62 protein-coding genes and 1 pseudogene (1 of these 63 cut by a window edge) are annotated in these 54,262 nt (G+C 59.0%); 32 read left to right on the top strand and 31 right to left on the bottom strand.

What is annotated here, in order from left to right:
- The first annotated feature begins 183 nt into the window (after positions 1-183).
- The gene (locus ACWKWE_RS07360) at positions 184-1,014 is read left to right on the top strand and encodes a class I SAM-dependent methyltransferase (RefSeq protein ID WP_166597595.1); all 831 of its coding nucleotides are present in this window, start codon (positions 184-186) and stop codon (positions 1,012-1,014) included.
- Between the two features lie 95 nt (positions 1,015-1,109).
- Here the strand turns inward: ACWKWE_RS07360 and def are convergent, their stop codons facing one another.
- The 3 genes from def to ACWKWE_RS07375 all read right to left on the bottom strand — a co-directional run bounded on the left by def (position 1,110) and on the right by ACWKWE_RS07375 (position 3,182).
- Complete coding sequence (gene def / locus ACWKWE_RS07365; protein ID WP_483850137.1) at positions 1,110-1,649, bottom strand: peptide deformylase; 540 nt, start codon at positions 1,647-1,649, stop codon at positions 1,110-1,112.
- 62 nt (positions 1,650-1,711) lie between these two features.
- A complete protein-coding gene (locus ACWKWE_RS07370) occupies positions 1,712-2,725 on the bottom strand; it encodes a YihY/virulence factor BrkB family protein (protein WP_166597593.1) in 1,014 nt (337 codons plus the stop codon).
- A gap of 265 nt (positions 2,726-2,990) precedes the next feature.
- A complete protein-coding gene (locus ACWKWE_RS07375; protein ID WP_166597592.1) occupies positions 2,991-3,182 on the bottom strand; it encodes a CsbD family protein in 192 nt (63 codons plus the stop codon).
- A 253-nt stretch (positions 3,183-3,435) separates the two neighbouring features.
- On the opposite strand from ACWKWE_RS07375, the gene ACWKWE_RS07380 reads away from it, so the two are divergent.
- The gene (locus ACWKWE_RS07380) at positions 3,436-3,816 is read left to right on the top strand and encodes a hypothetical protein (protein WP_483850138.1); all 381 of its coding nucleotides are present in this window, start codon (positions 3,436-3,438) and stop codon (positions 3,814-3,816) included.
- Positions 3,817-3,946: 130 nt separating this feature from the next.
- Here the strand turns inward: ACWKWE_RS07380 and ACWKWE_RS07385 are convergent, their stop codons facing one another.
- Positions 3,947-4,360: a DUF2177 family protein gene (locus ACWKWE_RS07385; RefSeq protein WP_166597590.1), complete on the bottom strand. Its 414-nt coding sequence runs from the start codon at positions 4,358-4,360 to the stop codon at positions 3,947-3,949.
- 135 nt (positions 4,361-4,495) lie between these two features.
- Positions 4,496-5,332, bottom strand: coding sequence for a CvfB family protein (locus ACWKWE_RS07390; RefSeq protein ID WP_341962921.1), 837 nt, complete (start codon positions 5,330-5,332; stop codon positions 4,496-4,498).
- 380 nt (positions 5,333-5,712) lie between these two features.
- Here ACWKWE_RS07390 and ACWKWE_RS07395 point away from each other — a divergent pair, with 380 nt between their 5' ends.
- From ACWKWE_RS07395 to ACWKWE_RS07410, 4 genes are all read left to right on the top strand, one after another.
- The gene (locus ACWKWE_RS07395) at positions 5,713-5,892 is read left to right on the top strand and encodes a hypothetical protein (RefSeq protein WP_166597588.1); all 180 of its coding nucleotides are present in this window, start codon (positions 5,713-5,715) and stop codon (positions 5,890-5,892) included.
- Between the two features lie 199 nt (positions 5,893-6,091).
- The gene (locus ACWKWE_RS07400; protein WP_341962920.1) at positions 6,092-6,577 is read left to right on the top strand and encodes a hypothetical protein; all 486 of its coding nucleotides are present in this window, start codon (positions 6,092-6,094) and stop codon (positions 6,575-6,577) included.
- Between the two features lie 172 nt (positions 6,578-6,749).
- Positions 6,750-7,502, top strand: a complete 753-nt coding sequence (locus tag ACWKWE_RS07405) for a TorF family putative porin (protein WP_483850139.1) — start codon at positions 6,750-6,752, stop codon at positions 7,500-7,502.
- A gap of 63 nt (positions 7,503-7,565) precedes the next feature.
- On the top strand, positions 7,566-8,438 hold the full coding sequence (locus ACWKWE_RS07410) for a DUF6279 family lipoprotein (RefSeq protein WP_483850140.1): 873 nt from the start codon (positions 7,566-7,568) through the stop codon (positions 8,436-8,438).
- Between the two features lie 75 nt (positions 8,439-8,513).
- On the opposite strand, the gene ACWKWE_RS07415 is transcribed toward ACWKWE_RS07410, so the two are convergent.
- Positions 8,514-8,921, bottom strand: coding sequence for a transcriptional regulator (locus ACWKWE_RS07415; protein ID WP_483850141.1), 408 nt, complete (start codon positions 8,919-8,921; stop codon positions 8,514-8,516).
- Between the two features lie 182 nt (positions 8,922-9,103).
- Between ACWKWE_RS07415 and ACWKWE_RS07420 the strand changes: the two genes are divergently transcribed.
- Positions 9,104-9,379 (top strand): hypothetical protein, encoded by a 276-nt coding sequence (locus ACWKWE_RS07420; protein WP_166597583.1) that lies wholly within the window; start codon positions 9,104-9,106, stop codon positions 9,377-9,379.
- A gap of 167 nt (positions 9,380-9,546) precedes the next feature.
- Here ACWKWE_RS07420 and ACWKWE_RS07425 read toward each other — a convergent pair whose 3' ends face one another.
- Positions 9,547-10,887, bottom strand: coding sequence for a DEAD/DEAH box helicase (locus tag ACWKWE_RS07425; protein ID WP_341962913.1), 1,341 nt, complete (start codon positions 10,885-10,887; stop codon positions 9,547-9,549).
- A 179-nt stretch (positions 10,888-11,066) separates the two neighbouring features.
- Between ACWKWE_RS07425 and ACWKWE_RS07430 the strand changes: the two genes are divergently transcribed.
- From ACWKWE_RS07430 to ACWKWE_RS07440, 3 genes are all read left to right on the top strand, one after another.
- On the top strand, positions 11,067-12,320 hold the full coding sequence (locus ACWKWE_RS07430) for a mechanosensitive ion channel family protein (RefSeq protein ID WP_483850142.1): 1,254 nt from the start codon (positions 11,067-11,069) through the stop codon (positions 12,318-12,320).
- Positions 12,321-12,557: 237 nt separating this feature from the next.
- Positions 12,558-12,734 carry a hypothetical protein gene (locus ACWKWE_RS07435; RefSeq protein ID WP_483850143.1) on the top strand — a complete coding sequence of 59 codons (177 nt, stop codon included), beginning with the start codon at positions 12,558-12,560 and terminating at the stop codon, positions 12,732-12,734.
- Positions 12,721-13,032: a helix-turn-helix domain-containing protein gene (locus ACWKWE_RS07440; RefSeq protein ID WP_483850144.1), complete on the top strand. Its 312-nt coding sequence runs from the start codon at positions 12,721-12,723 to the stop codon at positions 13,030-13,032. The genes ACWKWE_RS07435 and ACWKWE_RS07440 overlap by 14 nt, the downstream gene beginning before the upstream one ends.
- A gap of 78 nt (positions 13,033-13,110) precedes the next feature.
- Here ACWKWE_RS07440 and ACWKWE_RS07445 read toward each other — a convergent pair whose 3' ends face one another.
- From ACWKWE_RS07445 to ACWKWE_RS07455, 3 genes are all read right to left on the bottom strand, one after another.
- Positions 13,111-13,356, bottom strand: coding sequence for a hypothetical protein (locus tag ACWKWE_RS07445; protein ID WP_483850145.1), 246 nt, complete (start codon positions 13,354-13,356; stop codon positions 13,111-13,113).
- 234 nt (positions 13,357-13,590) lie between these two features.
- A complete protein-coding gene (locus ACWKWE_RS07450) occupies positions 13,591-13,824 on the bottom strand; it encodes a hypothetical protein (protein ID WP_166597579.1) in 234 nt (77 codons plus the stop codon).
- Positions 13,825-14,401: 577 nt separating this feature from the next.
- Complete coding sequence (locus tag ACWKWE_RS07455) at positions 14,402-14,716, bottom strand: 3-phosphoglycerate kinase (RefSeq protein WP_166597578.1); 315 nt, start codon at positions 14,714-14,716, stop codon at positions 14,402-14,404.
- Positions 14,717-14,766: 50 nt separating this feature from the next.
- On the opposite strand from ACWKWE_RS07455, the gene ACWKWE_RS07460 reads away from it, so the two are divergent.
- From ACWKWE_RS07460 to ACWKWE_RS07480, 5 genes are all read left to right on the top strand, one after another.
- A complete protein-coding gene (locus ACWKWE_RS07460; protein WP_166597577.1) occupies positions 14,767-15,693 on the top strand; it encodes a LysR family transcriptional regulator in 927 nt (308 codons plus the stop codon).
- Positions 15,694-15,863: 170 nt separating this feature from the next.
- Positions 15,864-16,664 carry an alpha/beta fold hydrolase gene (locus ACWKWE_RS07465; protein WP_483850146.1) on the top strand — a complete coding sequence of 267 codons (801 nt, stop codon included), beginning with the start codon at positions 15,864-15,866 and terminating at the stop codon, positions 16,662-16,664.
- A 5-nt stretch (positions 16,665-16,669) separates the two neighbouring features.
- Positions 16,670-16,822 carry a hypothetical protein gene (locus ACWKWE_RS07470; protein ID WP_483850147.1) on the top strand — a complete coding sequence of 51 codons (153 nt, stop codon included), beginning with the start codon at positions 16,670-16,672 and terminating at the stop codon, positions 16,820-16,822.
- 133 nt (positions 16,823-16,955) lie between these two features.
- Entirely contained in the window at positions 16,956-17,513 is a 558-nt protein-coding gene (locus ACWKWE_RS07475; protein ID WP_166597574.1) for a peptidylprolyl isomerase, read from the top strand.
- A gap of 164 nt (positions 17,514-17,677) precedes the next feature.
- Positions 17,678-19,537, top strand: coding sequence for an ABC transporter ATP-binding protein (locus ACWKWE_RS07480; RefSeq protein ID WP_166597573.1), 1,860 nt, complete (start codon positions 17,678-17,680; stop codon positions 19,535-19,537).
- Between the two features lie 113 nt (positions 19,538-19,650).
- Here ACWKWE_RS07480 and ACWKWE_RS07485 read toward each other — a convergent pair whose 3' ends face one another.
- The 4 genes from ACWKWE_RS07485 to cysK all read right to left on the bottom strand — a co-directional run bounded on the left by ACWKWE_RS07485 (position 19,651) and on the right by cysK (position 23,142).
- Positions 19,651-20,505, bottom strand: coding sequence for a DMT family transporter (locus ACWKWE_RS07485; protein WP_166597572.1), 855 nt, complete (start codon positions 20,503-20,505; stop codon positions 19,651-19,653).
- A 104-nt stretch (positions 20,506-20,609) separates the two neighbouring features.
- Complete coding sequence (locus tag ACWKWE_RS07490) at positions 20,610-20,777, bottom strand: hypothetical protein (RefSeq protein WP_166597571.1); 168 nt, start codon at positions 20,775-20,777, stop codon at positions 20,610-20,612.
- Positions 20,778-20,880: 103 nt separating this feature from the next.
- Positions 20,881-21,819: an aspartyl/asparaginyl beta-hydroxylase domain-containing protein gene (locus tag ACWKWE_RS07495; RefSeq protein ID WP_166597570.1), complete on the bottom strand. Its 939-nt coding sequence runs from the start codon at positions 21,817-21,819 to the stop codon at positions 20,881-20,883.
- A 348-nt stretch (positions 21,820-22,167) separates the two neighbouring features.
- Positions 22,168-23,142, bottom strand: coding sequence for a cysteine synthase A (gene cysK, locus ACWKWE_RS07500; protein ID WP_483850148.1), 975 nt, complete (start codon positions 23,140-23,142; stop codon positions 22,168-22,170).
- Positions 23,143-23,280: 138 nt separating this feature from the next.
- On the opposite strand from cysK, the gene ACWKWE_RS07505 reads away from it, so the two are divergent.
- Positions 23,281-24,357, top strand: coding sequence for a DUF748 domain-containing protein (locus tag ACWKWE_RS07505; RefSeq protein ID WP_166597568.1), 1,077 nt, complete (start codon positions 23,281-23,283; stop codon positions 24,355-24,357).
- 13 nt (positions 24,358-24,370) lie between these two features.
- Here the strand turns inward: ACWKWE_RS07505 and ACWKWE_RS07510 are convergent.
- A pseudogene (locus ACWKWE_RS07510) lies at positions 24,371-24,616 on the bottom strand (DUF2442 domain-containing protein); the annotation flags it as partial.
- Positions 24,617-24,861: 245 nt separating this feature from the next.
- Between ACWKWE_RS07510 and ACWKWE_RS07515 the strand changes: the two are divergent.
- The 3 genes from ACWKWE_RS07515 (at position 24,862) to ACWKWE_RS07525 (ending at position 28,084) form a co-directional block, all read left to right on the top strand.
- Positions 24,862-25,707: an AAA family ATPase gene (locus ACWKWE_RS07515; protein ID WP_166597566.1), complete on the top strand. Its 846-nt coding sequence runs from the start codon at positions 24,862-24,864 to the stop codon at positions 25,705-25,707.
- Between the two features lie 29 nt (positions 25,708-25,736).
- Positions 25,737-26,915, top strand: a complete 1,179-nt coding sequence (locus ACWKWE_RS07520) for a vWA domain-containing protein (protein WP_483850149.1) — start codon at positions 25,737-25,739, stop codon at positions 26,913-26,915.
- Between the two features lie 341 nt (positions 26,916-27,256).
- Positions 27,257-28,084 carry a hypothetical protein gene (locus ACWKWE_RS07525; RefSeq protein ID WP_483850150.1) on the top strand — a complete coding sequence of 276 codons (828 nt, stop codon included), beginning with the start codon at positions 27,257-27,259 and terminating at the stop codon, positions 28,082-28,084.
- A 10-nt stretch (positions 28,085-28,094) separates the two neighbouring features.
- Here ACWKWE_RS07525 and ACWKWE_RS07530 read toward each other — a convergent pair whose 3' ends face one another.
- The 7 genes from ACWKWE_RS07530 to ACWKWE_RS07560 form a co-directional block, all read right to left on the bottom strand.
- On the bottom strand, positions 28,095-28,703 hold the full coding sequence (locus ACWKWE_RS07530; protein WP_166597563.1) for a hypothetical protein: 609 nt from the start codon (positions 28,701-28,703) through the stop codon (positions 28,095-28,097).
- A 118-nt stretch (positions 28,704-28,821) separates the two neighbouring features.
- A complete protein-coding gene (locus ACWKWE_RS07535) occupies positions 28,822-29,742 on the bottom strand; it encodes a 5-oxoprolinase subunit C family protein (protein WP_483850151.1) in 921 nt (306 codons plus the stop codon).
- Complete coding sequence (locus tag ACWKWE_RS07540; RefSeq protein ID WP_483850152.1) at positions 29,739-30,443, bottom strand: 5-oxoprolinase subunit B family protein; 705 nt, start codon at positions 30,441-30,443, stop codon at positions 29,739-29,741. The genes ACWKWE_RS07535 and ACWKWE_RS07540 overlap by 4 nt, the downstream gene beginning before the upstream one ends.
- On the bottom strand, positions 30,440-31,192 hold the full coding sequence (locus tag ACWKWE_RS07545; protein WP_401144755.1) for a 5-oxoprolinase subunit PxpA: 753 nt from the start codon (positions 31,190-31,192) through the stop codon (positions 30,440-30,442). Before ACWKWE_RS07545 ends, ACWKWE_RS07540 begins: the two co-directional genes overlap by 4 nt.
- A 304-nt stretch (positions 31,193-31,496) precedes the next feature.
- Complete coding sequence (locus ACWKWE_RS07550; protein ID WP_483850153.1) at positions 31,497-32,021, bottom strand: DUF2937 family protein; 525 nt, start codon at positions 32,019-32,021, stop codon at positions 31,497-31,499.
- A 13-nt stretch (positions 32,022-32,034) separates the two neighbouring features.
- Entirely contained in the window at positions 32,035-32,808 is a 774-nt protein-coding gene (locus ACWKWE_RS07555) for a class II glutamine amidotransferase (protein WP_341962884.1), read from the bottom strand.
- A gap of 53 nt (positions 32,809-32,861) precedes the next feature.
- A complete protein-coding gene (locus ACWKWE_RS07560) occupies positions 32,862-33,368 on the bottom strand; it encodes an MFS transporter (RefSeq protein WP_483850154.1) in 507 nt (168 codons plus the stop codon).
- A gap of 142 nt (positions 33,369-33,510) precedes the next feature.
- On the opposite strand from ACWKWE_RS07560, the gene ACWKWE_RS07565 reads away from it, so the two are divergent.
- Together ACWKWE_RS07565 and ACWKWE_RS07570 are read left to right on the top strand one after the other, a co-directional pair.
- A complete protein-coding gene (locus ACWKWE_RS07565) occupies positions 33,511-35,568 on the top strand; it encodes a S9 family peptidase (protein ID WP_483850155.1) in 2,058 nt (685 codons plus the stop codon).
- Positions 35,569-35,669: 101 nt separating this feature from the next.
- Positions 35,670-36,143: a cyclic nucleotide-binding domain-containing protein gene (locus ACWKWE_RS07570; protein ID WP_483850156.1), complete on the top strand. Its 474-nt coding sequence runs from the start codon at positions 35,670-35,672 to the stop codon at positions 36,141-36,143.
- Positions 36,144-36,153: 10 nt separating this feature from the next.
- Here ACWKWE_RS07570 and ACWKWE_RS07575 read toward each other — a convergent pair whose 3' ends face one another.
- Positions 36,154-36,441, bottom strand: coding sequence for a hypothetical protein (locus tag ACWKWE_RS07575; RefSeq protein ID WP_483850157.1), 288 nt, complete (start codon positions 36,439-36,441; stop codon positions 36,154-36,156).
- A gap of 114 nt (positions 36,442-36,555) precedes the next feature.
- Here ACWKWE_RS07575 and ACWKWE_RS07580 point away from each other — a divergent pair, with 114 nt between their 5' ends.
- From ACWKWE_RS07580 to ACWKWE_RS07595, 4 genes are all read left to right on the top strand, one after another.
- Complete coding sequence (locus tag ACWKWE_RS07580) at positions 36,556-37,242, top strand: spermidine synthase (protein WP_341962876.1); 687 nt, start codon at positions 36,556-36,558, stop codon at positions 37,240-37,242.
- 59 nt (positions 37,243-37,301) lie between these two features.
- Positions 37,302-37,679, top strand: coding sequence for a YajD family HNH nuclease (locus tag ACWKWE_RS07585; RefSeq protein WP_483850158.1), 378 nt, complete (start codon positions 37,302-37,304; stop codon positions 37,677-37,679).
- Between the two features lie 112 nt (positions 37,680-37,791).
- Positions 37,792-38,280: a TrmH family RNA methyltransferase gene (locus ACWKWE_RS07590; protein ID WP_166597551.1), complete on the top strand. Its 489-nt coding sequence runs from the start codon at positions 37,792-37,794 to the stop codon at positions 38,278-38,280.
- 84 nt (positions 38,281-38,364) lie between these two features.
- Complete coding sequence (locus tag ACWKWE_RS07595) at positions 38,365-38,736, top strand: YgaP family membrane protein (RefSeq protein WP_483850159.1); 372 nt, start codon at positions 38,365-38,367, stop codon at positions 38,734-38,736.
- A 211-nt stretch (positions 38,737-38,947) separates the two neighbouring features.
- Here ACWKWE_RS07595 and ACWKWE_RS07600 read toward each other — a convergent pair whose 3' ends face one another.
- Entirely contained in the window at positions 38,948-40,162 is a 1,215-nt protein-coding gene (locus tag ACWKWE_RS07600; RefSeq protein ID WP_483850467.1) for a hypothetical protein, read from the bottom strand.
- Positions 40,163-40,247: 85 nt separating this feature from the next.
- Positions 40,248-40,697, bottom strand: coding sequence for a YcgN family cysteine cluster protein (locus tag ACWKWE_RS07605; protein WP_166597549.1), 450 nt, complete (start codon positions 40,695-40,697; stop codon positions 40,248-40,250).
- A 283-nt stretch (positions 40,698-40,980) separates the two neighbouring features.
- Here ACWKWE_RS07605 and ACWKWE_RS07610 point away from each other — a divergent pair, with 283 nt between their 5' ends.
- Complete coding sequence (locus tag ACWKWE_RS07610) at positions 40,981-41,574, top strand: nitroreductase family protein (RefSeq protein WP_166597548.1); 594 nt, start codon at positions 40,981-40,983, stop codon at positions 41,572-41,574.
- A 384-nt stretch (positions 41,575-41,958) separates the two neighbouring features.
- Here the strand turns inward: ACWKWE_RS07610 and ACWKWE_RS07615 are convergent, their stop codons facing one another.
- From ACWKWE_RS07615 to ACWKWE_RS07635, 5 genes are all read right to left on the bottom strand, one after another.
- A complete protein-coding gene (locus ACWKWE_RS07615) occupies positions 41,959-42,891 on the bottom strand; it encodes a D-2-hydroxyacid dehydrogenase (RefSeq protein ID WP_483850160.1) in 933 nt (310 codons plus the stop codon).
- 131 nt (positions 42,892-43,022) lie between these two features.
- Positions 43,023-43,316: a YcgL domain-containing protein gene (locus ACWKWE_RS07620; RefSeq protein WP_166597546.1), complete on the bottom strand. Its 294-nt coding sequence runs from the start codon at positions 43,314-43,316 to the stop codon at positions 43,023-43,025.
- The gene (gene rnd / locus ACWKWE_RS07625; protein ID WP_483850161.1) at positions 43,313-44,446 is read right to left on the bottom strand and encodes a ribonuclease D; all 1,134 of its coding nucleotides are present in this window, start codon (positions 44,444-44,446) and stop codon (positions 43,313-43,315) included. The genes ACWKWE_RS07620 and rnd overlap by 4 nt, the downstream gene beginning before the upstream one ends.
- Positions 44,447-44,583: 137 nt before the next feature.
- Positions 44,584-45,246 carry a class I SAM-dependent methyltransferase gene (locus ACWKWE_RS07630; protein ID WP_483850162.1) on the bottom strand — a complete coding sequence of 221 codons (663 nt, stop codon included), beginning with the start codon at positions 45,244-45,246 and terminating at the stop codon, positions 44,584-44,586.
- Complete coding sequence (locus tag ACWKWE_RS07635; protein ID WP_483850163.1) at positions 45,239-46,888, bottom strand: phosphoethanolamine transferase; 1,650 nt, start codon at positions 46,886-46,888, stop codon at positions 45,239-45,241. The genes ACWKWE_RS07630 and ACWKWE_RS07635 overlap by 8 nt, the downstream gene beginning before the upstream one ends.
- Positions 46,889-47,137: 249 nt before the next feature.
- Here ACWKWE_RS07635 and ACWKWE_RS07640 point away from each other — a divergent pair, with 249 nt between their 5' ends.
- The gene (locus ACWKWE_RS07640; protein WP_483850164.1) at positions 47,138-47,482 is read left to right on the top strand and encodes a toxin; all 345 of its coding nucleotides are present in this window, start codon (positions 47,138-47,140) and stop codon (positions 47,480-47,482) included.
- Positions 47,479-47,796, top strand: coding sequence for a helix-turn-helix domain-containing protein (locus tag ACWKWE_RS07645; protein ID WP_166597541.1), 318 nt, complete (start codon positions 47,479-47,481; stop codon positions 47,794-47,796). Before ACWKWE_RS07640 ends, ACWKWE_RS07645 begins: the two co-directional genes overlap by 4 nt.
- Before the next feature lie 113 nt (positions 47,797-47,909).
- Here ACWKWE_RS07645 and ACWKWE_RS07650 read toward each other — a convergent pair whose 3' ends face one another.
- On the bottom strand, positions 47,910-49,598 hold the full coding sequence (locus ACWKWE_RS07650; RefSeq protein ID WP_483850165.1) for an NAD-dependent malic enzyme: 1,689 nt from the start codon (positions 49,596-49,598) through the stop codon (positions 47,910-47,912).
- Between the two features lie 429 nt (positions 49,599-50,027).
- Between ACWKWE_RS07650 and ACWKWE_RS07655 the strand changes: the two genes are divergently transcribed.
- The 4 genes in view from ACWKWE_RS07655 to ACWKWE_RS07670 are tightly spaced (at most 53 nt apart) and all read left to right on the top strand, a layout consistent with a single transcriptional unit that may run on beyond the window.
- Positions 50,028-51,575 carry a sugar ABC transporter ATP-binding protein gene (locus tag ACWKWE_RS07655; protein ID WP_483850166.1) on the top strand — a complete coding sequence of 516 codons (1,548 nt, stop codon included), beginning with the start codon at positions 50,028-50,030 and terminating at the stop codon, positions 51,573-51,575.
- Positions 51,572-52,534 (top strand): ABC transporter permease, encoded by a 963-nt coding sequence (locus ACWKWE_RS07660; RefSeq protein ID WP_166597539.1) that lies wholly within the window; start codon positions 51,572-51,574, stop codon positions 52,532-52,534. The genes ACWKWE_RS07655 and ACWKWE_RS07660 overlap by 4 nt, the downstream gene beginning before the upstream one ends.
- A gap of 1 nt (position 52,535) precedes the next feature.
- Entirely contained in the window at positions 52,536-53,582 is a 1,047-nt protein-coding gene (locus ACWKWE_RS07665) for an ABC transporter permease (RefSeq protein ID WP_483850167.1), read from the top strand.
- 53 nt (positions 53,583-53,635) lie between these two features.
- Positions 53,636-54,262, top strand: partial view of a sugar ABC transporter substrate-binding protein gene (locus ACWKWE_RS07670; RefSeq protein WP_483850168.1) — the 5' portion only. The gene runs 624 nt beyond the window's last position; only the first 627 of its 1,251 coding nucleotides appear in the window; it begins with the start codon at positions 53,636-53,638; its stop codon lies off the right edge, out of view.

Below are 54,262 nucleotides of genomic sequence, written 5' to 3' on the forward strand. Positions count from 1 at the left end.
CTGATCCTTCACGTAAGGAAGAAGCGGCCCTGCAATTCTGCACATGACCGATACAACGTTGTACATCGAGACCGGAAAAGATGTAGATCGTTTGGTTATGACGACCAAACCAAATGTGCCACCCGTCCCTCAAGTGTGCGTGCTAGCCTCGGCCATCACTTCCTGCCGTTAACCGGGATGCACATGAAAACAACGCTGTTAGCCGTTTCCCTCGCGGCCCTTTTCGGGTCGTCACTGGCCACTGCCGCCACACCTGCTTCCGCGTCAAACATCAGCCATGAACAGTTCGCCACAGTGCTCAAGGGCGACTGGCGCGTGCCCAAAAATGCGGCCCGCGATCAGTACCGGCATCCGGAACAGACGCTGACCTTCTTTGGCGTGCGCACCGATCAGACTGTCATCGAAATCACGCCGGGCAATGGCTGGTACAGCGAGGTGTTGGCCCCGTTGCTCAAGGACAAAGGTCATTACGTCGCCGCCATCGTCGACCCTTCGGAAAACGATTATGCGAAAAAATCCGCCGAGAGCCTCCGGCAGAAATACGCCGCCGACCCTGCGCATTACGGCAAGGTCGACGTCGTAGCGTATGCCCCCAAGGCTCCGGTTTTCGGCAAGCCTGGTTCGGCGGACACCGTGCTGACCTTCCGCAACGTGCACAACTGGGTCGATGAAGGCAATGAAGCCGCCACATTCAAGGCGTTTTACACCGTGCTGAAACCGGGCGGGACGTTGGGCGTGGTCGACCATCGGGCCAAGCCGGGCACCACGGCCAAGGACAACGAAAAGAACGGCTACCTGCCCACCGACTACGTGGTGAAGCTGGCCGAAACCGCGGGGTTCAAGCTGGTGGGTCAGAGCGAAGTCAACGCCAACCCCAAGGACACCAAGGACTACCCCGACGGCGTCTGGACCCTCCCACCCGCGTTGGTGAAGGGTGATCAGGACAAGGACAAATACCTGGCGATTGGCGAGTCGGACCGAATGACATTGCGGTTCGTCAAACCGGGCAAATAGGCTTCAAGAAAACGGTCTGTAGAGCGCAAAAGCACCTGTGGGGCCGGCTTGCTGGCTCCCACAATGAGGTCACATTTCACTTCCTACCCCCGCGATCAATCATCCGCATTCGGGTCCATGTCGGGGAACAAGACCTCGGTGAAGCCGAAGCGGGTGAAATCCTTGACCCGCGACGGGTACAGACGACCGATCAGGTGATCGCATTCATGCTGCACCACCCGTGCGTGAAACCCTCGCGCTTCGCGCTGAATCGCCTTGCCATCGGGATCGAACCCTTCATAGCGGATGTGCTCGTAACGCTCGACCACACCGCGTAAACCCGGCACGGACAGACACCCCTCCCAGCCTTCTTCCACGGTCGGTTCCAGCGGCGTGATCAGCGGATTGAGCAGAATGGTCTGCGGCACAGCCTCGGCATCCGGGTAACGCTCACTGCGCTCGAAACCAAAGATCACCAGTTGCAGATCGACGCCAATCTGCGGCGCGGCCAACCCGACGCCCCCCACGCTGCGCATGGTTTCGAACATGTCGTCGATCAGGGTTTTCAGCTCGCGCGAGCCGAACATCGACTGGGGCACGGGCGGCGCAATGCGCAGCAGGCGCTCGTCACCCATTTTCAGAATTTCACGAATCATGGAAAAACCTTTCGAAAGGGGCGGATGCGCCGGTCAGATGCGCATCCTGCCACAAGGATCGATCAGGGTTTATCGGTTTTGAGCGGTTGCAGGGGCTGCAGCGCCGGTTCGTAATCATGATCGTGATCGTGGGTGTGATCCCGTCCCAGACCCGAGACGTGCTTCTTCGCAATCACGGTCTCACCATCCGCATTTTCACCGCCATCGCCCGCCACTTTTTCACCCTTGGCCTTGCCCTCTTCGGACATGTGCTCGATCACGGCATTCATCTCTGCGCCCAGCAGCAAGACCGAAGCGGAAATGTAGAAATACAGGAGCAGAACAATGATCGCCCCGATGCTGCCGTACATGGCGTCGTAGTTAGCGAACGTCTTCACGTAATAGGCAAAGCCCAGCGAGGCCACGATCCACACCACCACTGCCAGCACCGAACCGGGCGAGATGAAGCGGAATTCCTGCTTCACGTCAGGCATCAGGTAATACATGGTCGCCACCGAGACCATCAGCAAAATGATGATCACTGGCCAACGCAACAGCGTCCACAGCGTAACGATGAACGCTTCCATGCCGATCTGCGCGGCGAGCCAGCTCATCACCTGGGGGCCGGTGACCATTAGCGCGGCAGCCGCCAGTAACATCCCGGCAAAGCCCACGGTGTACAGCACCGACAACGGAATACGCTTCCACACAGGGCGCCCTTCCGCGACGTCGTAAGCAGCGTTCATCGCGCTCATCATCAGCCGTACGCCTGCCGAGGCAGACCACAGGGCGATCACGATACCGATGGACAGCAAGCCGCCCTTGGACTGTTGCAACTGGTCAATCACGGGGTTGACCTGATCCAGCGCCACAGGCGGCAGGACCATTTCCGACTGCAAACGCAGCCAACTGAAAAAATCAGGCAAATGCAGGAAGCCGATCAGCGCGATCAGGAACAGCAGAAACGGGAACAGCGAGAACAACATCTGGTAAGCCAACGCCGAGGCGTAGGTCGACATCTCGTCGTCGAGAAACTCTTTGACCGTCCTGACCAACACGGTTCTCACACGTAGCTGGCGCAAATCCGGGAATATCATGGCGTCTCCTTTCGCGACGTAGACGTATCTGAAGCACATTTACCTATACGAGCGGGCAAACGCTTTGAAATTCCATAGGCCCTCTGGAACGGGGCGGCTTTTTACATCCAGTTAAGCACTTTTGCCACGACGAATACGTTGCAGGATGTCTGTTGCAGAATGTTTTGGGCCGGACACAATAACGGCCATCAAAGGATGGCCGCTACGAATCATGCAGTGTGTCGCCAGGGGCTCCTGATTAACCGAAGCCGCAGCGCGCAGGCCATCAGGCCTTGTCGACGCCTTTTTTCACGGCATCTTTGGTTTTGCCAACCGCTTGTTGCGCTTCGCCCTTGAGCTCTTGCGCCTTACCCTCGGCTTTGAGTTTGTCGTTGTCGGTGACTTTGCCGACGCCTTGTTTGACATTACCGGCTGCTTCGTTGGCCATGCCTTTGACTTTATCGCCAGTGCTGCTCATCGTGTTTCTCCTTGGTAAGAATCAGGTGTCATAACCTCGACATAAGCATTGACCGGCCCCCGTCCGCGAGAGTTTCAATTATTTCAGAGGCGGTTTTTTCGTCGGCTGTGAGGCTTTTCATCGCCAGCTCCAGTTTGGGCTTTATGTTTGCCGGGCAACCCCGGAGAATGCGCGGCCGAACCGGATTGTGACTATCCTGCCCTTTCAGCGGATACACCCTCAGGATCACGAGAAAGCGCTACACAGGAACGTTATGAAAATTGACAAGCAGCAGGCCATCGCGCGCCGCAATGAGCAACTGGGCGGCGCCGTGCTGGGCACCAACAACACCCATTTCGCCGTACTCGACCCCAAACGCAACATCTGGTGGTTCGACCTTCCCGTCGCGCGTCTGGCGGTCGGTCAATACGAATGGCTGCATCTGCTGCTGCACACGCCGAGCACCGACGAGCTGATTCACCTCAAGGTGACGACCAGGTTCCTGCGTGAGCAGAAGGACGGCGTGGTGATTCGCAACGAAGGCAAACGCAAGTCCACGGTCAGCCTGGAGCTGTCAGCGGACAAGGATTCGTACCTCAAGGACATGCGTCCTAACGGCGCTAATCTGAGTTTTGCGGCATTCGTGCAGAAGTAATCAAGGGCATACTTCGCCTTATCAGTCCTGTGCAAATCATCCTGTAGGAGCGAATTCATTCGCGAAAAGGGTCCAGCCGATGCGATGCCTCGCCTGAAATGCCTTCGCGAATGAATTCGCTCCTACAGATTCATATCGCCTGGACCTTGAACCTGCGCACGGTCCAACACCCCACTGCCCCCGCCACACCCGACGCGAACGTTCCCCACGCCCAGTCCACCAGCGCCAGTTGCGAAGGCCAGCCCTGCAAGGTCGCCCAGTTGGTCAAGTCATAGGTGCCGTAGGCCATCAGCCCGAGCAACGCGCTATACCCCGCTGCGTATTTGAGGCTGCCAGCCCTCACACCTGGCAACACGCCGATCACCACGATGCCCACGATGTAGATCAGGTAGAACAACAGCGCCGGGAAAATCACGGGGGTTTCCAGCATTAACGGCCCCAGCCAGGCGCGATAGGTCGGCCCCATCAATACACCAAGCCAGAGGCCGTCGAGCACCAGAAACGCTGCGAGCGTGGACAGATAAGCGCTGAGAAATCGTTTCATGGGCACACCCCGAGCAAGCCATGAGTCGCACCGGTTGGCGCGCTCATTGGCTGTGACCCGCGATCACCGACGATAGCTGCAAAAAGCGTTGCGCTTTCTCTCGACGGCGATGCGAGCCGCGCAGGAAGGGGTGAATCAGACCAGTTCGATACGGTCCGCGTGAATCACGATCTGACCCTGTTTGTACAACGCGCCGATGGCTTTCTTGAAGTTGCCTTTGCTGACCCCGAACAGGTTGCTGATAACCGCCGGATCGCTCTTGTCGCTGACGGGCAGCACGCCGTTGTTCTGGCGCAACTTGTCGAGGATCTTGGTGTTCAGACTGCTCGCCAATTGTTCGCCCACGGGTTGCAAGCTGAGGCTGATGTTGCCGTCGCTGCGTATTTCCTTGATGAAGCCTTTTTCCTGTTTGCCGGAACGCAGGAACTTGAACACTTCATTCTTGTGAATCAGGCCCCAATGCTTGTTGTTGATCACGGCCTTGAAGCCCATGGACGTTTCTTCAACCACGAGCAGGTCCACTTCCTGCCCCACGGTGTAGTTGGCAGGTACTTTGTCCAGATAGCGGTCCAGGCGCGACGTGGCGGTGATGCGGCGGGTGTGCTTGTCGAGATAGACATGCACCACGCAATAATCCCCGGCTTTTAGCGGACGCTTTTCTTCGGAATACGGCAGCAGCAGGTCCTTGGGCAACCCCCAGTCCAGGAAGATGCCGATGCTGTTGACTTCCACCACTTTGAGACTGGCGAATTCACCGACCTGAACTTTCGGTTTTTCCGTGGTGGCAATTAACTTGTCATCGCTGTCCAGATAAATGAAGACGTTTAACCAGTCTTCGTCTTCACTGGGAATATCTTTGGGAATATAGCGGTTGGGCAGCAATATTTCGCCGTCCTGCGCACCGTCCAGATATAAACCGAAGTTAGTGTGTTTAACCACTTGCAAACTGTTGTAGCGCCCGACTAAAGCCATGTCCAAATACCCTCATTGCGTGGGCGGCATTCTACCCGAGATTGGTGCGGTCTGGCCGGTCGTGCGAGGGCCGTTTCTCAGCAGGCGTTGCGGGCCTTGAAAATCAAGGCATTGGTGGAGGCAGGCGGCCAGAGAAAAGGGAAATCGTCTCCATTCGTCAGATCGACTCAGCGATTTCGCGAAAAATTTTCACCCATCGCGGGTCGCATTTCGGTGATGCCCGCGCAATTAAAACAGGCAGTTAGCGGGTATTCCCAAGGCATGATTTGCGTCGCAGTCAATACCGTCCTCCCCCGCAGGCTGTATATTTACCGCGCAATTTTCTGCGTATTCCGATAAGATGGCCGGCCGTATTAAATTTATATAGGTCAATTGCAGCCATGCGCGTAAAAGCATCCAACTCGAAAGCCAAGCCAGCTCCTGCCGTTGAGACCAGCGATTCGATCAACGCACAAATCGCGGCTTTCCTGAAGTCCGGCGGCGAAATCCAGCAGATCGCAAAAGGCGTCAGCGGCCAGACCTTCGGCACATCGAAACAGATCTCCCTCGGTAAAAAGTAAATTTTTCCCCGCCTCCGCGGTCGACATCCAGGCGCTTTGATCACAAGGCGCCAGGTCCATCGCTCCCCGAATCATTAAGCCCGCTTCTACAAAGCTCTGCTTTACTGTCTCGACACAGGCCACTCGTCTTCGATTGGCGGCTGTAGGTGACAGGCCGGACGATGCCCTGAATGACCCGACGTCCCAGCGGAAATCCGATATGAAGAAATGGATGTTTTTCAGCGCCTTGCTCTGTCTTGGATTGGGTGGCTGTGCAACAAAGGGCTGCGATGTCACGACGGTTGGCAGCGGTTGCCGATCCGACTACCTGCTCTATCAGAACGACATGTTGCAGGCCAAGTGGATCATCAACGAGCGTCGTCAGGACAGTTACGAACTGGCGAGCGCATTGCTGAGCCGTGCAGCCAAACAGGACAAGACCGGGGAAGCCGAGTTTTATCAGGCGGTGCTGCAACTGCGGCTGAACCCTGAAGGCTCGCAGGTGCATGATTTGCTGCAGAGCTCCGCCGACAAGAAATACCCGCTGGCCATCGCGCTGCTCGCGCAACTGTCCGGCTCTGTAGATCAGGACAAGGCCCGTAGCTACCGGGCGAAGTACGACGAACTGGACGTCGCCAAGAGCGGTTACCCGTCATTTCCTCAAGCCCTGATCGTGGTCAACAAGTTGATTTCACAGAACAACTGATCGCGAAGTTCAAATTTTCTGCCATGACTCGACCAGCGGTCGATTCATGCGCGCATTCGCCGGTATGCTTGCGAGGCTCTAGCTCGCGGTTCTTATCGGCGCTCCTGCATTGCGCCCATCATTCAGATAAGTACCTTCGATCCACTCCTCTGAATCCGAACAGGAGTGAAGCATGCCTTATGCTCGCTGTTTTACCCGCTGGACCGGCGCGCTGCTGACAGGTGCGCTATTGATCCATCCCCCCGCTCGGGCTCAGGTTCTGGAACGTGACCTCGGAGACTTCAGTCTCAAACTCGGCACCACGCCCAGCCGCTCCATGGCTCAGGGGCTGGTGACGCCAAGCGCAGGAGACTCGAAGTTCCACGGTGGCCTGGACCTCACCCACGAAAGCGGTTTCTACTTCGGCCAGTGGTCGCCCAGCGCGGGCCTGGCGCCGAACACCACCCTTGAAGTCGATTCCTACCTGGGCTTCAAGAAACCCTTCGACAAAACCCTGGGCTACGAGCTGGGCGTGATCCGCTACAGCTACCCCAATACCAGTCAGATCGACAGCCACGAGCTGTACGCCGGTTTTCGCATTTTTGACAGCCGCATCGGCACCGCCGTCAGCACCGATTCCGGGCGTCAGGACAGCACGCTGTTCCTCGATCTCGGCGCATTGGGCGGCTTCATGCCACTGGGTCTGGACCTGCGCATGCAGTACGGCAATCATCAGCTCGACGCGCCCACCGTCATCGACGGCGGCGGTGTGGTAAGCGCCTACAACGACTGGTCGTTCAACATTTCCCGCCCATGGCTGGGGATGGACATGAACCTGATGTACAGCGGCTCCAGCCTCAATGGTGCCGATTGCAGCGCTTACAGTGGGCATAACACCCAGTGCGAAAGCGCAGTGACCCTCAAGATCGTCCGCTCGTTCTTCTGATCGGCTGAACCGCCTTGCCCTGACTCGCTCTATAAAGAGGAGACGAACCAGCAAGGAGCGGACATGCGCATTGTGTTGAAGACCTGTATTTCGCTGTGGCTCAGCCTGCTGCTCGTCGCAGGGTGTAGCCAGATTGGTCTGACGTACCGGCATCTGGACCTGATCATTCCGTGGTCACTCAGCGACTATCTGGCGATGCACTCGAATCAGAAAGACTGGCTCGACGAGCGCCTCAAGGAACACCTGACCTGGCATTGCACCACCCAAATTCCTGACTACCTCACATGGCTCGACCGCCTGCAGAACATGGTCGAAACCAATCAGGTCAACGAAACCCAGCTCAAGGTGCGCACCGCCGAGGCCCGTCAGGCCATCGCGACCATCTCCCATGAAATCACGCCGTCGGCGGTCGAGTTGCTGCGCCAGTTGGACGATCAGCAGGTCAGTGAGATGGAGGCCGCGTTCGCCACAGACTTGAGCAAGCATGAAGCGGAGTATGTCGATCAGCCCTTGGACCAACAGATCAAGGACAGGGCGCAACGCATGGAGAAACGCCTGAACCCGTGGGTCGGCAAACTTAGCCCGGCGCAAAAGGATCGCGTGATGCACTGGTCGACGTCACTGGGCGAGCAGAACCGGGTCTGGATCGACAACCGCGCCCACTGGCAATCGCTGCTGGTGACGGCCGTCAAACAGCGACAGGCGCCGGATTTCGATCAGAGAATCGCTCGGTTGCTGCAAGATCGCGAGACGTTCTGGACGCCGGAATACCGGGCGGCGTACGACCACACCGAGCAGGCGGCCATTTCGTTGATCACGGATTTGATGGCGCAAAGCTCGCCTGATCAGCGACAGAAGCTGCTGGCAAAGATCGCGGATGTACGGCAGGACTTTACCAACCTGAGCTGTTTGAAAGGGGTGAAAAAAGCGTCGTGATTATTCCTCTGTAGCAGTCTGGCTTGCCGACGGCGGCGACGTTGAGGGCGCCTCGCCGGCATGCCAGACAGGACGTCAAATAGCGCCCGGCGCTACCTGCGCCTTCAACGACACCTTGTCAAAGGTCGCCGGATCAAGGGCATCGGCCTGCTCGTCCAGCACCTGACGCGGAGGGGCATCGCCCGGGATTCCGCTCTCGATCATCGCCAAGAGCCGTGAACCTCGTTGCGTCAACACAAAATTCTCGCCATTGCCGCCCTCTTCCTCTGGCCGCGATTCAATGAACCCGTTCTTGAACAGCAACGACTCCAGATCGGCAGCGCGCTTTTTCAGCGCGTCCAGATCCCCGGTATTATCACCGGCAGCCGCCCTGGCCGCAGCATGCTCTTCGGCGTATTTGCGCGGGGCAAACGGTTTATCAGCGCTGTTTTGGACTTCATGCAACAGTCGCTCGATCATGTCCCAGTCATATTTGTCAGACATCTTCCAACCTCCAGGAGCAGGGATGAAAGCCCGCGACATCCGGTCGTCGGGCGGTGGTGCTCAAAAGGTGTGACCGACCTCATTCGCAGCCGTTCAGCCCACGCGCCCAGCGGCTTCGCGCTGAACTTTTGCCTCCAGCGCCCCCTCCACTCCTTACGCAGGCAAGAGATACCGAGGCAATCATGAAAACCCTGATGAGCATCACCGCCGCGCTGACGCTGCTCGTGGGCACGTCGGTCTGGGCGTGCACGCCGGAAGAGGCTGAAGCCAAGCGTGAACAACTGGCGCAGGAAGTTCACAAGCTGACGCAGCAGAACCCTGCGAAGGCGAAGGAGTTGAATCAAGAGATCAAAGACATGCAACTGGAGACGTCAGCGAATGACGTGCCGGACAAATGCCAGTTGATAGATCAGCGGTTGAAGGAGATGGATGAGGCGGCGAAGAAAGCAGAGGGATGATTTGTATCGAGGGTGCCCATTCTGACGCGGAACGACCCGCCCCTGCAGATCACCTGTCGGAGCGAATGTATTCGCCAGGCAAGGGTACAACCGACATTTTTTCTATCGGTTGAGCCCTTTTTTCGCGAATGAATTCGCTCCCACAGTCACGTAATTGGAGCTGACGTTTACTCGGAAACCGGCGGACGGGTCACGCGCTTTTTCAGCGGCGCCAAACCGTCCTGGCTCACGAGCGACTCGGCTTTCGGACGGTTCACCGTCTTGCGCTTGGTCGGCCCCTTGGCGGCGGTTTTCTTCTTGTCACCCTTGGCGTCGGTCTTTTTCTTCTTCACCCCAACAGCCTTGCCCGACGCCTTGACCTTCTTCGGACCGGTGTACGTACCCTTCACTTCCTTGATGGTACGGCGCTCGAATTTCTGCTTCAGATAGCGCTCGATGCTCGACATCAGGTTCCAGTCGCCGTGAGTGATCAGCGAGATCGCCAGCCCTTCCGCGCCTGCACGGCCCGTACGGCCAATGCGGTGAACGTAATCGTCGCCGGTGCGTGGCATGTCGAAGTTGATGACCATGTCCAGGCCATCAACGTCCAGACCACGGGCGGCGACGTCGGTGGCGACGAGGATCTTCACCCCGCCCTGCTTCAGACGGTCGATCGCCAGCTTACGGTCCTTCTGGTCCTTGTCGCCGTGCAGTACGAAGGTTTTGTACTCCAGCGCCACCAGACGACCGTAAATGCGGTCAGCCATCGCACGGGTGTTGGTGAAGATGATCGCCTTCTGGTACGTCTCATTGGCCAGCAGCCAGTTCAGCACCTGCTCTTTGTGCACGTTGTGGTCGGCAGTGATGATCTGCTGACGGGTGCCCGGAGCCAGTTCGCTGACGCTGTTGACCTGCAAGTGCTCAGGGTTATTGAGCACCTTGCCGATCATCTCGCGCAGGCCTGAACCGCCGGTGGTGGCGGAGAACAGCATGGTTTGCTGACGGTTGGCGCATTCGTTGGCCAAGCGTTCGACGTCTTCGGCAAAGCCCATGTCGAGCATGCGGTCGGCTTCGTCGAGGACCAGCAGTTCAACGTGCTTGAGGTCGAGGTTGCCAGCGTTCAACTGCTCCAGCAGACGACCCGGCGTGCCGATCAGGATGTCCGGCACCTTGCGCAGCATGGCGGCCTGCACCTTGAAGTCTTCGCCACCGGTGATCAGACCGGCCTTGATGAACGTGAACTGAGAAAACCGCTCGACTTCCTTGAGGGTCTGCTGTGCCAGCTCGCGGGTCGGCAGCAGGATCAGCGCGCGGATGTCGACGCGAACCTTGGCCGGGCCGATCAGGCGATTGAGCATCGGTAATACGAACGCGGCCGTCTTGCCGCTGCCGGTTTGCGCCGTCACCCGCAGATCGCGTCCTTCCAGCGCCAGCGGAATGGCCGCTGTTTGCACAGGCGTAGGCTCGACGAAATTGAGTTCGGCCACGGCTTTGAGCAGGCGTTCGTGCAGGGCGAATTGGGAGAACACGGGTGTTACCTCGGCGGAATACAAAAAAACAGTCGCATAGGTTACCGGTTTAAGGCGCCTTCGCCGAGTTTCTTTACCTCAAAGGGCCTATTTTGTTACGGGATTTGCCCTTCTGCCCCTTGAGCATCCTGACAATGCTCTAATCCCGCCCCTTTTTTCATTCAGGAGATACAGCGCCCATGGACACCTCTTCCCTCTGGCTGCGCGTCCAGGAAGTCTGGGACCTGCTCGAACACCAGCCCATGTTGCGCACGGCGCTGGGTTTGCTGATGTTGCTGGTTGCCGCCCTCGCGCTCGGCCGACTGGTGCGCTTCGTCATTCTGTATGCGATGAAAGCCCTCGGTCGTCAGCCCGCGCTGTTCTGGCTCAATGACTTCCTGCACAACAAAGTCTTCCATCGTCTGGCACAAATGACGCCCTCACTGGTCATTCAATTCGGCCTCAATTTGGTGCCCGATCTCAGCCCCGCCGCTGCCCATGTGCTGGGCAACGTGGCACTGGCCTTCACCATTCTGTTCCTGATGCTCACTGTCGGCGCGCTGCTCAACGCCATGCTCGACATCTATGCCCGCACCGAACATGCCCGCACGCGCTCGATCAAGGGCTATGTGCAACTGGCGAAAATGATTCTCTACGTGTTCGCCGCGATCATCATCGTCGCCACGCTGATCGACCGCTCGCCGCTGTTGCTGCTGTCAGGCCTGGGGGCGATGTCGGCGGTGATTCTGTTGGTGTACAAGGACACGCTGCTGTCGTTCGTGGCCAGCGTGCAACTGACCAGCAACGACATGCTGCGGGTCGGCGACTGGATCGAAATGCCTCAGGTCGGCGCCGACGGCGATGTGGTGGACATCACGCTGCACACGGTCAAGGTGCAAAATTTCGATAAAACCATCGTCTCCATTCCAACCTGGCGTTTGATGTCCGAGTCGTTCAAGAACTGGCGTGGGATGCAGCAGGCCGGTGGCCGACGGATTAAACGCAGCCTGTTCATCGACGCCAGTGGTGTGCGGTTCGTTGCGGAGGCCGAAGAGCAGAAACTCACTCAGGTCCGCCTGCTGACCGATTACATGGGCCGCAAAAAAGCCGAACTCAAGGCCTGGAACGAAGCGCAAGGCCACGTCGCCGAACTCTCCGCCAACCGCCGTCGCATTACCAATCTCGGCACCTTTCGCGCGTACGCCCTCGCCTACCTGAAAAGCCACCCGGATATTCACCCCGACATGACGTGCATGGTCCGCCAGATGGAAACCACGGCTCAGGGCGTTCCGCTAGAAATCTACTGTTTCACCCGCACGACGAGTTGGGCGGATTACGAGCGGATACAGGGGGATATTTTCGATTACCTGTTGGCCGTGTTGCCGGAGTTTGGGTTGGGTGTGTATCAGCAGCCGAGTGGGTTGGATATGCGGGTTGGAATGGGGACGCGTTGAGTGGGAAAGTCTGGTCCAGAAACGCCTAAGCTTCCCACGTCCCCACGCTCTGCCAGTTTGCAGCCGTCTACGTCAAAGACGTATAATCCCGCACTGCTGACTGTCATTGAGTCGCCTCTGTTTTCCAAGCTGTGGCCCGACTACTGGACAGAGTTGGAACGGGGCGAGTTCATCGCCCACCTTGCCGCTCATCCAGAAGCCGGGACAGTTGTGCCAGGCTCCAATGGGTGTCGCAGAGTGCGTTGGAACACGGATGGCAAGGGCAAGAGTGGCGCCGTGCGAGTGATCTACACCGCGCAATTGGCCTGCGGCGCACTAGTTGTGTTGCTCATCTATGGCAAAAGCGCCACTGAGAATATTCCCGCACACGTGCTGCGTAAAATCGCCAAGGAGTTCAATCATGCCCCTGACTGAAGAAGAACTGATGGAACGGGATGCCAAACGCAACATTGGTGAAGAACTCCTCAACGCCATTCGAGACGTGAAAGCGGGTCAACATGGCGCAGTTCACTCCGTAGCCCTCACCGAGGCAGCAGAGGCCCGGAGCAAAACCGGTCTCTCTCAGCCGCGATTCGCGGAACTGCTGGGTGTCTCCGTGCGTACGCTTCAGGAATGGGAACAAGGTCGACGTACACCCTCTGGTGCGGCGAGGTCTTTGTTGCACATCGCTGCGCTCAGGCCGGATGTCTTTCGGGATGTCTTGTCGAGGTAGTCTCGTCGTCCCTGATCTACGTACAAACAAAAAGCCCGGCATCTGCCGGGCTTTTGATTGTGGTACAGCCTGTATCACTCAGTACCGCTGATAGCTCGAACCGAACTCTTTGCGGTTGTCAGCGACAATCACCGTGCTGGACGAAGGAGCGGCGAACGGCTTGATGCTGGTTTTGTCCGCGGCATTGGCGTCGATAGCGGTGGCGTGGATGTAGGTGGGTTCCAGCACGATGGTCTGACCGGCCTGGGTCGATTGAGGGCTGGCGAAAGCGGACGTCGCGACCAGAACCGAAAGAGCGAAGCCGAGGGCGATGGATTTTTTCATGATGGGTCTCTCCAAGTAGTTAATTGAATCGCTGTGTTGCATTCAATCTAAGTCCTTCGAAGAGATATTAAAAAACATTGCGATACATGCTGAATATCAAGTTCACTGATAATAGAGAAAGCCCTATCGACGCAATAAGCTTCTTGTATATGTCGAAAACACTCAATAAAAAACCCGGCATCGGCCGGGTTTTTATTAAGTGCGCTCAGGTAGGACTAAGCATGCACTGTTGACTCAGTAGCGCTGATAGCCCGACCCGAATTCTTTGCGGTTTTCAGCAACGATCACGGTGCTGGAGGCCTTGCTGTCAAAGGGCTTGACGGCATCTTTGCTGGCCACTTTGCTGTCCAGGGTCGAAACGCTGGCGGCATCGACAATGGCGCGTTGGTAGGCTTTTTCTGGCGCGGCAAAGGCAGAACCGGCTGCCAGGATCGACAGTGCAAAACCGAAGGCGATGGATTTTTTCATGATTTCAATCTCCAGAGAACCGTAAGTAAGGGGGGTTAATTCGTTTCGTTGGAGCCAATCTATTCGGTCAGCGCACTATTGAAAAACCACGTCTGAACATACTCAACATCACCTCCAATGATGTTAGCGACTGGGATGTCTAGCCCGGCTATTTCAGCGTCAAGCGGTTGTCTTTAGACGCGAAATCGAAGGGGAGGTACCTCGCAGTACCGGCCAAAAAGGCCACTCGGTGAGTGGAGAGCGACAATGAGTGGGCCATAAAAAACCCGATGACCCGACGCTATGAGCGGGTCTATCGGGCGATGCATTCAGGAGCCGCGAATGCCAAGGGAGAGTCGATGAACACGAGCAGGGTCTCGCCTGGGCATTAACAGGCGATTAAGCGCAGTCAAATCATGTGCCTGAAACCTTGAGCCGCCAGTCGGAACAGCCCTCGCCCTTCGCGAACCCTTTTGATCTTCGTCACGTCACTTCCAGACTGGATCGATCAAATCCTCCAAGAAAGTGCTACTAAACATCTAATAAATTGTTTCTTACACCGAAGAACACTAGGCTCTTCGGTCAGGTGCGTTGCGGCTCATTGCGGGTCGCAACTCAGCTTGATCCGCAGCTTGACGATCTCGCGGCTGAATTTGACGGAGACGTTGGCGCTGCTCTTCGGCGCAATCTGCACCCGGCGCGTGCGAGGCGCCTCAGGGCCATTGCTGAATACCGCGCTGCATTTGGCGGGAACCTCGCCGTAGTTGTTCACGGTGATGCTGCCAATGTCGTACGCAGTGTCGTGGCTGTTGTAGTCGATTTCCACGCCATTGATGTGTTTTTCCACATCGATGGGGTAGGCAAAGGCGCTCAGCGGCAACATGGTCAGCAGCACACAACAGATTTTTTTCATGCGGCAGTCTCCGGTTCGGGAGTGCCAGCGTAGGACAAAAGGAACGAAAGATGAAAGCGCCCCGCGTAACCCTTGATCAATGGCGCACATTGCAGGCCGTGGTCGATCAGGGTGGTTTTGCCCAGGCGGCTGACGCCCTGCACCGCTCGCAATCTTCGGTGAGCTACACCGTGGCCCGTATGCAGGATCAGTTGGGCGTACCGTTGCTGCGCATCGACGGGCGTAAGGCCGTGCTGACCGATGCGGGCGAGGTGTTGCTGCGCCGGTCTCGGCAATTGGTGAAAAACGCCAGCCAACTGGAAGACCTCGCTCACCACATGGAGCAAGGCTGGGAAGCCGAGGTGCGGCTGGTGGTCGATGCGGCGTACCCGAATGCACGGCTGGTGCGTGCGTTGACGGCCTTCATGCCGCAAAGCCGTGGTTGCCGCGTGCGATTGCGCGAAGAGGTGTTGTCCGGTGTCGAAGAGGTCCTGCTCGAAGGCGTGGCGGACCTGGCGATCAGCGGCTTCAACATTCCGGGCTATTTGGGCACAGAGATGAGCGCCGTGGAATTCGTCTCGGTGGCGCACCCCGAGCATGCACTGCACCAGATGCAGCGCGAGTTGACCTTTCAGGATCTGGAAAGCCAGCTGCAGGTGGTGATTCGCGATTCGGGCCGTAATCAACCTCGTGATGTTGGCTGGCTCGGGGCCGAACAGCGCTGGACCGTGGGCAGCCTGGCCACCGCAGCCAAGTTCGTCAGCAGCGGTCTGGGTTTCGCCTGGTTGCCCCGCCATATGATCGAACGGGAAATCAAGGAAGGCGTATTGAAAGTGCTGCCGCTGGACAAGGGCGGCAGCCGCAACCCGACCTTCTATCTGTATGCGAGCAAGGACAAGCCGCTGGGGCCTGCGACGCAGATACTCATCGAGTTGATCCAGAAATTCGATACGGCGCCATTGGATGCGCCGTTTGTGGCACAGCGGCCGACGGTGTAGCCGCACAAGCACACACCGATCCCCCTGTAGGAGCGAATTTCCTGTGGGAGCGAATTCATTCGCGAAAAATGGTTGGGGCACAGATAGGTATCGCCCGGACCGACGCCTCGCGAATGAATTCGCACACAGGGGGATTACGGTGTTCAATCTCGATAACAAGGACGTCTCCCATGCCCTGCTTCGAACACAACGGCTGTTCCCTGCACTACGAAGCATTCGGTCAGGGCAGCCCGGTCCTGTTGGTCCACGGCCTCGGGTCGAGTGCGCAGGATTGGGAATATCAAATTCCCGCGCTGGTTGGGCAGCACCGGGTGATCGCAGTCGATGTGCGCGGTCACGGACGCTCCGACAAGCCTCGCGAGCGCTACAGCATTCCCGGATTCAGCGCGGACATCAAAGCCCTCCTCGACCATCTGCAGCCAGGACCAGTGCATTTGGTGGGGTTGTCCATGGGCGGGATGATCGGCTTTCAACTGGCGGTCGATCATGCGCAACTGTTGAGAAGCCTGACCATCGTCAACAGCGCCCCCGAAGTCAAAATCAAGAACATCAGCGACATCCGTCAATTCGCCAAACGCTGGCTGCTTGCACGGCTGTTCAGCATGGAGACCATCGGCAAAGCGCTGGGCAAGAACCTGTTCCCCAAACCTGAACAAGCCGACCTGCGGCACAAGATCGCCAAACGTTGGGCACAGAATGAAAAACGCGCCTATCTCGCGAGTTTCAGTGCGATTGTGGGCTGGGGCGTGCAGGAAAAGTTATCGCGAATTCAATGCCCGACGCTGGTCGTTACTGCGAAATATGATTACACGCCGGTGGCGCTTAAAGAGGTGTACGTTAGGCTTATTCATGAGGCGAAGTTGGTGGTCATCGAGGATTCCCGACATGCAACCCCGCTGGATCAACCAGAGGAATTCAACCGGGTTCTTCTGGAATTCTTGAAAGAAGTGGATGCATCGTCACAGGAGTGACTGTCATGAAAAACATCAAGAAAATACTGCCATTTGTTGCGCTGAGCTTGTTCGTCAGCTTGCACTCAGGCGCGGCGAGCGCCGACGAAACCTTTGGATTCCAAGCGGAAATATCGCAATTGCTAAGCCTTATCGTTAATGCCAATTTCGGAGGCTAGTGAGGGTAAGTTCACTCCTTCCACCAACACCCAGAGCTCCACCGTAGGCTCTGTCCAAATCCCTCCAAACGTGTTTCCCTTACGTCCTGTTTTTTTGCAGTCGAAAAATCACTTTTCAGGACGTCTACTCCCCATGCTGAAAAAAATCGCCCTCTCTGCCGCTGCCGTACTGTTCGCTTCCAACCTGATGGCTGCGCCCGCGCCGCACGTCGTGCTGGACACCAGCTTCGGTCAGGTTGAAATCGAGCTGAACCAGGACAAGGCGCCGATCAGTACCGCGAACTTCCTCAAATACGTGGACAGCAACTTTTACTCCAACACCATTTTTCACCGCGTGATCCCGGGTTTCATGGTCCAGGGCGGTGGTTTCACCGCGCAGATGGTGCAGAAGCCCACCAACGACCCGATCAAGAACGAAGCCGACAACGGCCTCCATAACGTTCGTGGCACCCTCGCCATGGCACGCACCTCTGACGTGAACTCTGCCACCAGCCAGTTCTTCATCAACGTCGTCGACAACGCCATGCTCGACCACGGCGCCCGCGACTACGGTTATGCGGTGTTCGGTAAAGTCGTCAAGGGCATGGACGTCGTCGATCAGATCGTCAATGTGCAGACCGGCAGCAAGGGCGGCATGCAAAACGTGCCGCTGGACCCGATTCTGATCAAGTCTGCCAAGCGCGTGAACTAAGCTTCACACGGTGTACGAAAGCCGGGCACTTGCCCGGCTTTTTCGTTTCTGGAACGCCCATCACAGGAAAAATGTGAGCAATTGCGTCGCACTGTGGTCAGATTCCGGGACGCACCCCCGTCCATCAGAATGGAGAGCCCGCTCAAGCGTGGGCGTCATAGCCAATGCTCTATCGTCGTTTCGAAAAACTGATTGATATCTTCCGCGACGCCCCGACTGTCGCTCCGCCCAACCAGGTCGTGTCGTTTTACGTTTATTACCTCAAGCAAGTCTGGCCCAGTTTTGTCGCACTGCTGGTGGTGGGTTTGATTGGCGCGCTGATCGAAGTGTCGCTGTTCAACTACCTGAGCCGCATCATCGACCTGGCTCAGGGGGCGCCTAACCCGAATTTCTTCAGTGACCACGCGTATGAGCTGATCTGGATGGTGATCGTCGCCCTCGTGCTGCGACCGGTGTTCGTGCTTTTGCACGATCTGCTGGTGCACCAGACCATCGGCCCTGGGATGACCAGCCTGATCAACTGGCAGAACCACAGCTATGTCCTCAAACAAAGCGTGAATTTCTTCCAGAGCGACTTCGCCGGACGCATCGCTCAGCGCATCGTGCAGACCGGTAACGCGTTGCGGGACTCCGCCGTGCAGGCCGTTGACGCCATGTGGCACGTGCTGATTTATTCGATCGGCGCGCTGGTTCTGTTCGCCGAAGCCGACTGGCACCTGATGATCCCGCTGATCTGCTGGATCATCGCCTTCACACTCTCGCTCTGGTGGTTCGTGCCGCGCGTGAAGGCACGCTCCGTGGTGTCGTCGGAAGCCCGTTCGAAACTGATGGGTCGTATCGTCGACGGCTACACCAACATCACTACGCTCAAGCTGTTTGCCCACACCAACTCCGAGCAGCAGTACGCACGTGAAGCCATCAGCGAGCAGACCGAAAAGACTCAGCTCGCCGGTCGCGTAATCACCGAAATGGACACGGTGATCACGACCCTGAACGGCATCCTGATCGTCTGGACCACCGGCTTGGCCCTGTGGCTGTGGACGCAATCGCTGATCTCGGTGGGTGCGATTGCCTTGGCGACCGGCCTGGTGATTCGGATCGTCAACATGTCAGGCTGGATCATGTGGGTAGTCAACGGCATCTTCGAAAACATCGGCATGGTGCAGGACGGTCTGCAGAGCATTTCCCAGCCGGTGGGCGTGTCGGACCGCGCGGCGGCGCCGACGCTGCAGATCAGCCGTGGCGAGGTGAAATTCGAGCACCTGAATTTCCAGTACGGGCCTGGCAAAGGGGTGATCAAGGAGCTGAACCTGGACATCAAACCGGGAGAAAAAATCGGTTTGATCGGCCCGTCCGGCGCAGGCAAATCGACACTGGTGAACCTGCTGCTGCGGTTGTACGACGTGCAAGGCGGGCGCATCACGATCGACGATCAGGACATCGCCCATGTGACGCAGGAAAGCCTGCGCTCGCACGTCGGCATGATCACGCAGGATACGTCGCTGCTGCACCGCTCAATTCGTGACAACTTGCAGTACGGCAAGCCCAATGCAACCGACGCCGAACTGTGGGAAGCCATGCGCAAGGCTCGCGCCGACGGGTTCATCCCGCAGCTGTCGGACGCGGAAGGACGCACCGGGCTGGATGCCCATGTGGGGGAACGCGGCGTGAAGCTGTCGGGCGGTCAACGTCAGCGCATCGCGATCACCCGAGTGCTGCTCAAGGATGCGCCGATCCTGATCATGGACGAAGCGACCTCCGCGCTGGATTCGGAAGTCGAAGCCGCCATTCAGGAAAGCCTGGAAACGCTGATGGAAGGCAAGACTGTCATCGCCATCGCCCACCGTCTTTCGACCATCGCCAAGATGGACCGGCTGATCGTACTGGAAAATGGGCAGATCGTGGAAGACGGGTCTCATGCCGAGCTGCTGGCGCGCAAAGGGCTGTATGCGCGGTTGTGGGCGCATCAGACCGGCGGGTTTGTGGGCGTGGAAGAACTTCCATTGGCGCCGCAAACCCTGTAGCTGCGTCGGTCAGGCGAATGCGGTAGGTCAACGACGACGTCGTCTGACCCGCCGGCATTCGCCAGCACGCTGGCTTCATTAAAGTGAGCGTCAACGCTCGTTAGCGTGGCGCTTCACTTGGCCTTACGAAACACGAACACCAACCCCACCACGATCAACACCATCCCGAGCAGGCTCAGCAGCGCCAGTCGATTACCGAAGATGAGGTAGTCCATGATCGCCGTCACGGCAGGCACCAGGTAAAACAGGCTGGTGACGTTGACCAGATTTCCCTGGGCGATCAGCCGGTACAGCAGCCACGAGCCGAGCACCGACACCAGCAGCCCCATGTAGATCACTGGGACGTAGAACCCGATGACGTGCTCGAAGTGAAACGGCTGGAACGGCACGAACACCGCACACACCACCATCCCGGCGAAGTACTGCACGGGTAGCGTGCCAAGCGGATTGTCGGTGACACGCTTCTGCATGATCGAGCCGACCGTCATGCTCAGCATGCCGAGCACGCCGAACGCCATCCCGGCCAGTGAACCGCCGTCACCAATGCCCTGAAACACCACCAGGACCAGCCCGGCGAGGCCCAGACTCAGGCCAAACATCCGCGAGAAAGAACGGCTGCGTTCCAGCAAGACCGCCGTGAGGATTGGCTGCACGCCCATGATCGTCGCCATGACGCCCGGCGCCACTTTCATGTCCAGCGCCAGCAGGTAGCAGATCTGATACCCACCCAGCAGCACCACACCGGTGGCGAGTGCGTAACGCATCGACTGGCGGGTCGCTGGCAGTTTGTAGCCCAGACTCGGGATCAGAATGGCCAGCGCGAACAGCGCCACCAGAAAACGAAACAGCAGAAATGCGAAGGGGGTCGCGTGGGTCAGCCCCCATTTGGTCACGATAGCGCCGCTGCTCCAGAGCAGGACGAACAGCGTGGTAGTGGCAATCGAGGCCAGAGCTTTGTTGGCAAACATGGTGTCACCTGTGATTCAGACAAAATCGGACCCGGCAAAAAAACCGGATTCACTGATGTTTTGTTGGGGTGGCAGGCGTGATGCGACGGCGTGGAGGCAGTCGATCAGCCCAGCGCAACCACGGCAGGGGGCGAGACAGTGCTCGCGACCGGGCCGGTCACAGGAGACGGTGGGGGGTAACGCGTGATGTAGAAGGCTTGCTGGCACCCACGCGGCTCACCCACAGCAAACGCTGTGGTATCGAACACGACTTGCGAGTGGGAAGCAGGCATGGCGCTGATCTTCTACGGAATGAGGGGTGAGGTGTATCGATCTGTTTCAAGACACCGGGGCTGAATATAACCAGCGCCCGGTGCAGGATGCAACGTTTAGTTATCAGCCGAAGAGCCAGTAGCCCAACAGGGTCAGGACGACCACCGCCAGCACCGGACGCAGGATGCGGTAGGCCTTGGGATTGGCGCGCTTGAACTGCTTGACCTTGCCGCTGATGCCATTGCTGAAACGCTTGCTGAAGGCGTAAGCCTGGTTGATGCCGCCCACGCGTTCGTCGTCGGTGTTCTGCGGTGCCGTGGCGCGCCCGAGAAAGGCGCTGACGCTGCGGTTGACCGAGGTCATGAAGCGGTTGCTCAACGGGCGTTCGATGTCGCAGAACAGGATCACGCGGGTGAAATCGGTTTCGTTCTTGACCCAGTGCACGTAAGTTTCGTCGAACATCACGTCTTCACCGTCGCGCCAGGCGTAGACCTTACCATCGACGAAAATCCGGCAATCGTCGGAGTTCGGTGTGGACAGGCCCAAGTGGTAGCGCAAGGAACCGGCGAACGGGTCGCGGTGCGGGTTCAGGTGACTGCCACCGGGCAACAGGGCGAACATCGCACCCTTGACGTTGGGAATGCGGCTGACCAGCTCAACGGTTTTCGGGCACAACGCTTCGGCGGACGGCAGCGGTTTGTCGTACCACTTCAGGTAAAAACGCTTCCAGCCTTTCTTGAAGAACGAACCGAAACCGGCGTCGTTGTCCTTGGCGGCCGCACGAATGTAGCCCTCGTCGAACAGGTGCATGGCTTCGTCGCGAATGGTTTCCCAGTTGTCGCGCAGCACGTCCAGCTCGGGAAATTTGCTGCGGTCCAGATAAGGCTTGGACGGCACGCTGGAGAACAGGTACATCAAGGCGTTGTACGGCGCGAACAGTGCGGAGTGGTTCACGAACTGACGCAACACCGGCAAACGCGCCTTGCCGCGCAAATGCACGTAAAGCGTGCTGCCAATGAACAGCAGCAGAATCGCCGCCTTGGCAGCGAAAGAAAAGGTCATGAAGCTCTCCTTGGAACAGGGAATTGCCTGGCGTTGATCAGCTTTTGATTCTGGGCGAAGCCCGTAGGAGCCAGCTTGCTCGCGATCGGCTGCGTAGCAGTCGCAAAACCTGGCGACTCGGTATGCCTGAACCAATCGGGTCGTCTGATTTCGCTGCCGCTGCGCGACAGATCGCGAGCAAGCTGGCTCCTACGCCCTTCGGGCAGAAGCAGTGCTGCGAACGGCCAGGCATTCTAATCACTGCAAAACACCGCCAGATGACCTGCATCACGTCTCCGGCGGGTCTGGATGGCGCCCATCATAAGCCTTCGTCGCCGCGGTAAAAAGCCGAAGCGCACGCCAAGGCGATTACTGGGTCAGTTCCTGATCCGTGAACAGGTCGCTGAACAGCATGCTCGACAGGTAACGCTCCCCCGAATCCGGCAGGATCACGACAATTGTCTTGCCCTGCATTTCCGGCTTCTCGGCCAGACGCACCGCCGCCTGCATCGCCGCGCCGCACGAAATGCCACAGAGAATCCCCTCCTCCTGCATCAGCCGCAGGGCCATGGCCTTGGCCTCTTCATCGCTGACCAGCTCGACTTTGTCGAGGATCGACAGATCGAGGTTTTTCGGAATGAAACCGGCGCCGATGCCCTGAATCTTGTGGGGGCTGGGCGTGATTTCCTGCCCGGCGAGTGCCTGAGTGATGATCGGCGACACCATCGGCTCGACCGCGACCGACAGGATCGGCTTGCCCTGAGTGTTCTTGATGTAGCGCGACACGCCGGTGATGGTGCCGCCGGTGCCCACGCCCGCGACCAGCACGTCAATGGCGCCATCAGTGTCGTTCCAGATTTCCGGGCCGGTGGTTTTCTCGTGAATCGCCGGGTTGGCCGGGTTCTCGAATTGCGCAGGCATGAAGTATTTCGCAGGGTCGTTGGCCACCAGTTCTTCGGCCTTGGCGATGGCGCCTTTCATGCCCTTGGCAGGCTCGGTCAGCACCAGCTCGGCGCCGAGGGCCTTGAGCACCTTGCGACGTTCGATGCTCATGGAAGCTGGCATGGTCAGGACCAATTTGTACCCACGGGCCGCCGCCACGAACGCCAGACCGATCCCGGTGTTGCCGGACGTGGGCTCGACAATGGTCATCCCTGGCTTGAGTTTGCCCTTGCTCTCGGCGTCCCAGACCATGTTCGCGCCGATGCGGCATTTGACCGAATAGCCCGGATTACGCCCTTCGATCTTGGCCAGAATCGTGACCCCGCGCGGCGCGATGCGATTGATCTGCACCAGTGGAGTGTTGCCGATGGAATGGGCGTTGTCTGCGTAAATACGGCTCATGACCGGGTCCTTGTGCAGGTGGCGGAAAAGCCCAAAGCCTATGCCTTGGGCGCATATTGCGTCCAGTGCGAACGGATGACATCGGCGACAGTCAACACATCTAGCAGTCACCCTTCCCGAACACCGGAGACATCAGCCATGAAACGTCGCTATAGCTGGCCGCTGTGGACAGTCGTGGGGCTCGTAGTGCTGTTGATCGTCATACACATCGCGTTGCCGTACGTGGTGCGCAACTACCTCAATGAAAAACTGGCGGACATGGGCGACTATCGCGGCCAGGTCACGGACGTCGATCTGGCCCTGTGGCGCGGGGCTTACAAGATCAATGGCCTGAACATCGTCAAAGTCGACGGCAAGGTCCCGGTTCCACTGCTTAAAGTGCCCGTGATCGACCTGTCGGTCAGTTGGCACGCCCTCTGGTACGACCATGCCGTGGTCGCAGAGGTTGCGTTTTTGAGCCCCGAGCTGAACTTCGTCGACGGCGGCAGCAACAAGCAACAGTCCCAGACCGGTGCGGGCACCGACTGGCGTGCGCAGCTGAACAAGCTGCTGCCGATCACGCTCAACGAAGTCCGCGTGACCGATGGCAAGATCACCTTCAGCAACTTCACCTCCACGCCCAAAGTGAAGATCGAAGCCGACAAGGTCAACGCCAGCGTCTACAACATCACCAACGTGGTGGACACCGCCGGCAAACGCGACGCCCGCTTCGAAGGCAAGGCCCTGCTGCAAGGTGAGGCGCCATTGGAAACCTCGGCCACCTTCGACCCGTTCCAGAACTTCGAAGACTTCGACTTCAAGCTGCGCGCCACCAACCTGCAACTCAAAAGCATGAACGACTTCGCCTCCGCCTACGGCAAGTTCGACTTCAACGCGGGCAACGGCGACATCGTCATTGAAGCCCAGGCTAACAAAGGTCAGCTCAGCGGCTACGTCAAACCCCTGTTGCGGGACGTCGACATCTTCAACTGGCAGCAAGACGTCGAAAACAAGAACAAAGGCTTCTTCCGCTCGGTCTGGGAAGCCATGGTCGGCGCCAGCGAAACCGTGCTCAAGAACCAGCGCAAGAACCAGTTCGCCACCCGCGTCGAACTCAGCGGCAGCGTGCACAAACAGGATGTCAGCGCGTTTCAGGCCTTCCTGCAGATTCTGCAAAACGCATTCGTGCAGGCGTTCAACACGCGGTATGACAGTGGGAAGAGTGAGGCGCAGTAAGGCTGCGAAATCATTCGGTCCAGAACGTATCAGCGCCTATCTGGATATCAACGGTGGGCCACTCCACGGCCCACCCATCATCTGCAACTTCCGCCGAGGCAAACGCTTGTTGGTCTTTCAAGCGTGCCAAGGCTGGCAATCTCTCAACATCATTGCTCATGTTCCGAACAACCTGTCGGTCATCGATGAAGGTCAGAGCCAGCCGATAACCACTAAGCGGCTGAACAGACTTGAGTCGCGGGCGATCCATGCGGGTCATTTAAAGCGTCCTGAGGGGTGTTTATGAAAATGTGTCGGCTGAACTATTTGAGAAGCGGCGATGGTAGCGCCAAACATGCACTCAAAAAATCAGCGTTACAATTTTCCGCCAGTCAAACCCCGACCCGCCATTCAGAGACTGAATAAAGCGTCTGCGTTCACAGTCGGGCGGGGGGCGCGTTATAGTCGCTGCATTCTTTTCGGCGTCCGGGCATCAGTGGCCGCGCCTTGTTCGAGGATTTTCCGATGAAGTTCGAAGGCACCCGCGCCTATGTCGCCACCGACGACCTGAAGCTTGCCGTGAATGCGGCGATCACCCTGGAGCGTCCGCTGCTGGTCAAGGGCGAGCCAGGCACCGGCAAGACCATGCTCGCCGAGCAACTGGCCGAATCCTTCGGTGCGAAGCTGATCACCTGGCACATCAAATCGACCACCAAGGCCCATCAAGGTCTGTATGAGTACGACGCGGTCAGCCGTTTGCGCGACTCGCAATTGGGCGTTGATAAAGTCCACGACGTGCGCAATTACCTTAAGAAAGGCAAGCTCTGGGAAGCCTTCGAGGCCGAGGAGCGGGTGATCCTGCTGATCGACGAGATCGACAAGGCCGACATCGAATTCCCTAACGACCTGCTGCAAGAACTCGACAAGATGGAGTTCTATGTTTACGAGATCGACGAGACGATCAAGGCCAAGAAACGCCCGATCATCATCATTACCTCGAACAACGAAAAAGAGCTGCCGGACGCCTTCCTGCGTCGCTGCTTCTTCCACTACATCGCCTTCCCTGACCGCACCACGCTGCAACAGATCGTCGATGTGCATTATCCGGACATCAAGAAAGACCTGGTCAGCGAGGCGCTGGACGTGTTCTTCGACGTGCGCAAAGTGCCTGGTCTGAAGAAAAAACCCTCGACCTCCGAGCTGGTGGACTGGCTGAAGCTGCTGATGGCGGACAACATCGGTGAAGCCGTGCTGCGCGAACGCGATCCGACCAAGGCCATCCCGCCGCTGGCCGGGGCCCTGGTGAAAAACGAGCAGGACGTGCAGTTGCTTGAGCGTCTGGCGTTCATGAGCCGTCGCGGCAATCGCTGAGTTCTTCCGGATAAGTCGGGGCCCTGTTCATGTTGCTCAACCTGTTCAACGAAATGCGTGCAGCCAAGGTGCCGGTCTCGGTGCGTGAGCTGCTGGACCTGATCAACGCCCTGAAACAGCGGGTGACGTTCGCCGACATGGACGAGTTTTACTACTTGTCGCGGGCGATTCTGGTCAAGGACGAGCGCCATTACGACAAGTTCGACCGGGCGTTCGGCGCCTATTTCAACGGCTTGGAAAAGCTCGACGATCACTTGCAGGCGCTGATCCCCGAAGACTGGCTGCGCAAGGAGTTCGAACGCTCGCTGACCGATGAAGAGCGCGCGCAGATTCAGTCGCTGGGCGGCCTCGACAAACTCATCGAAGCATTCAAGAAGCGTCTGGAAGAACAGAAAGAACGCCACGCCGGTGGCAACAAATGGATCGGCACCGGCGGCACCAGCCCGTTCGGCTCAGGCGGCTATAACCCGGAAGGCATTCGCGTCGGCGATGCGGGCAAACGTCAGGGGAAGGCCGCCAAGGTCTGGGATCAGCGCGAGTACAAGAACCTCGATGATCAGGTCGAATTGGGCACGCGCAACATCAAGATCGCCCTGCGCCGCCTGCGCAAATTTGCACGTCAAGGCGCGGCGGACGAGCTGGACATCGACGGCACCATCGACCACACCGCACGCGACGCGGGGCTGCTGAACATCCAGATGCGTCCGGAACGCCGCAACACCATCAAGCTGTTGCTGCTGTTCGACATCGGGGGCTCCATGGATGCCCACGTGAAGATCTGCGAAGAACTGTTCTCGGCCTGCAAGACCGAGTTCAAGCACATGGAGTATTTCTACTTCCACAACTTCATTTATGAATCGGTGTGGAAGAACAACCTGCGCCGCACCTCCGAGCGCACTTCAACTCAGGATTTGCTGCACAAATACGGCGCCGACTACAAAGTGATCTTTATCGGCGACGCCGCCATGGCCCCGTACGAAATCACCCAAGCGGGCGGCAGCGTCGAACATTGGAACGAAGAAGCGGGCTACGTCTGGATGCACCGTTTCATGGCCAAGTTCAAGAAAATCATCTGGATCAACCCCTACCCCAAAGACGCCTGGGGCTACACCACCTCAACCAATGTCGTGCGGGATTTGATCGAAGATCAGATGTACCCGCTGACGCTGCGGGGGTTGGAGGAAGGGATGCGGTATTTGGCGAAGTAATGCTGAGACGGTAGTAGCACGGCTTGCCTGCGGTGGCGTCGTGCTAGACGACACCGTTGTTTGAGACATGACGCCTTTGGCAGCAAAGCTGGCCTCTTATTGCAACGCTAAGCCGTGTCCCTCTCAAACCGTTATCCATTACGCGAATAGATAACTGCATTTGGTGCGGTTACATTTTTCCTATTGACGAATATCCACACCGCTGATTACGTCGCTTTTTGTCAGTAGGCGATAACCCTACTGTAGATATCAAGTTCAAATACTCATCATATAAATACTTAGCCGCTAATCAGCTGAGCCTTAACAGCCTGAGTGCGGTCACAAAAAAATGGATGTTTAAAATGAGAAAAATAAAAACGTTGTGTGCTTCGCTGGCACTTGCATTACCCTTCACTCACCTCAGCGGTGCCAACGCAGAGGTTCCTGAGTCACCAGCCCCCCACATCGAGGCGCTGCCAGACAAACTTAATACCGTCATTGGAACGCTGGATAATGACAGCGATGTCAAATATTACAGCTTCACCGCTTTGCGCGGACAAAAGTTTATGGTACATGATGTTCAAAGAGGACCTAATGGATCGCAATGGAAAATCGAGTACAAAATAGACGAAGACTGGAAGCCAGTACCCACGTTTGATAGCTACATCAGTGCACCACTGCAACCTGAGCAAAAAATCCTCGTGAGAGTGGCAAAGGCCAGTGGCATAGCACTACCGCCCGGTCGAAAATTTCACATTGAATTTGGGTCCGCGCCTTTTACTCGACACACAAGGGTGTCCGGGGATGCGGAGCAATTTTCTATCTTTTTTTCCACGCCAAAGTTCATGCGCCAGGTCGATTGGGGAGCAAGCATAGAGGACTCAACCGGGCATCCTGTTGAAGGAGCGACGGTCGAATTCACAATGGCTATTGAGCATGAAGGCTCTACTCCCAGCGTGATCTCCAAAAGAACAACCGGTCTCTCAGGAGGCATCTCAGAAACGATAAAACTAAAAGATTGCCACGGCACAAAAATCTCTGATCCTTTTGTCGGCGTATACGACTTCAAGACAAAATGGCAGGTGAGCTACAACACGGGCCACTGGCATATTTCAGTACAGGGCAATAAGCAAACAGGTGTTAGCCCCGTTCCGTTCGCACACATTTGCTCGGCCAAAATCGTAAGGTAATCAGGCAGGCTCACGACGGATTCACATCGTGAGCCTTGTTGGGATTTGACCCTTGGAAATACCTCGCATAGTCCGCATTTAGTCCCTCCAGCGTTCTGTTAACCAAGACTGCCAAAGACCATATGTAACGCTTGGCCATTTCCTTGAATTCTTTGTTTTCATTTAACCATTCCGAGATCAGATTCCTTTCGTGCGGCGCAAACGTGTCCATTCCCGAAACCGGCGTAATCGTGCCATGTTCATCAACTGAAAAGCTGAAATCTTTATCCGCAAGCGTTGGGTGATTCTCAGCTAACTGTCGTTTTTGCTCTTCAAACTTGGCTCGCAGGTCATCCGCCTGGATGCTGGCTTCTTTTTTTCGCCAATCCATCCTGATTTGTTCATACATCTCGCAGGTGCTCATCGACCTAAAAAACACGCCGCCATCACCGGAGGGGCGCAGCGTATTATCAAAACGCGTCTCGTGATAAACATAATCGGACTCTGGCCGGCTTAAAATAATTTCACACTCCAGTGCCGTCTGTTCGTCTACGCGTCCATTCTTCTTAGCTTTTTCAAACGCAATCTCCACCGCTTGCCGGTACGAATGGCGACTATCTACGATCAAATCCAGGTTCATGGACAGCTCCTCATGCCAGTTGCACATGAGAGTTTTAGCGGCAGCGCTCCTAATCAGATGACCTGAGCCGGGCGCCACCCCGTTCTGACCAAAACGTAGGAATCAGGCTACAAAGCAATCAAGCCATCAGCTGCCGCAAAAATCCCACTTGCTCCCGCCACGCCACGTCCTGCACCACCGCCCTCATCCGCGCCCCACTCCCCGGCAGTTTCTGCGCCAGCCGCGCCAGCGAAAGCGGGGTCAGTGCGCCGAGTCGCGGATAGCCGCCGATGGTCTGGCGATCATTCAGCAGGACAATAGGTTGGCCATCCGGAGGAATCTGGATGGCGCCGAGGGGGATGCCTTCGGAGATCATCGGTTTGCCCTGGTAAACCAGTTCCGGCCCTAGCAGGCGTTGGCCCATACGGTCGGCGCGGCTGTCGAGGGTCCAGTCGCTGTTGAAGGCGTCAAACAGGCTCAGGCCGCTGAACTGGCCGATTTGTGCACCGAGGACGACGTCCAGCGGGCGCTTATCAGTGAAGTCGGGGATGAGGTGATCGGGCAGCGTGTGCAGTTCGAAAGCCGCGCCGAAGTAACGCAACGGATCACCTTCGCGCAACGCTTTGCCCGTGCCGTCCAGACCGCCAAGCCCTTCCCTTCCCACCGTTGCGCGACTGCCCAACACGTCAAGGGCATCAAAACCGCCCGGGGCGGCGAGGTAGGCGCGAGCGCCGGTAACCGGTTGCGTGAAGCGCAGTTGCTGGCCCTTGCGGACGAAAAAGCTGCGCCACGGTGCGACAGAGCGGTCATCGAGCATCGCACCCAGATCGGCCCCCGCCAGCGCGAGGCAGCAGTCGGATTCAGCGATCAGCGTCAGGCCACCCAAGGTGATTTCGATCACGGCGGCATTCAAGGGATTGTTCAGCAGCTTGTTCGCCCACGCCATGGACACCCAGTCCAGCGCGCCGCCTTGGGTCACGCCGAGATGACGCACGCCAAAACGCCCGGCGTCTTGCAGCAGGCACAGCGGCGTGCTGTTTTTGACCGTCAACAGGCTCATGCCAAGGCCTCCAGTGGGGTGTCGTCGCCGCCCAAGCGAATGAATTCGGCGTGATCGATGGGCGCGAAACGCACGGTGTCGCCGGGTTGCATCAAGCTGTAGCCGTCGATGTCGCGGTCGAACAATTTCGCGGGGGTGCGACCGAGGATGTTCCAGCCGCCGGGGGACTCAAGGGGATAAGCCGCTGTCTGGCGCTCGGCAATGCCCACGCTGCCTGCCGCGACGCGTTTGCGCGGGGTTTTGATGCGCGGGGCGGCGAGGATTTCTTCGACCAGCCCCATAAAGGCGAATCCCGGCGCGAAGCCCAGCGCGAACACTTGGTACTCACGCTCACTGTGACGCCGAATCACTTCGTCCACCGGCAGGCCACTGCGTTGGGACAGCAGCGTCAGTTCCGGGCCGACGCGGAGGTCGTACCAGACCGGCAGTACATGCTGTCGGCCTGCTTTGGCGGAGTCCGGAGACAGGTCCTCCAGCGCTCGGGCGATCACCTCGCGAGCTTGATGAGGGCTGAGCGCCATCAGGTCGTAATGCACCATCAGCGTGGTGTACGACGGCACCAGATCGATCAAATGCGCACCGAATCCTTTACGCAGATGCAGGCTGGCGGCGAGCATCCACGGCATATTGGCTTCGTCGATGGCGTCGAACAGGCGCACCATCAGGCAATCGATCGCAACGACTTCAATGCGCAGGTTCATGAGGCGGACGTCTGCCCCAGGGCTTCACGGATACGTTGCACAGCCGCGATGGAGCTGGCGTTGTCGCCGTGCACGCAGAGGGTATCGACCTTGAGCAGCAATTCGCTGCCGTCGCTGGCGATCAGTGCTTCGCCACGGGACAACGTCATGGCCTGGCCGATGATATGTTCGGGATCATGGTGTACGGCCCCCGGCAGGTTGCGCGACACCAGACGCCCCGCGCTGTCATAGGCGCGGTCGGCGAAGGCTTCGAACCAGAGGCTGACGCCGAACTCATCGGCAATGGCCTGCGCCCCGCTGTTGTCGCGCATGGACAGCAGCATCAGCGGCAGTTCGGCGTTGTAACGGGCGATGCCTTCGATGACCGCACGCAGCTGCGCCGGGTTGGCCATCATGTCGTTGTACATCGCGCCATGGGGTTTGACGTAGCTGACTCGCCCACCTTGAGCGCGGGACACGCCGTCCAGAGCGCCGATCTGGTAATGCAGCAGGTCTTGGATTTCTTGCGACGAGCAGGCCATCGACCGACGCCCGAAACCCACCAGATCCGGGTACGCGGGGTGCGCGCCGATGGTGACGTTGTGGGTCAAGGCCAAGGCCACGGTTTTGCGCATGACGCTGGGGTCACCCGCATGAAAGCCGCAGGCGATGTTGGCGCAGTCGATGTACGGCATGACCTCGGCGTCCAGACCCATGGTCCAGGCGCCGTAGCTTTCACCGATATCACAATTCAATAACAGGCGGCCCAAGGGATGATCTCCTGTGCGGCTGAAGGTTGGGGACGAGGCTTGAGTCTACGCGTGGGAAGCATCGCTTTGCAGCGCTGAAACACGCCTGTCATGTGTAGGCGCATTCTTGGGCGGGAGTGGATGAAGCGTCCAACTAATAAAAGCGGAGGGAGGGGATAAGAAAAAGTGAACGGTCCAGTGTCCGGAATGGCGTCGAACCTGTAGGAGTGAGCTTGCTCGCGATGCGGAGGGTCAGCCGGCGCAACGGTGACTGACACTCCGCATCGCGAGCAAGCTCACTCCTACAGAAGAGCGGTCGCGCTCGTCACTCCCAATCCCGATTCACCTTGCGCACATGATGCCGTCCCACGAATACCCAGTCGATGAACAGCACGAAGCTTTCGATCACCAGCGAGAACAGCAGCGCGCAGATCAGCCCCCAGCCGATGACTTCGGGCGACAGCAATACCTGCCACGTGTAGCCATTCCACGTTTCGTTGCGAATGTCCGCATCGGCGGCGGTCAAGACATGCCAGGCGCGCATGTACCACGGGCCTTGCAGCGCCATCCACTCGCGGTCGAGTATTTGAGTGCGACCCAGCAGGTTGCTGATGTTGTTGGCATCAGTTTTGAACACCGGGTCGTCGCTGCTGCGGTAATGCTGGATCAGCGCCTGCACGTCGCCATTGAAAAAGCGCGAAGCGGTGTCGTTGTAGCCCCGCATGTTCTGCTGCGCTTCCATCAGGTGCGCTTCGACGCGCTTGCTGTAGTCGCTGATGAAGCCGGGAATCTGCACGCCGATCAACAGGCCTGCCGTGAACAACACCAGTCGCAGATAGCTTCGCAGCATAGGTCCCTCTCAGTCAGGATTGGCCTTCGGCCACGCATTCGCCGCGACGCCACAGGCTCCAGTGGCCGGGCTCGTAGCGATTCCAGGTTTCGTTCTCGGTCAATGGCTCGGTGGCAATCACCGTCACCACGTCATTGGGCGTGGTTTCGGCCTGAAAATCGACGATCACGTCGACATCCTTGAGCCGTGCCGGACCGAACGGCGCGCGCCGTGTGATGTGCACCAGCTTGGTGGAGCAGAAGCAAAACAGCCAGTCGCCATCACTGAGCAAGCCATTGAACACGCCCTTGCTTCGGTATTCGTTGCAGGCTTGGACCAGCGTCGGCAGCAGCTGTTCGATCTCGACCGGCTCGGGAAACGCCTCGCGCACCCGGTTCAACAGGTCGCAGAACGCGGCTTCACTGTCGGTGTCGCCCACCGGGCGGTAGAACGTTGCGCTCGGGTGAAAGTCCGCCAGCTGGCCGTTGTGAGCGAAACACCAGTTGCGGCCCCACAGCTCGCGCACGAAAGGATGGGTGTTGGACAGGCAGACCTTGCCGACGTTGGCCTGACGAATGTGGCCAATCACAACCTCGCTCTTGATCGGGTAGCGCTGCACCAGTTGCGCAACTTCCGACTCGCTGCTGGCGGCTGGGTCCTGAAACAGACGCAGGCCGCGCCCTTCATAAAAGCCGATGCCCCAACCGTCGCGGTGGGGACCGGTGCGACCGCCGCGCTGCATCAGCCCGGTAAAGCTGAACACGATGTCGGTCGGTACGTTGGCACTCATGCCCAGAAGTTCACACATGCTCGGATCCCGTACGCTCAACGACACATATCAGTTTTTGCAGGAGCGCGTATTCACAACTTGGGTTCAACCCGCTGACGGCCAACCGAACCACCGTTGGCAGGCGCTGCCGGGCTGGCAAAACGCGAAGGGCCCGGCGCGGCGAACGGCTCATCGTCTTTTTCCTGAGCTTTCTGCTCGGCAGCGGCCTGTGCGGCAGCCGCTTCGGCATGGGCCTGACGGGCTTTTTTCTTGCGCAGGAACGGCAAGCGGATCAACGCGAAAATGACGTAGGCGCCCAAGGCAATGGCGCCATAGGTCGAAAGGTCGAGCGCGGCGCGCCAGACGTTATTGCCGACCTTGAGCCCCAGGTCCAGGAAGCTGATGGCCAGCGCCGGGGCATAAATGTCCTTCGCCGGGTCGATGATGGTCGGGCAGAACAGCAGGACCGCGCCGATCACCCGCAGCGGTTCGCGCAAGTAGCGCCACATCCAGCCGGTCAGCTTGAACCACACCAACAGACAGCCCAACGCGGCGAACGCGTAAAGGCCCCAGGCAATCAGATAGTCGTTGTCGGTCATGACGTCCGTGGTAAGGCAGGTAAAGAGGCGCTTATGATAACGACTTTTCGCCAGCCTGGCTTACCCGGCTGTAGTTATCGGTCCGCCGCCTCTTCACAGGCGTCCGTCGCAGTGGTCAGTTTCACTTTTGAGAGAGCCCCGCATGCCATCTTCCAACGCTGTTCTCCGCGCCCCCGTTGCCCGCAAGGCCGACGGTGCCGACCCGTATGCCTGGCTCCAGAATCGCGACACCGATGAGGTCCTCGATTACCTCAAGGCCGAAAACAGCTATCAGGAACAGCAACTGGCCGATCAACAGGCCCTGCGCGAGACCCTGTTTCAAGAGATCAAGGGCCGCATCCTCGAAACCGACCTGTCGCTGCCCTCCCCGTGGGGGCCGTACCTGTATTACACCCGGACCACTGAAGGCGACGAATACGCCCGTCACTACCGCTGCCCGCGCCCGGCGGACGATTCGCAGACCGTCAATGAAAACGCTGAAGAGCTGCTGCTGGACCCGAACGTGCTGGCCAATGGGGGCTTCTTTTCCCTCGGCGCGTTCAGCATCAGCCCGGACCATCAGCGACTGGCCTACAGCCTCGACACCAGCGGCGAAGAGGTCTACCAGCTCTACGTCAAGGAACTGCGCAGCGGCGACGTCACCGCCCTGCCCTTCGAAGACTGCGACGGCAGCATGACGTGGGCGAACGACAGCCAGACCCTGTTTTTCGGCGAACTCGACGACACCCACCGCCCGCACAAGCTCTATCGCCATAAGCTGGGCAACGACTCGGCGGAGCTGGTGTTCAGCGAGCCAGACGGGCGTTTCTTCCTGCATTGCTACCGCACCAGCTCCGAGCGCCAGTTGGTGCTGGGTCTGGACAGCAAGACCACCGGGGAAAGTTGGGTGCTGGACGCCAGCACGCCGGATCAGCCGTTCGTGTGCATCGCGCCCCGCAGCGAAGGCCACGAGTACTCGGTGGACCACGGTTTGGTCGACGGCGCCTGGAGCTGGCTGATTCGCAGCAACCAGGACGGCATCAACTTCGCCCTCTTCCACGCGCCTGAGCAGGCGAGCGACGTGCCAGAGCGCAAGGATTGGCAGACGCTGATCCCCCATAGCGACAGCGTGATGCTCGACGGTTTCAGCCTCAACGCCCGTGGCTTGACCTTGAGCCTGCGCGAAGGCGGCCTGCCCATCGTCGAAGTTCACCCACAGGGTTTGCCGCCCTATCGCGTGCAATTGCCGGACGCGGCCTACAACCTCTATGTGCAGGACACCCTTGAATTCGAGAGCGACAAGATTCGTCTGCGCTATCAATCGCTGAACCGTCCGCCCCAGGTGCGTCAATTGACGCTGGCCACCGGGGACCAGGTCGTACTCAAGGAAACGCCGGTTCTGGGGGTGTTCGACGCCGATGCCTACGTCAGCCAGCGCTTGTGGGCGACCGCCGCCGACGGCACGCAGGTGCCGATCAGCCTTGTCGTCAAACGCGAACTGGCCGGTCAGCCGGTGCCGCTGTACCTGTACGGCTATGGCGCGTACGGCGAAAGCCTCGACCCGTGGTTTTCCCATGCCCGTCTGAGCCTGCTGGACCGTGGCGTCGCCTTCGCCATCGCCCACGTGCGCGGCGGCGGCGAATTGGGTGAGGTCTGGTACCGCACAGGCAAACAGGAGCACAAGCAGAATACGTTCAGCGATTTCATCGCCTGTGCCGAACATCTGATTGCGGAAAACCTGACGTCGGCCGAAAAACTGGTGATCAGCGGTGGCAGCGCCGGGGGGCTGTTGATCGGCGCGGTGGTCAATCAGCGTCCGGAGCTGTTCAAGGCCGCGATTGCCGAAGTGCCGTTCGTCGACGTGCTCAACACGATGCTCGACCCCGATCTGCCATTGACCGTGACCGAATACGACGAGTGGGGCAACCCGCAAGAGCCCGACGTCTACGCTCGGATCAAGGCCTACGCGCCTTACGAGAACGTCAGCGCGCAGGCCTACCCGGCGATGCTGGTGATCGCCGGGTACAACGACAGCCGCGTGCAATATTGGGAAGCGGCCAAGTGGGTGGCAAAATTGCGCGACACCAAAACCGACGACCACCTGCTGCTGCTCAAGACCGAACTGGGCGCGGGGCATGGCGGGATGAGCGGGCGGTATCAGGGATTGCGTGACGTAGCGCTCGAATACGGGTTTATCTTCAAGGTATTGCAGCTGGCCTGAGGAACTCTTTGCAGGCCTTTTGTCATATCAAGGCTGCCGGGCGTTGAGACGTCCGGTGCCGTTGTGCCGGTCATTTTTCAAACACTCAACAAGAACATGCCATGCCGACATCTTCATCACTGAACAACGAGATCCGCGAGATGCTGATGGACTGCGGTCTGTTCCTCGCGCTCACCCCTGCGGACTTTTCCGCGGCGGCCGGTTACTTCAGCATCAGCAGCATCGAGAAAGGCGAAGCGATCTTCAGCGAAGGCGACGCGGGCACCTTCATGTGCATCATCCATTCGGGCACGGTGTCGGTGCAAAAGCGCAACGGCGAAGGCGTACCGGTCGAAACGGCGATTCTGCGCAGCGGTCGGGCATTCGGCGAAATGGCTGTGCTGGATGGCGAACGTCGCTCGGCCAGTTGCGTGGCGGCGTCTTCCTGCTACTTGCTGAACCTGGGCAAGGACTCGCTGGACAAGATGCTCAATGAAGCGCCCAAAGTCGCGGCCAAGATCATCCGCGCCATCGCCATCGCCATGTCCAAGCGGCTGCGGATGATGGATGGTCAAGTGTTGGCGCAGCAGGAATAAACGGTTCGAATTACGGGCTTGGCTTCGCGGGCGGCGGTAAACCTGGCAGCGGTTCATCGTCTTTGGGCGGCCCCGGCTGGGGGATTTTTGGCAATAACGGCGGATTGCCTTGCCCGCCTGCGCGGGGAACGCTGGGCGGCGACACTTGTGGATACGGGGTCGGCGTGGCCGTGCCGGGCGACCCGGACGTGGCGGCAATGGGTTCCGGCGCAGTGAGGACAGGTTGCAGGCCCTCGGCAAATACCTGAGATGCACCGAGCGCAGCCACGGCAATCGCCGCTAGAATGTACCGCTTCATCGTTGGCCTCCACTGCCAATCTTCTGTCGGGACGCTCAGACTACGCCTGCTTAGCGCTTCGTGCGCTGACAAATTGCACGCCGCGCCCCTGCCACGCCTTTCTCCGGGTTTTTCATGAAACGTTTCGTTCTGCTCGACACCACCCCGATCCCCGACAACGGCGGCGCCTTATGCCTGTTCGAGTACGGCGAAGACTTCGTGATCAAGATTCAGGGCGGCGACGGCGGCCAGTTGATGAACACGCGCATGCACGGCTCCGAGGATGCGCTGGCGGAAATTCCCTGCAAGAAGGTCGCCTCGCGCTTGCAGCCACGGGTGCTGATCGGCGGTCTGGGCATGGGCTTCACTCTCGCCTCGGCGCTCAAGCACTTGGGCAAGAATGGCGAAGTGGTGGTGGCCGAGCTGGTGCCCGGTGTGGTCGAGTGGAATCGCGGCCCGTTGGGTGAGAAATCGGGCAATCCTTTGCAGGACCCGCGCGCCAAGGTGGTCGTCCAGGACGTCGCGCAGGTGCTGAAAAGCGAGCCTCAGGGTTTCGATGCGATCATGCTCGACGTCGACAACGGCCCCGAAGGCCTGACGCAAAAGGCCAACAGCTGGCTGTATTCGGCGGGTGGCCTGGCCGCTTGCGCCACCGCGCTACGTCCCAAGGGCGTGCTGGCCGTGTGGTCCGCCAGCGCCGACGCCGCGTTCAGCGACAAACTGCGCAAGGCCGGGTTCAAGGCCGAAGAGGTCAAAGTCTACGCCCACGGCAATAAAGGGACACGGCATACGATCTGGATTGCCGAAAAACTCAAAGGCTGACGCGCGCGCAAAGCGCTAGAATCGCCCCATTGCCCACAGCACACGTCACAGGTGACACCATGAGTTCGGGAACCCCGACCAACACATCCAAACTCGACCGCATCCTCGCCGACGCTCAACGCGACCGCGAGATGGGGTATCGCGATAAAGCCCTGCGCATGTACCCGCACGTCTGCGGCCGCTGCGCCCGCGAGTTTTCCGGCAAGCGCCTCAGCGAACTGACCGTTCACCACCGCGACCACAACCACGACAACAACCCGCAAGACGGCTCCAACTGGGAGCTGCTGTGCCTGTATTGCCACGACAACGAGCATTCGCGTTACACCGACCAGCAGTATTTCTCGGACAGCTCCACCAGCAGCCCGAAAACAGCCAAGGCGACCCACAACCCGTTTGCCGCGTTGGCTGGCCTGATGAAAAACGGCGACGACGCGTAAGCCACGAGCTGCAAGCAAGAGCGGTGCACGTGAGTTCACCGCTCACTGCTTTTTCTTGCAGCTTGCAGCTCGAACCTCGAAACTGCCCCCTTTTTTACGAGCATCTCCCCCCGTGGCCAACAAACGCTATGCCTGCATCGGCTTGTTCAACCCTAAATCCCCGGAAAACGTCGGATCGGTGATGCGTGCGGCAGGCTGTTACGGCGTGGCCTCGGTGTTTTACACGGGCAAACGCTACGAGCGGGCGCGGGATTTCGTTACGGACACCAAGAAAATTCATCAGGACATCCCGCTGATCGGCATCGATGACCTGAGAAAAATCATCCCCCTCGGCTGCGTGCCTGTCGCCGTCGAGCTGGTGGAAGGCGCCCGTTCGTTGCCTGAATACACCCACCCGGACCGTGCGATTTATATCTTCGGCCCGGAAGACGGTTCCCTCGACAAGGAGATTCGTGACTGGTGCGAAGACGTCGTCTATATCCCCACCACCGGTTGCATGAACCTGGCGGCGACCGTCAACGTGGTGCTTTACGACCGCATGGCGAAGGGCAACAACACCCGCTCCGGCCCGCAATTCGGGCGCGAAACCGACCGCACCTGATCAACGTCCCGCGTCAAACGCATTGAACAGTTTGCCCGCCCGAGAGTCAGCTTTAGGGACCTTACCTTTCATGGAGAACGCATCATGAGCGATACCCCGATCCTTAAACGTGTCGATCGTCAGCTTCACGACCTTCCAGAGCAAAACGTACAGGGGTGGGAGCGCATCGGCTCGCTGGCCGGTGGCGTGTTGATGATGGGCAAGGGTCTGCGCCGTGGCGGCATCTTCGGATTGGTGCAGCTGGCCATCGGTGGCGCAGTCCTCGCACGGGGCATCACGGGGCATTGCTCGGCCAAGTCGCTGCTGGAAAAAAGCCGCAGCGAGATGGACGTGGCCCGCGCACGCATTCAAGAGGCAGGCGCCGAACTGAGCAAGCTGAAAACCAAGGCTGAAGTGGCGGCGGAAGAAGCAGTGGTCAAGAGCATTGATACGGTGAAAGGGCCGAAGGGCGTTTGATCCAAACAAACTCTCACTGATTCGCGTGTCCCCTGTAGGAGTGAGCTTGCTCGCGATAGCGGTCGATCAGGCGCTGATATTTTCTGATCCGGCCTCATCGCGAGCAGGCTCACTCCTACAGTTCGAGTCGCGTTTGGCAGATGATTGAGGCGGCCTTGAGATCGCTCAAACCCGCAACCAAGCCGCTATGGGGAAATGGGAAAGCCTTTCCTCATTGCAGCAGATTGCTCGCCAGCACCTTCGACGACTCCCCCATCACCCCCGCGCTGATCTGCACGAAGTCCTCAGTGCTCACCGCGCCCATTCGCATCAACCCCTGTGCCACATCATCCAGCGATTTCTGGTCGTTGGTCTTGCGCCGAATTTCCTGATCCAAGGTCCCCATCAGCAATGCCGCACGGGCCGTCATGGCCGCATCGACCCGCTCGCCGCGCAAGGTCGTTACCTTGCGCCCGACCCGCGTCATGATCGATTGCCAGTCCTGATACCGGTCCTCGCTCATGCCCCCGGCCCGACGCAGCAGCTCGACCGAGTAATACTCGGCGATGCCCGCCCTGATCCAGTCGCTGCGGTCCTTGGTGCGAATGCGCGCAAACACCTGCACCAGTTCCCACAGCAAGGGGCTGGCGCCGCTCTCGCTGATCAGTGGCCGGGTGCTGTTGAGGTAGATTGAATCGTGACCGGCGCTGGCATTGCGTGCCATGCCGTCCGCCGCGCCCACCACCAGCAGCTTGCCCGGAATTCGCGGGAAGACGGCCTGCAGCTTCGGCCAGACGAACGTCAGCAGCGTCAGGGTTTCCATCCGCCGCATGCCCTGCCCTTTCGGCGCGCTGACGGTGACGTCGGTGTCGCCGAGGCGTGCACGGCGATTGACCAGATTGCCCGCCAGCATCCAGCCCGTAGGCCGGTCGAACAGACGTGACACGTTGTCGATGCGGAAGCGATTCTTGCCAATGCGCGGCCATGAGCTTTCCACGTTTTTCCAGCCGGTGGGCAGATCGACGGTCAAGCGCGCATGCAAATGCACACCTTCCTGCTGATCAAGACGGGCGCGCGGCACCAGGTCTTCGCCACGAAACAACGCCCAGTCAGGGGTCATGCGACTGTCGTAGCGCGGTTTTTCGGGCATTGCGTCGGCGGTGTGACGATTGATTTTCACACGCCAGGTCAGCGTGGCCTTCCCCGATGCAGGCTTCCACACCCCGCGCCCTTCCGGCCCCGCGATCCATTGGCCATCGGCGGTGAAGTCACTGAAGTAGCCCTTCTGGCCGAGGTTCATGTCCAGGCTGCGCACGGCGCTGCCCTGCTCCAGCGTCAGGCGCACTTCAGCCTGATCACTCTGCGGCAGCAAGGTGACGTGATAATCGAGATCGACGTTCTTCGCGGCGCTGGCCGGAACAGACATCGCCAGGCCCAACGCAAGCATCGCAGCACACAGCGGCAGTTGATAACGCACGAGTAGACCACTCCTGTTGCGACAGGCTTTTGGATCGGGGTTAGCTCACAACAGCTCAGCCAGCGCGGAAGATCAGGTAATCCTCCCAGTCGTCCTCGGCGACGCTCTTTTCGCTGAGCATCCGGCCTGACTGGGAAATGCGTTGTTTGTGCACTTGCTCCCGATCCCCGCACACCAAGTGGTGCCAGAGCGGAAGGTCTTTGCCTTCGCTGACCAATCGGTAGCCGCAGGTGGGCGGCAACCACTTGAATTCATCGGCCTGACCCGGCGTGAGTTGAATGCAATCCGGCACCAGTGCGCGACGATTCGGATAATCGGTGCACTGGCAGGTGTTCAGGTCGAGCAACTGGCAGGCAACGCGCGTGTAGTAAACGCTGCCGTCGTCCTCGTCTTCGAGTTTCTGCAGGCAGCACAGGCCGCAGCCGTCGCACAGGGATTCCCACTCGACCGGGTCAAGTTGATCGAGGGTTTTGCGCATCCAGAACGGTTCGACTTTGGCGGCCATGATTTCGAAGGAATCGGTATCGGGTGATGAAAAGGCCGCCAGTCTAGTGGCACAGGGCACGCGGGGCCAAGCGCTGGCGACTGTCGGTACACGCGGGCTTGTCAGCGTCAGGCAGTCGCAGTAGCTTTATGCCCTCGCGAATACGGGCTCCAATCCTTCGCGACACCCGCATCAGACTCATCCTGTTTCGATGATGCCTGCCGTCCACGGCCCATCTGATTGATCCCGTTCGCCACGTTCGCTGGCGGGCGGTCACTTCACTTTTTTCAGGACCGGAATTTCCATGAGCGACAACTCCCGCATTGCCGACTACGCCATTCATTCGCAATTCACCGATCGCTGGTCGCCTCGCGCCTTTACCGGCGAGAGCATTCCGCAGGAAACCCTGCTGAGTTTCTTCGAGGCCGCACGCTGGGCGCCGTCCGCGTATAACTCGCAGCCGTGGCGCTTCCTCTATGCGCGCCGCGACACGCCGAACTGGGAGCGCTTTCTGAGCCTGCTGGTGGAATTCAACCAAGGCTGGGCGAAGCACGCGTCGGCGCTGGTGATCGTGATTTCCAAGACCACCTTCACCGCACCAGGCGCCACTGAAGAAACGCCTGCGCTGTGGCACACCTTCGACACCGGTTCGGCGTGGGGTCACCTGGCGCTGCAAGCGAGCCTGAGCGGCTGGCATACCCACGGCATGGCCGGTTTCGATCAGGAGAAGACTCGCAAGGAATTGAAGATTCCAGAGGGTTACGCCATTCACGCAGCGGTGGCGATTGGCAAACTGGGCGATAAATCGACCCTGCCCGAGTACCTGCAAGCCCGCGAAACCCCAAGCCCGCGCCGTCCGGTGGGGGAATTGGCGGCTGAAGGGGATTTCAGTTTGTAAGGCCCTTACAGCCGACGCATTTGTATCGCCTGATCCATCTTTCGCGAATAAATTCGCTCCCACAGTTGGATCGGCGTCAGGCCGAGAACATTGCGGCGCTGGTGCTCTCCTGTAGGAGCGAATTCATTCGCGAATGGGCGTTACAGCCAACGCATCTCTGTCGCCTGATCCATCTTTCGCGAATGAATTCGCTCCTACAGGTAGGTCCGCGTCAGGCCACAAACATCCTGGCGCCGCTGCTCTCCTGTGGGAGCGAATTCATTCGCGAATAGGCATTACAGCCGACACATCTCTGTCGCCTGATCCATTTTTGGGAGGCCAGATCAGTCAGGTCCGCTTCAAGCCGCAAACATTGCGGCGCATCAGTCAGATCAGCCTCCCGCCTCAATACCCCTTCGCGAAATCCACCAATCCGCGCAGCGGCTCACCCGCGTTGAACGCTCTCAGGTTCTCTACGAACAATTGGGTCATGGCCGGTGGCGAGGTCGGCGCGGAGCTGTGGCCGGTCAGCAGCAGGCCCCACGCGGTCCAGAACGGGTGACGTTGCGGCAGCGGCTCCTGACGGCACACGTCGATCACCGCGCCCGCCAGGTGCCCTTCCTTCAAGGCATTGACCAGGTCGGCATCCACTACCGCTACGCCGCGTCCAACGTTGATGAACAACGACGACGGCTTGAATTGGGCGAACAGCTTCGCGTCGTAGATATCGTGGGTCTGCGCCGTGTTTGGCAGCAGGTTGATCACGAAATCCGCTTCGCCCACCAGACGTGGCAAATCGTCCATCGAGCCAACTTCCACGAACGGCGCCTGTTCACGGGCAGTCGATGCAACGCCCGACACCTGCACGCCAAACGGCAGCAGGAACTGCGCGACGCTGACGCCGATGTCGCCGGTGCCGACGATCAGCGCCTTGCGCCCCGCCAGGCTATGGCCCATTCGGTCGTCCCACTTGCGCTCGACCTGGCTGACCAGCCGCGCCAGCACTTCGCGCTCATGCACCAGCATGTAAGTCAGGACGAATTCGGCCATCACTTGACCGAAGATGCCCACGGCACGGGTCAATCGATAGTCGCGGTTGAGTCCAGGCGCGAGCAAGGGGGTGACCCCGGCCCAAGTCGATTGCAGCCACTGCGGCTTGTGCCCCTGACGCAGCAGGTTGGCGAGCAAGTCCGGCTGGCCCAGCCAGATCGGCGTATCAGCCGCCATTTTTGACAGCTCGGCGGAGTCGCCGCTGCTCAGCACTTCGAGGTCAGGAGCAGCGTTGCGGAGAAGTTCGGTGTAAACGGGGTAATCGTGTTCGGCGATCAGAACGCGCATGGATTCAAAACTCACAAAAACAGACATGCGACCGCATGGCGTCTGGCCCTAGACGCTCGATCCAAAAAACAGGCCAGAAACGCTTGGCGGTCCGGTAAACCCCTGCGATGACTTGCAGGGTCGAAATTCGGTCAGACCGGGTCGTTGCGGCGCAGCAACTCTTCAGGCAGGTGCTCGATGTACTCATCTTCGGCCGGCGGCATTTGCAGGTGATAGCCCTGCTTTTCCAGGTTCGCCAGCACTGCGTGAATGTCTTCACGGGCCAGCGCGCGCTCCGGGGAGAGGACCAGATCGAACGCGTGGTGCGGCTTGCCGAATGCGCTCAGCAGTTCGACCGGCACGCGCTCAAGCGCATCGCTCTTGAGCACATAGAGGTACATTTCATTTCTGCGTGGGCTGCGATAAATGGAGCAAATACGTTTCAAGGCTGTTCTCCGGCGTTGGCCAGGCTGTCGAGCAGCATCTGGCCCATCAATTCGCGGCGCCAGCCACGCAACGAATCGGGCAGTTTATAGGGACCGTCTGGGTAACCGGTCTTGAGCAGGGCTTCGAGCGTCTTCTTGCGCAGCATCAGCTCCGGCGCCATGTCGAGGTGCTCGGCTTGCTGCTGGCCAATGGCGCGCAGGCTCTTCAGTACGTTCGACGCTTCAATCGGCAACGGCTCAGGCAAGGCTGGCGGCCACAGATCGGGGGTGACACTGCCGGCTTTTTTAATCAGGTCCAGCAGAAACTCGCCATCCTGACGCACGGTCTTGGGGTGCATGTCTTCAATTTTCGCCAACGCCCCGAGGTTATCGGGCTGAGTCTTTGCCAGCGGCCACAACGAATGCTCACGCAGCACCCGATTGCGCGGCTGATTGCGCAGGCGGGCCTGCTGCTCGCGCCAGGCGCAGAGTTCGCGCAGCACGTTCAACTGGGCACGGGACAGTTTCCACGCCAGCTTAGCGTCGCGATAGACCTCGTAGGGATCGGTTTCCCGCCGCAGGTTGGCGACCAGTTCGGCGCCGTCTTCCAGCACCCAGGCGTATTTTTTATCGGACAAGCGCGGGCGCAGCAGGCTGTAGACCTCGGCCAGGTGCACGGCGTCTTCGGCGGCGTAGCTGATTTGCGTGTCCGAAAGCGGACGTTGCAGCCAGTCCGAGCGGGTTTCGCCTTTGGGCAGCTCGATGTTCAGGACTTCCTGCACCAAGCGCGAGTAGCCCATCGAGAATCCGAGGTTCAGATAGGCGGCGGCGAGCTGGGTGTCGAACAGCGGCGCGGGCAGGCTGCCCGTGAGGCGCAACAGGACTTCAAGGTCTTCGCTGCAGGCATGAACAACTTTAATGACGTCAGGGTTTTCCAGCAGGGCGGCCAGGGGTTTCCACGCGTTGATCAGCAACGGGTCGATCAGGTAGGCGCGCGACCCGTCGCCGATCTGCAAGAGCGCGGCGATGGGATAGAAGGTATCGACCCGCATGAATTCGGTGTCGAGGGCAACGAATGGCAGCGTCTGCCACTCTGCGCAGTGTCGGGCGAGGCTGTCGTCGTCGCGAATCCAGTGAATATCGATGGCCACACGGCTCTCCCTTGAAGAATGGCGCGCAGTATATATCGCTATGAGCGTTTACCGGGCATCCGTCCTACAAGTCTCGAACAACTTCATCTTCCATGTTTGGCGACGGGAGAGTGAACCGCGACCGTCTATCGGATCGTTCAGCCGTTTTTGCTCAATACGTACACCCGCCACATGGCGTAGCCGGGAAGAAAATCGTGGTGACCGATGATCCTGAACCCGGCCTCGGCAAACTCTGACTCAATGTCGGCGCGGCACACCACGAAGCGATTGCGCACGGCAGTCGAATTGCCCGAAGCGAGCCTTTGGCATTCTTGACGCTTGCGTCGCCACGCCTTGATGTTGCCGTCCACCCACAGCGCAACAATGGCCGTGTCGCGGGTGACGCGATAGAACTCCTCAAGGATGGCCTGGCGTTTTTCCCGATCCGCCACGTGATGGAACAGCCGCATGCAAAAGATGCAATCGACCGCGTTCTCCGACAGCCCGATTGAAAACGCCGAACTCTGGAACGTGCGAATCCGCTTGCGCACCTCGGCACTCGACTGCGCTTCAGCGATTTCAAGCATGTCGGTGGAGGGGTCCGCCGCCAGAATCACCCGATTCGAATGCTCGGCCAAAACTGGCCAGAAACGCCCGGACCCTGACGGCACGTCCAGCACCAGCCCTGGCTCGCCCGCGTCACGGAGCGCCTGACGGGCCAGTTGGGCGTCGCGCCAAAGGCTCAAGCGTCTGGCCAATCCCTGCTCATGGCGCTGCACGTATTGCTGCACCGGGTGCTGGTCGGTGGTGTGTTCACTCATTCGCCAGTACCCCATCCGTATAAATCCCCCGGCAGCCGGCAAACATGTCCAGCGCCGGGTTATAGACTTGGGTGTGCACTTTCAGCAGGCCCAGCATCGAATGGAACAGATTGTCCTGGCTCAACGGTGCGTTACGTTCTTTTTGCAAACAATGCGTGTTTACCGCAAACGACTGCTGATAGTTGTCGGAGAACCAGGCAATCATCGGTACGTGTTTTTGCTGATCCGGCGCCAACATGTAAGGCGTGCCATGCAGGAACAAGTTGTATTCCCCCAGCGACTCGCCGTGATCGGACAGATACAGCATCGCGGTGTCCACTTTATTCTGGTTGCTGCGCAGAATATCGATGAGCGTCGCCAATACATGGTCGGTGTACAGCAAGGTATTGTCGTACCCGTTGACGATACTTTCCCGAGAGCAATTATTCAGGGCGTTGCTTTCACACACCGGTGTGAATTTCTCGAATTCTTTTGGGTAACGCTTGAAGTACTCAGGGCCATGGCTGCCCATTTGGTGCAGGACCAACACGGTGTCCTTGTCCAGCGTGTCGATAAAGTGCTGCAAGCCCTGCAGCAGGATCTCGTCGCGGCACTCGTTATTGGCGCACAACGACGGGTCCTTGAGGTTACTGACATCTTGCAGGGTGACACGGTCGCAGGTGCCTTTGCAGCCCGACTGGTTATCGCGCCAGATCACGTCGAGACCGGCGCGCTTGAGCACGTCGAGCATGCCCTCCTCGTTCTTCGCGGTGCTCGCGTCGTAATCCTTGCGCCCCATGTTGGAGAACATGCACGGCACCGACACAGCGGTTTCGGTGCCACAGGAGTGAACATCGGTAAAGGTCAGCAGACCGGGCTCTTTCTTCAATAGCGGCGTGGTGTCGCGGCTGTAGCCCAGAATGCCGAAATTCTCGGCCCGGGCACTCTCGCCGACCACCAGTACGGTGAGCGACTTACGCGGGTGTTGCTGCCAGTCGCTGGCCAGTTGCGCGTCCTGGCCGATGCTGACGAACGGCTTCTGCGCGGATTTGATCTGCTCGCTCAGGTAACCCACCGACGCACCGATGTAATTGCTTGGCACCACCATCAGGCGCAGTTCGTGATGGTTGCGAAACAGCGACGCCAGCCCTTGATAGTTCATCAGCGCCACGCCACCGATCACGCAGGAGCAGACGGCACTCACGATCACTTTGCTCAACACTTCGCGCGGCCAGCGACGGTAGTTGACCGGCACCTTCCACAGCACCACGGACGGCACGACGCCCAGTGCAAACAGATAAATAAACAGTTTTAACGACAGCAACCCTTGAACTTCGGTGATGTTGGTCTCCGCTAAGTTGCGAAACATCCCTGAATCGATCATGACCCCGTATTCGCCCATGTAATACGCGACACCCGCGCTGATCATGAATAAAGCGATCAACACCGGCTTTAATACCTTCTTGAAGGCAAACAACGTCAGAAAAATATTAAAGGCACAAAAAACCATCACGGCAAACGCGCCACGCAATAACAGCCCCTTACCGTTGAAATCGGTAATGGTAAACAGGTGCTGCCACAGCGTCAGGTTAAACCCGACCAGCAAAAAAACACTGGCGAGCACGGTCACGAGCTCGGGACGAACTGCTTTTACGTTCAGCATGGAGGGATCTGCGTGCCTGAAAAGAGAATGCCGATCAAAAACGAAAACGCTTCTTCGACATCGCAAACTTTAGGCAGAGGGCCATCAATTTTTTGTGAAAAGGATGAGAACAAAAGGTGGGGTTTGACGGCTTTTTTGCAGCAAGAATCTGCGCAACAGATCGTGGCAAAAACCTGAATGAGAGAGCGTTGGCTTGGGGGTAAGGTAGCGGCACTCACTCACAACCATAATCGATTTGCGTATATTTCTATGGATGCTGTATTTTTTGAAACGTCGGCTTTCAGCTGCCTCCGTCCCGACTATCTGGACGAAGAGGCTTATCGCACACTTCAGCTAGCGTTAATGGCAAACCCTACCATGGGGGATCTGATGCCGAGAACCGGAGGATTCTGGAAGCTGCGCTGGCCGGACTCGCGAAGAGGAAAAGGCAAACGGGGTGGGCTGAGAATGATCTATTACTGGCTGCTCAGTGACGGGCAATTCTGGATGTTCTCCATCTACGACAAGGACGAGCTTGAGAAACTGTCTTCCGATCAAGAACGGCAATTGAAGGAAGTCATCCTCTCGGAACTGAAGAAACGAGGCACGCAATGAGCAAAAAACGCGATCTATTCGCAGAGATGATGCAAGGGGTCGAGGAAATGGCCGCGCATCGACAAGGAAAAATTACCCTGCGTAGCGATACGTTCCTGGAAAAACCAGCGCCAGACGTTTCGGCTCAGGAAATCATCGCTCTGCGGGAGCGTTTGCACATGTCGCAGAACGTATTCGCCAGACGCATTCGCACCAGCGCCAGCACACTGCGTAACTGGGAGCAAGAGAAGTCCAGGCCTAACGCCCAGGCGGCGCTGCTGATCAGGCTGGTCGATAAATTCCCGGACATGGTTGATCGCCTCAACGCGGTGTGAACAAAAAAACCGCCCTACGTTGCCGTGGGGCGGTTTCAGGTCCACCGCTAATCACGTGCAGAAGCCGCCAAGGCGGCGTCGACAGTCACGTTCTCCAGCGAGGCATGCCTCGCTTACACCGCGCTACGACGATAGCTACGGTAGTTCGGCATCCAGAAGTTACGTTCGATGGCGTCCACCAGCATCTCTTCGGTGGTTTCCAGCGCGACGTTTTCGGCTTGTGCCTGTTTGGCCACGGCCAAGGCGATTTTCTTGCTGACGGACTGGATTTCCTTCAACGGCGGCAGGACCGCGTCGCCTTTGCCGGTGACCATCGGCGAGCATTCAGCCAGCGCGTTGGAGGCCGCCATGAGCATTTTGTCGGTGATGCGCGTGGCTTTGGCCGCGATGACGCCCAGGCCGATGCCCGGGAAGATGTAGGAGTTGTTGCACTGCGCGATGTGGAACGTGCGATCGCCTACGGTCACAGGCGCAAACGGACTGCCGGTTGCGACCAGTGCGTCGCCGTTGGTCCAGGTCAGGACTTCCTGCGGTGTGACTTCCACTTTCGAGGTCGGGTTCGACAGCGGCATCACCAGCGGCTTGGCGCAGTGTTTGTGCATTTCGCGGATGATCTGCTCGGTGAACAGGCCACGCTGGCCCGACACGCCGATCAGCACGGTCGGCTTGCCGTTGGTGACCACGTCCAGCAGCTCTGGGTAGCCCGAACCACTCGACCAGCCCGTCACATCACCTGCTTTTTGCGCGAGGTTTTTCTGGAAGTCCAGCAGGTTGTCCATGCTGTCAGTCAGCAAGCCGAAACGGTCAACCATCATCACGCGCTTGCGCGCTTCGGCTTCGCTCAGGCCTTCGATGACCATGGCCGCGATGATGTGCTCGGCGATGCCGCAACCCGCGGAACCAGCACCCAGGAACACCACGCGCTGTTGGCCCAGGGTTTCGCTCTTGGCCTTGCACGCCGCGAGCAGCGTACCCACGGCGACGGAGGCGGTGCCCTGAATGTCGTCGTTGAAGCAGCACAGCTCGTCGCGGTATTTCTCCAGCAACGGCATGGCGTTGGTCTGGGCGAAGTCTTCGAACTGCAACAGCACGTCAGGCCAGCGACGCTGGACGGCTTCGATGAACAGCGCGATGAAGTCTTCGTATTCTTTGCCGGTCACGCGCTTGTTGCGCCAGCCCATGTACATCGGGTCGTCCAGCAGTTCCTGATTGTTGGTGCCCACGTCCAGCACGATCGGCAGGGTGTACGCCGGGCTGACGCCGCCACACGCGGTGTAAAGCGAAAGCTTGCCAATCGGGATGCCCATGCCGCCGATGCCCTGGTCACCCAGGCCGAGAATTCGCTCGCTGTCGGTGACCACGATGATCTTGATGCGATCTTTCGTCGCGCTGCGCAGGATGTCGTCGATGCGGTCGCGATCCGGGTAGGAAATGAACAGACCGCGGTGAGTGCGGTAAATCTTGGAGAATTCCTGACACGCCTGACCCACGGTCGGGGTGTAGATGATTGGCAGCATCTCTTCCAGATGCGAGTCCAGCAGCCGGAAGAACAGGGTTTCGTTGTTGTCCTGGATCGACCGCAGGTAGATGTGCTTGTCGAGATCGCTCGCGCACTGCTGGTATTGGCTGTAGGCGCGGGTCGACTGTTCTTCGATGGTTTCAACGTTTTGCGGCAGCAGGCCGATGAGGTTGAAATCCACACGTTCTTGCGGCGTGAACGCGCTGCCCTTGTTGAGGAGTGGCATCTCCAGCAACGACGGGCCAGCGTAGGAGATATACAAAGGTCGCGAGGTCTTGGTCATCAGTAATCGCCTTTTCTCTATTTGCTCTGTCAATACGGGCTCGAAAGGAAACCCCGGAGGTCGGTTTTTCACGACGCTCGACGCAGGTTTCGTCCGAAAAAATGGGGGGAGATGAAAAATCAGGGTGCCTATCTTACTCGTCTCGACGCAATTGCGACATTTTGTCGCTTGAACGATGACCAAATGATGGCGCAGCACGATGGCAGTTGCCCAGTGAAACCCTTGTCAGGAACCCTGAACGCTGATCGACCGCCAATGCGTCCGAATATTCTTGACCACTCCGAGAGGTTGCTCCTAGACTCCGATGCATGCGTATGCAAACCCCTTGCAATCCGGATTGCGACGCAGACCACCACAGCGCAAACCCGCTGACTTCAGCGGTCGGGCGCTGTCCGGATAGAACAATAAAAAAAACAGCAGGTGATGGCGATGCAGGCGTCCGAACACCCTCAGAATCCGATATTGCAGGTCGAAGGCCTGTGCAAGTCTTACGGACCGACCCACGCCCTTGGCGGCGTCAGTTTTCAGATCTATCCGGGCGAGGTGCACGCGCTGCTCGGCGAAAACGGCGCGGGCAAGTCCACGCTGGTGAAGATACTCACCGGCGTCGTGACGCCGAACCAGGGGACGATGCAGTTCGACGCCCGCCCCTACGCGCCCCGCTCCATTCTGCAGGCCCGCGCCAACGGCGTGACCACGGCCTTTCAGGAACTCAGCCTGCTCTCCAACCTGACCGTCGCAGAAAACCTCGCCTTGCCCAAGCAGAGCAAAGGTTGGGCGGGTTTGAACTCCAGGTCACGAAACACCCAGGCGGCCCTCGACACATTGACCGCGTTCGGGCTTGGCGAGCTGGACCCGACCCTGCTGGTCAGCGAATTGTCCCTGGCCGATCGACAGCGGCTGGAGATCGTCAGAGCCCTGAGTCACCGCCCTTCCCTGCTGATCCTCGACGAACCGACCGCCGTGCTGCCCTCCACCGACTGGCTGTTCGACCTGATCCGCAAGGAAACCGCCAAGGGCACCGCCGTCTTGTATATCTCGCACCGCCTCAACGAAATTCGCCAGTTGTGCAGCCGGGCCACGGTGTTGCGCAGCGGGTGCAGCATTGGCACCACCGACCTTGAACACACCGACGACGCGAAGATATTCGAAATGATGGTCGGCCAGCGCATGGCCGCCACGGCCAGGAACGCCAGCCTGAGCGCGTCAGAAGCTTCACGGCAGAGGCCGAGGCTTGAGGTCGCCGGGCTGGATGCCGGGATGGTCAAGCACCTCAATCTCAAACTCTATCCCGGCCAAATCGTCGGCGTGGCCGGTCTCGACGGCCAAGGCCAATGCGATCTGTTTCACGCCCTGTACGGGTTGATTCCCAAGCGCGCAGGAGAGATCAAGGTCGACGGCAAGCCCGCGTCGATTAATTCCCCATCCGCCGCCCTCGCGGCGGGCATCCAGGTCGCGCTGTTGCCCGAAGAGCGCAAGACCCAAGGCATCTTTGCCGACCTGGCCGTGCGCTCCAACATGGCGGTGTCGGCGCTGGATCGCATCGGTTGGATGGGGCTGGTGTCGCGCAAAAGCGAACGTCAACTGGCGACCCGCGTGGCCAGTCAGGTCGATCTTCAAGAGCGCTATCTGGATTTCCGCATCAACGAGCTGTCCGGTGGCAATCAGCAGAAAGCCCTGCTGGGACGGGTGCTGCTGACCGGGGCCAACACGCTGCTGCTGTTCGACCCGACAAGGGGCGTCGATGTCGGCACCAAACAGGCCCTTTATCTGGCCATCGAAGATTTCGCGCGCAAAGGCGGCGCGGTGCTTCTTTACTCTTCCGAACTGGCCGAGCTGGTGCGCTTGAGTGATCGCTGTCTGGTGATCTACGAGGGCCGGATCGCGGCCGAACTCGAAGGCGAGGCCATTGAGGAGACCCGTCTGGTCGCCGCCGCGACAGGGCACCGCCGACACGGCGAAGGAGAAGCGGCATGAGCACACTGTCTTCCCGCCTCAAACGTTTTTCCAAAAGCGGCGCTGGCACGGCGGCGCTGCTGTATGTCGTGCTGTTCGTGGCCTACGCCAGCGTGGAGCGCAGCGCATTGAGTGTGTCCGCGTTCAGCGATCTGGTGAACAACGCCTCGCCGCTTGCGATTGCCGCCGCGGGGGGCACGCTGATCGTGCTGCTGAAGGGGTTCGATCTGTCGGTCGCGGGGGTGATCTCGCTGGTCAATGTGATTCTGGCGAGCTACCCGCTGGAAGACGCGACGGGCGCGTTGGTCAGCCTCGGAATCGCCCTTGGCATCGGCGCGTTGGTCGGTTTAGTGAACGGTGTGCTGGTCGCCTACGGCCGCTTTCAGTCCATCGCCGTGACGTTGGCGACGATGATCATGACCGGCGGTCTGGCGCTGGTGATTCTCGACGCACCCGGTGGCTCGGTCGCGGAATGGCTGAGCGAAACGCTGACCGACACCGTGGGCGGCATTCCGGTGTCCGGGCTGGTGCTGCTGGCCGTCGTCGCACTGTGGGCCCTGTTACGCAAGACCAATTTCGGCGTCGCACTGTACGCGGTCGGCCAGGATGAACACGCCGCCGCGTTGTCCGGCATTCAGGTGCAACGTACGCGCTGTCTGGCCTTTGTCATCGCAGGCGCCCTCTATGGCCTGAGCGGCTACATGCTGTCCGCGCAAACCGCCACCGGCAACCCGAATGCAGGCAACACGCTGTTGCTCCTGACCTTCGCCGCCATCGCGTTGGGCGGCACGTCGTTTCGCGGCGGCATGGGCGGGCTCACCGGCAGCATCATCGGCGCAGCGAGCTTGATGTTGTTGCAGAAACTGCTGTTCTCCATCGGTGTGCAATCGTTCTACATCGGCCTGCTGCAGGGCATCGTCATGATCGTCGCGGTCAGCCTGATGAACGCCGGCGAATGGTTCAACCAACGGAGGGCCTGACATGACGAGCGCACGAATCGAATCGACTGATACCCGACAGGCAGCCCCCGTGAACGACGTCGCCACCGACCATCGCAAGTCCTCGCGGGTCTCCCGTGAAACCCTGAACATCGTCGGCGTTTTCATGCTGTGCGTGCTGGCACTGCTGGCCGCGAAATGGATCAACCCCAACGCAGGCGGTTATCAGCAACTGGAGACGATCCTGATCCTCTGCTCGTTTCTGGTGGTGGTTGCCTTTGGACAAGGCCTGGTGGTGCTGATTGGCGGGCTCGATTTGTCCATTCCTTCGGTCATCACCTTGGGCGGCATTCTGACGGCGGTGTGGGTCGGTGCTGACGGCGGTGTACTCAAAACCTGCGCGGTGCTGGGCGTCTGTGCGGTGGTCGGGGTCGTCAACGGGCTGGGCATCGGCGTGTTCAAGGTCCCGGCGTTCATCATGACCCTGGCGATGGGCATCATCGTTTACAGCCTCTGCCTCGGCGCCACGGGCGGCTCGCCCAACGGTGTATCGCCCAAGGCGTTCACCTGGCTCATGAGCGGTCGTGTGGCGGGGATTCCGGTGATCGTACTGTTCACGGTCGTCGGCGCCGTGATCGCTTTCATCGTGCAATCGCGCACCCGCTTTGGCACCCGGCTTTACGCGCTTGGCTCCAACCCGACCGCCGCACGTTTCGCCGGGCTGCACACCTTGCGCCTCACGGTCATGACGTACGCGTTGTGCGCCGTGCTCGCAGGCATCACCGGCATGCTGCTGGTGGGGTACTCCAACGGCGCGACGTTGCGCATGGGTGACCCGTATCTATTGCCCTCCGTGGCGGCCGTGGTGATCGGCGGATCGTCCATCAGCGGCGGTCGCGGCAGTTTCATCGGTACCCTGGCCGGTGCCCTGCTGCTCACCATCCTGGACATGATCATCTCCAGCCTCGGCTTTTCCCAAGGCTGGAGGACGGTCATTTCCGGGGCAATCATCCTCTTGGCCATTCTGCTCCAGCACGAAGGTGCAATGGACTGGCTGCGCTCGCTGAGGCACTCCAAACGCAAGACCTGAACGACCTTCACCGAATTTCATAACGGCTAACAACAACCAAAAGGCGGATGAAAATGAAGAGAGCACGTGAATTCAAGGTGTCCCGGCTGCGCGGCAAAATGACGGCGCTGCTAGCCGGGGTGATCGCTCCGTTGATGCTCGGGGCGATGCCGCTGACGGCGAACGCGGCGGTGAAGGATCATTACATTATTTACCTGAGCCTCAGCTACAGCGGCAACGCTTGGCAATCCGAAGCGGCGAACCTGGTGAAGGCGCTGGCCAAGACCCCGCCGTACGACAAAATGGTCGAGCTGCGTGAGGTGATTTCGGGCACCGACGTGCAGGCGCAAATCTCGGCCTACGAGAGCATGATCGCGGCGGGCGCCGATGGCGTGGTGAGCTTTCCGGTCTCCCCCACCGCGTTGAACCGAACGGTCAAACGCGGCTGTGAAAAAGGCACCCTCTTCTACATGTATGACGCCACGGTCACCGAGCCGTGCGCGTACAACGTCAGCTACATCACCGCCGGTTTCGGCGAAAACACCGCTCAGGCACTGGTCAACGAACTGCATGGCAAAGGCAAGATTTTCCTGAGCCGTGGCGTGCCCGGCAACTCGGTGGACAAGCGTCACTACGACGGCGCGATGAGCGTGTTCAAGAAATACCCCGGCATTCAGATCGTCGCCGAGTATTACGGCTAT

The sequence above is a fragment of the Pseudomonas salicis genome, assembly GCF_057128705.1.

Coding starts and splice junctions, on each gene's coding strand:
- ACWKWE_RS07600 (WP_483850467.1), bottom strand. CDS start 40,162: ATGCTTGCGTTGGGCCTGGCGATGTCTGTTCCGGCCAGCGCCGCGAAG.
- ACWKWE_RS07385 (WP_166597590.1), bottom strand. CDS start 4,360: ATGAAACGATTTCTCAGCGCTTATCTGTCCACGCTCGCAGCGTTTCTG.
- ACWKWE_RS07645 (WP_166597541.1), top strand. CDS start 47,479: ATGAGCAAAAAACGCGATCTATTCGCAGAGATGATGCAAGGGGTCGAG.
- ACWKWE_RS07420 (WP_166597583.1), top strand. CDS start 9,104: ATGAAAACCCTGATGAGCATCACCGCCGCGCTGACGCTGCTCGTGGGC.
- ACWKWE_RS07630 (WP_483850162.1), bottom strand. CDS start 45,246: ATGAGTGAACACACCACCGACCAGCACCCGGTGCAGCAATACGTGCAG.
- ACWKWE_RS07565 (WP_483850155.1), top strand. CDS start 33,511: ATGCCATCTTCCAACGCTGTTCTCCGCGCCCCCGTTGCCCGCAAGGCC.
- ACWKWE_RS07450 (WP_166597579.1), bottom strand. CDS start 13,824: ATGAAAAAATCCATCGCCTTCGGTTTTGCACTGTCGATCCTGGCAGCC.
- ACWKWE_RS07635 (WP_483850163.1), bottom strand. CDS start 46,888: ATGCTGAACGTAAAAGCAGTTCGTCCCGAGCTCGTGACCGTGCTCGCC.
- ACWKWE_RS07410 (WP_483850140.1), top strand. CDS start 7,566: ATGCGCATTGTGTTGAAGACCTGTATTTCGCTGTGGCTCAGCCTGCTG.
- ACWKWE_RS07455 (WP_166597578.1), bottom strand. CDS start 14,716: ATGAAAAAAATCTGTTGTGTGCTGCTGACCATGTTGCCGCTGAGCGCC.
- def (WP_483850137.1), bottom strand. CDS start 1,649: ATGATTCGTGAAATTCTGAAAATGGGTGACGAGCGCCTGCTGCGCATT.
- ACWKWE_RS07595 (WP_483850159.1), top strand. CDS start 38,365: ATGAGCGATACCCCGATCCTTAAACGTGTCGATCGTCAGCTTCACGAC.
- ACWKWE_RS07470 (WP_483850147.1), top strand. CDS start 16,670: ATGAAAAACATCAAGAAAATACTGCCATTTGTTGCGCTGAGCTTGTTC.
- ACWKWE_RS07540 (WP_483850152.1), bottom strand. CDS start 30,443: ATGAACCTGCGCATTGAAGTCGTTGCGATCGATTGCCTGATGGTGCGC.
- ACWKWE_RS07580 (WP_341962876.1), top strand. CDS start 36,556: ATGAAACGTTTCGTTCTGCTCGACACCACCCCGATCCCCGACAACGGC.
- ACWKWE_RS07610 (WP_166597548.1), top strand. CDS start 40,981: ATGAGCGACAACTCCCGCATTGCCGACTACGCCATTCATTCGCAATTC.
- ACWKWE_RS07505 (WP_166597568.1), top strand. CDS start 23,281: ATGAAACGTCGCTATAGCTGGCCGCTGTGGACAGTCGTGGGGCTCGTA.
- cysK (WP_483850148.1), bottom strand. CDS start 23,142: ATGAGCCGTATTTACGCAGACAACGCCCATTCCATCGGCAACACTCCA.
- ACWKWE_RS07570 (WP_483850156.1), top strand. CDS start 35,670: ATGCCGACATCTTCATCACTGAACAACGAGATCCGCGAGATGCTGATG.
- ACWKWE_RS07380 (WP_483850138.1), top strand. CDS start 3,436: ATGAAAATTGACAAGCAGCAGGCCATCGCGCGCCGCAATGAGCAACTG.
- ACWKWE_RS07465 (WP_483850146.1), top strand. CDS start 15,864: ATGCCCTGCTTCGAACACAACGGCTGTTCCCTGCACTACGAAGCATTC.
- ACWKWE_RS07480 (WP_166597573.1), top strand. CDS start 17,678: ATGCTCTATCGTCGTTTCGAAAAACTGATTGATATCTTCCGCGACGCC.
- ACWKWE_RS07535 (WP_483850151.1), bottom strand. CDS start 29,742: ATGAGCCTGTTGACGGTCAAAAACAGCACGCCGCTGTGCCTGCTGCAA.
- ACWKWE_RS07400 (WP_341962920.1), top strand. CDS start 6,092: ATGAAGAAATGGATGTTTTTCAGCGCCTTGCTCTGTCTTGGATTGGGT.
- ACWKWE_RS07485 (WP_166597572.1), bottom strand. CDS start 20,505: ATGTTTGCCAACAAAGCTCTGGCCTCGATTGCCACTACCACGCTGTTC.
- ACWKWE_RS07655 (WP_483850166.1), top strand. CDS start 50,028: ATGCAGGCGTCCGAACACCCTCAGAATCCGATATTGCAGGTCGAAGGC.
- ACWKWE_RS07405 (WP_483850139.1), top strand. CDS start 6,750: ATGCCTTATGCTCGCTGTTTTACCCGCTGGACCGGCGCGCTGCTGACA.
- ACWKWE_RS07515 (WP_166597566.1), top strand. CDS start 24,862: ATGAAGTTCGAAGGCACCCGCGCCTATGTCGCCACCGACGACCTGAAG.
- ACWKWE_RS07525 (WP_483850150.1), top strand. CDS start 27,257: ATGAGAAAAATAAAAACGTTGTGTGCTTCGCTGGCACTTGCATTACCC.
- ACWKWE_RS07395 (WP_166597588.1), top strand. CDS start 5,713: ATGCGCGTAAAAGCATCCAACTCGAAAGCCAAGCCAGCTCCTGCCGTT.
- ACWKWE_RS07585 (WP_483850158.1), top strand. CDS start 37,302: ATGAGTTCGGGAACCCCGACCAACACATCCAAACTCGACCGCATCCTC.
- ACWKWE_RS07445 (WP_483850145.1), bottom strand. CDS start 13,356: ATGAAAAAATCCATCGCCCTCGGCTTCGCTCTTTCGGTTCTGGTCGCG.
- ACWKWE_RS07390 (WP_341962921.1), bottom strand. CDS start 5,332: ATGGCTTTAGTCGGGCGCTACAACAGTTTGCAAGTGGTTAAACACACT.
- ACWKWE_RS07370 (WP_166597593.1), bottom strand. CDS start 2,725: ATGATATTCCCGGATTTGCGCCAGCTACGTGTGAGAACCGTGTTGGTC.
- ACWKWE_RS07460 (WP_166597577.1), top strand. CDS start 14,767: ATGAAAGCGCCCCGCGTAACCCTTGATCAATGGCGCACATTGCAGGCC.
- ACWKWE_RS07660 (WP_166597539.1), top strand. CDS start 51,572: ATGAGCACACTGTCTTCCCGCCTCAAACGTTTTTCCAAAAGCGGCGCT.
- ACWKWE_RS07440 (WP_483850144.1), top strand. CDS start 12,721: ATGCCCCTGACTGAAGAAGAACTGATGGAACGGGATGCCAAACGCAAC.
- ACWKWE_RS07475 (WP_166597574.1), top strand. CDS start 16,956: ATGCTGAAAAAAATCGCCCTCTCTGCCGCTGCCGTACTGTTCGCTTCC.
- ACWKWE_RS07530 (WP_166597563.1), bottom strand. CDS start 28,703: ATGAACCTGGATTTGATCGTAGATAGTCGCCATTCGTACCGGCAAGCG.
- ACWKWE_RS07495 (WP_166597570.1), bottom strand. CDS start 21,819: ATGACCTTTTCTTTCGCTGCCAAGGCGGCGATTCTGCTGCTGTTCATT.
- ACWKWE_RS07490 (WP_166597571.1), bottom strand. CDS start 20,777: ATGCCTGCTTCCCACTCGCAAGTCGTGTTCGATACCACAGCGTTTGCT.
- ACWKWE_RS07375 (WP_166597592.1), bottom strand. CDS start 3,182: ATGAGCAGCACTGGCGATAAAGTCAAAGGCATGGCCAACGAAGCAGCC.
- ACWKWE_RS07560 (WP_483850154.1), bottom strand. CDS start 33,368: ATGACCGACAACGACTATCTGATTGCCTGGGGCCTTTACGCGTTCGCC.
- ACWKWE_RS07360 (WP_166597595.1), top strand. CDS start 184: ATGAAAACAACGCTGTTAGCCGTTTCCCTCGCGGCCCTTTTCGGGTCG.
- ACWKWE_RS07520 (WP_483850149.1), top strand. CDS start 25,737: ATGTTGCTCAACCTGTTCAACGAAATGCGTGCAGCCAAGGTGCCGGTC.
- ACWKWE_RS07665 (WP_483850167.1), top strand. CDS start 52,536: ATGACGAGCGCACGAATCGAATCGACTGATACCCGACAGGCAGCCCCC.
- ACWKWE_RS07615 (WP_483850160.1), bottom strand. CDS start 42,891: ATGCGCGTTCTGATCGCCGAACACGATTACCCCGTTTACACCGAACTT.
- ACWKWE_RS07550 (WP_483850153.1), bottom strand. CDS start 32,021: ATGCTGCGAAGCTATCTGCGACTGGTGTTGTTCACGGCAGGCCTGTTG.
- ACWKWE_RS07430 (WP_483850142.1), top strand. CDS start 11,067: ATGGACACCTCTTCCCTCTGGCTGCGCGTCCAGGAAGTCTGGGACCTG.
- ACWKWE_RS07575 (WP_483850157.1), bottom strand. CDS start 36,441: ATGAAGCGGTACATTCTAGCGGCGATTGCCGTGGCTGCGCTCGGTGCA.
- ACWKWE_RS07650 (WP_483850165.1), bottom strand. CDS start 49,598: ATGACCAAGACCTCGCGACCTTTGTATATCTCCTACGCTGGCCCGTCG.
- ACWKWE_RS07605 (WP_166597549.1), bottom strand. CDS start 40,697: ATGGCCGCCAAAGTCGAACCGTTCTGGATGCGCAAAACCCTCGATCAA.
- ACWKWE_RS07415 (WP_483850141.1), bottom strand. CDS start 8,921: ATGTCTGACAAATATGACTGGGACATGATCGAGCGACTGTTGCATGAA.
- ACWKWE_RS07640 (WP_483850164.1), top strand. CDS start 47,138: ATGGATGCTGTATTTTTTGAAACGTCGGCTTTCAGCTGCCTCCGTCCC.
- ACWKWE_RS07555 (WP_341962884.1), bottom strand. CDS start 32,808: ATGTGTGAACTTCTGGGCATGAGTGCCAACGTACCGACCGACATCGTG.